Source organism: Bradyrhizobium sp. BRP56 (assembly GCF_020194035.1).
GTDB lineage: Bacteria > Pseudomonadota > Alphaproteobacteria > Rhizobiales > Xanthobacteraceae > Bradyrhizobium > Bradyrhizobium australafricanum.
In genome coordinates this window covers 1-55,050 of the sequence record NZ_JADYVV010000053.1, presented here as the reverse complement: position 1 = coordinate 55,050, position 55,050 = coordinate 1, and the positions used below count along the sequence as shown (strand labels likewise).

Annotated in this window: 61 protein-coding genes (1 of these 61 only partly in view); 22 read left to right on the top strand and 39 right to left on the bottom strand. The window is 61.7% G+C overall.

Features of this window, described 5'->3' with window-relative positions:
• From I6F38_RS30555 to I6F38_RS30510, 10 genes are all read right to left on the bottom strand, one after another.
• On the bottom strand, positions 1-1,329 hold the 5' portion of the coding sequence (locus I6F38_RS30555; RefSeq protein ID WP_225163009.1) for a heavy metal translocating P-type ATPase. 858 nt of this gene lie to the left of the window's left edge; 1,329 of the gene's 2,187 nt are visible here — the first part of the coding sequence; it begins with the start codon at positions 1,327-1,329; its stop codon lies beyond the left edge, outside the window.
• 11 nt (positions 1,330-1,340) lie between these two features.
• On the bottom strand, positions 1,341-1,841 hold the full coding sequence (locus tag I6F38_RS30550) for a FixH family protein (RefSeq protein ID WP_018268764.1): 501 nt from the start codon (positions 1,839-1,841) through the stop codon (positions 1,341-1,343).
• A 15-nt stretch (positions 1,842-1,856) separates the two neighbouring features.
• Positions 1,857-3,314: a cytochrome c oxidase accessory protein CcoG gene (gene ccoG, locus I6F38_RS30545; protein WP_225163008.1), complete on the bottom strand. Its 1,458-nt coding sequence runs from the start codon at positions 3,312-3,314 to the stop codon at positions 1,857-1,859.
• A gap of 94 nt (positions 3,315-3,408) precedes the next feature.
• Positions 3,409-4,281, bottom strand: a complete 873-nt coding sequence (ccoP, locus tag I6F38_RS30540) for a cytochrome-c oxidase, cbb3-type subunit III (RefSeq protein WP_225163007.1) — start codon at positions 4,279-4,281, stop codon at positions 3,409-3,411.
• Between the two features lie 6 nt (positions 4,282-4,287).
• Positions 4,288-4,452 carry a cbb3-type cytochrome c oxidase subunit 3 gene (locus I6F38_RS30535; RefSeq protein WP_225163006.1) on the bottom strand — a complete coding sequence of 55 codons (165 nt, stop codon included), beginning with the start codon at positions 4,450-4,452 and terminating at the stop codon, positions 4,288-4,290.
• 10 nt (positions 4,453-4,462) lie between these two features.
• Positions 4,463-5,197, bottom strand: coding sequence for a cytochrome-c oxidase, cbb3-type subunit II (gene ccoO, locus I6F38_RS30530; RefSeq protein WP_225163005.1), 735 nt, complete (start codon positions 5,195-5,197; stop codon positions 4,463-4,465).
• A gap of 8 nt (positions 5,198-5,205) precedes the next feature.
• Positions 5,206-6,828, bottom strand: a complete 1,623-nt coding sequence (gene ccoN, locus I6F38_RS30525) for a cytochrome-c oxidase, cbb3-type subunit I (RefSeq protein WP_225163018.1) — start codon at positions 6,826-6,828, stop codon at positions 5,206-5,208.
• 26 nt (positions 6,829-6,854) lie between these two features.
• The gene (locus I6F38_RS30520) at positions 6,855-7,352 is read right to left on the bottom strand and encodes a hypothetical protein (protein WP_225163004.1); all 498 of its coding nucleotides are present in this window, start codon (positions 7,350-7,352) and stop codon (positions 6,855-6,857) included.
• Between the two features lie 115 nt (positions 7,353-7,467).
• A complete protein-coding gene (locus I6F38_RS30515) occupies positions 7,468-7,695 on the bottom strand; it encodes a hypothetical protein (protein ID WP_069276607.1) in 228 nt (75 codons plus the stop codon).
• A gap of 398 nt (positions 7,696-8,093) precedes the next feature.
• Positions 8,094-8,840, bottom strand: coding sequence for a CBS domain-containing protein (locus I6F38_RS30510; RefSeq protein ID WP_212059521.1), 747 nt, complete (start codon positions 8,838-8,840; stop codon positions 8,094-8,096).
• Between the two features lie 145 nt (positions 8,841-8,985).
• Here I6F38_RS30510 and I6F38_RS30505 point away from each other — a divergent pair, with 145 nt between their 5' ends.
• From I6F38_RS30505 to I6F38_RS30485, 5 genes are all read left to right on the top strand, one after another.
• Entirely contained in the window at positions 8,986-9,132 is a 147-nt protein-coding gene (locus I6F38_RS30505; RefSeq protein ID WP_212059617.1) for a hypothetical protein, read from the top strand.
• Between the two features lie 399 nt (positions 9,133-9,531).
• Positions 9,532-9,888, top strand: a complete 357-nt coding sequence (locus I6F38_RS30500; protein ID WP_225163003.1) for a hypothetical protein — start codon at positions 9,532-9,534, stop codon at positions 9,886-9,888.
• Positions 9,889-10,198: 310 nt separating this feature from the next.
• Positions 10,199-11,629 carry a PAS domain S-box protein gene (locus tag I6F38_RS30495; protein WP_212059525.1) on the top strand — a complete coding sequence of 477 codons (1,431 nt, stop codon included), beginning with the start codon at positions 10,199-10,201 and terminating at the stop codon, positions 11,627-11,629.
• Positions 11,626-12,234 (top strand): response regulator FixJ, encoded by a 609-nt coding sequence (gene fixJ / locus I6F38_RS30490; protein WP_225163002.1) that lies wholly within the window; start codon positions 11,626-11,628, stop codon positions 12,232-12,234. Before I6F38_RS30495 ends, fixJ begins: the two co-directional genes overlap by 4 nt.
• A gap of 879 nt (positions 12,235-13,113) precedes the next feature.
• Positions 13,114-13,371: a hypothetical protein gene (locus I6F38_RS30485; protein WP_225163001.1), complete on the top strand. Its 258-nt coding sequence runs from the start codon at positions 13,114-13,116 to the stop codon at positions 13,369-13,371.
• Here the strand turns inward: I6F38_RS30485 and I6F38_RS30480 are convergent.
• The 4 genes from I6F38_RS30480 to I6F38_RS30465 form a co-directional block, all read right to left on the bottom strand.
• Positions 13,341-13,679: a hypothetical protein gene (locus I6F38_RS30480; protein WP_225163000.1), complete on the bottom strand. Its 339-nt coding sequence runs from the start codon at positions 13,677-13,679 to the stop codon at positions 13,341-13,343. The genes I6F38_RS30485 and I6F38_RS30480 overlap by 31 nt on opposite strands.
• A 294-nt stretch (positions 13,680-13,973) precedes the next feature.
• A complete protein-coding gene (locus I6F38_RS30475; RefSeq protein WP_225162999.1) occupies positions 13,974-15,083 on the bottom strand; it encodes an MlaD family protein in 1,110 nt (369 codons plus the stop codon).
• Between the two features lie 16 nt (positions 15,084-15,099).
• On the bottom strand, positions 15,100-15,837 hold the full coding sequence (locus I6F38_RS30470) for an ATP-binding cassette domain-containing protein (RefSeq protein WP_212059532.1): 738 nt from the start codon (positions 15,835-15,837) through the stop codon (positions 15,100-15,102).
• Between the two features lie 2 nt (positions 15,838-15,839).
• A complete protein-coding gene (locus tag I6F38_RS30465; protein ID WP_225163017.1) occupies positions 15,840-16,862 on the bottom strand; it encodes an ABC transporter permease in 1,023 nt (340 codons plus the stop codon).
• A gap of 271 nt (positions 16,863-17,133) precedes the next feature.
• Between I6F38_RS30465 and I6F38_RS30460 the strand changes: the two genes are divergently transcribed.
• A complete protein-coding gene (locus I6F38_RS30460; protein ID WP_225163016.1) occupies positions 17,134-17,544 on the top strand; it encodes a hypothetical protein in 411 nt (136 codons plus the stop codon).
• Here the strand turns inward: I6F38_RS30460 and I6F38_RS30455 are convergent.
• The 3 genes from I6F38_RS30455 to I6F38_RS30445 all read right to left on the bottom strand — a co-directional run bounded on the left by I6F38_RS30455 (position 17,531) and on the right by I6F38_RS30445 (position 21,287).
• The gene (locus tag I6F38_RS30455; protein WP_225162998.1) at positions 17,531-20,284 is read right to left on the bottom strand and encodes a bifunctional acetate--CoA ligase family protein/GNAT family N-acetyltransferase; all 2,754 of its coding nucleotides are present in this window, start codon (positions 20,282-20,284) and stop codon (positions 17,531-17,533) included. The genes I6F38_RS30460 and I6F38_RS30455 overlap by 14 nt on opposite strands.
• Positions 20,266-20,742: a CBS domain-containing protein gene (locus I6F38_RS30450; protein ID WP_212059541.1), complete on the bottom strand. Its 477-nt coding sequence runs from the start codon at positions 20,740-20,742 to the stop codon at positions 20,266-20,268. The genes I6F38_RS30455 and I6F38_RS30450 overlap by 19 nt, the downstream gene beginning before the upstream one ends.
• Before the next feature lie 71 nt (positions 20,743-20,813).
• A complete protein-coding gene (locus I6F38_RS30445) occupies positions 20,814-21,287 on the bottom strand; it encodes an Hsp20/alpha crystallin family protein (protein ID WP_212059543.1) in 474 nt (157 codons plus the stop codon).
• A gap of 148 nt (positions 21,288-21,435) precedes the next feature.
• On the opposite strand from I6F38_RS30445, the gene I6F38_RS30440 reads away from it, so the two are divergent.
• From I6F38_RS30440 to I6F38_RS30430, 3 genes are all read left to right on the top strand, one after another.
• Positions 21,436-22,422: a zinc-dependent alcohol dehydrogenase family protein gene (locus tag I6F38_RS30440; RefSeq protein WP_212059545.1), complete on the top strand. Its 987-nt coding sequence runs from the start codon at positions 21,436-21,438 to the stop codon at positions 22,420-22,422.
• Complete coding sequence (locus I6F38_RS30435; protein ID WP_225162997.1) at positions 22,419-23,990, top strand: bifunctional aminoglycoside phosphotransferase/ATP-binding protein; 1,572 nt, start codon at positions 22,419-22,421, stop codon at positions 23,988-23,990. Before I6F38_RS30440 ends, I6F38_RS30435 begins: the two co-directional genes overlap by 4 nt.
• 76 nt (positions 23,991-24,066) lie before the next feature.
• Positions 24,067-24,315 carry a hypothetical protein gene (locus I6F38_RS30430; protein ID WP_212059549.1) on the top strand — a complete coding sequence of 83 codons (249 nt, stop codon included), beginning with the start codon at positions 24,067-24,069 and terminating at the stop codon, positions 24,313-24,315.
• Between the two features lie 158 nt (positions 24,316-24,473).
• Here the strand turns inward: I6F38_RS30430 and I6F38_RS30425 are convergent, their stop codons facing one another.
• The 5 genes from I6F38_RS30425 to phbB all read right to left on the bottom strand — a co-directional run bounded on the left by I6F38_RS30425 (position 24,474) and on the right by phbB (position 30,833).
• Positions 24,474-27,017, bottom strand: a complete 2,544-nt coding sequence (locus I6F38_RS30425) for a cation-translocating P-type ATPase (protein ID WP_225162996.1) — start codon at positions 27,015-27,017, stop codon at positions 24,474-24,476.
• Positions 27,014-27,181, bottom strand: a complete 168-nt coding sequence (locus I6F38_RS30420) for a hypothetical protein (protein ID WP_212059553.1) — start codon at positions 27,179-27,181, stop codon at positions 27,014-27,016. The genes I6F38_RS30425 and I6F38_RS30420 overlap by 4 nt, the downstream gene beginning before the upstream one ends.
• 151 nt (positions 27,182-27,332) lie before the next feature.
• A complete protein-coding gene (locus tag I6F38_RS30415; protein WP_225162995.1) occupies positions 27,333-29,147 on the bottom strand; it encodes an alpha/beta fold hydrolase in 1,815 nt (604 codons plus the stop codon).
• Positions 29,148-29,234: 87 nt separating this feature from the next.
• Complete coding sequence (locus tag I6F38_RS30410) at positions 29,235-30,092, bottom strand: CBS domain-containing protein (protein ID WP_225162994.1); 858 nt, start codon at positions 30,090-30,092, stop codon at positions 29,235-29,237.
• A 15-nt stretch (positions 30,093-30,107) separates the two neighbouring features.
• The gene (phbB, locus tag I6F38_RS30405; RefSeq protein ID WP_225162993.1) at positions 30,108-30,833 is read right to left on the bottom strand and encodes an acetoacetyl-CoA reductase; all 726 of its coding nucleotides are present in this window, start codon (positions 30,831-30,833) and stop codon (positions 30,108-30,110) included.
• Between the two features lie 163 nt (positions 30,834-30,996).
• On the opposite strand from phbB, the gene I6F38_RS30400 reads away from it, so the two are divergent.
• From I6F38_RS30400 to hemN, 6 genes are all read left to right on the top strand, one after another.
• Positions 30,997-31,833 (top strand): universal stress protein, encoded by an 837-nt coding sequence (locus I6F38_RS30400; RefSeq protein WP_225162992.1) that lies wholly within the window; start codon positions 30,997-30,999, stop codon positions 31,831-31,833.
• A gap of 62 nt (positions 31,834-31,895) precedes the next feature.
• Positions 31,896-32,204 (top strand): cytochrome c, encoded by a 309-nt coding sequence (locus I6F38_RS30395; protein WP_225163015.1) that lies wholly within the window; start codon positions 31,896-31,898, stop codon positions 32,202-32,204.
• 62 nt (positions 32,205-32,266) lie between these two features.
• Entirely contained in the window at positions 32,267-32,989 is a 723-nt protein-coding gene (locus tag I6F38_RS30390; RefSeq protein WP_026191816.1) for a CBS domain-containing protein, read from the top strand.
• Positions 32,990-33,009: 20 nt separating this feature from the next.
• Positions 33,010-33,174, top strand: a complete 165-nt coding sequence (locus I6F38_RS30385; protein WP_212059568.1) for a hypothetical protein — start codon at positions 33,010-33,012, stop codon at positions 33,172-33,174.
• Positions 33,175-33,348: 174 nt separating this feature from the next.
• Positions 33,349-34,026, top strand: coding sequence for a helix-turn-helix domain-containing protein (locus I6F38_RS30380; RefSeq protein ID WP_225162991.1), 678 nt, complete (start codon positions 33,349-33,351; stop codon positions 34,024-34,026).
• A 55-nt stretch (positions 34,027-34,081) separates the two neighbouring features.
• Positions 34,082-35,434, top strand: a complete 1,353-nt coding sequence (hemN, locus tag I6F38_RS30375) for an oxygen-independent coproporphyrinogen III oxidase (protein ID WP_225162990.1) — start codon at positions 34,082-34,084, stop codon at positions 35,432-35,434.
• A gap of 28 nt (positions 35,435-35,462) precedes the next feature.
• On the opposite strand, the gene I6F38_RS30370 is transcribed toward hemN, so the two are convergent.
• A complete protein-coding gene (locus tag I6F38_RS30370; protein WP_225162989.1) occupies positions 35,463-36,686 on the bottom strand; it encodes an OpgC domain-containing protein in 1,224 nt (407 codons plus the stop codon).
• Positions 36,687-36,811: 125 nt separating this feature from the next.
• Between I6F38_RS30370 and I6F38_RS30365 the strand changes: the two genes are divergently transcribed.
• The gene (locus I6F38_RS30365) at positions 36,812-37,549 is read left to right on the top strand and encodes a CBS domain-containing protein (protein ID WP_225162988.1); all 738 of its coding nucleotides are present in this window, start codon (positions 36,812-36,814) and stop codon (positions 37,547-37,549) included.
• Positions 37,550-37,932: 383 nt separating this feature from the next.
• On the opposite strand, the gene I6F38_RS30360 is transcribed toward I6F38_RS30365, so the two are convergent.
• On the bottom strand, positions 37,933-38,097 hold the full coding sequence (locus I6F38_RS30360; RefSeq protein WP_016847819.1) for a hypothetical protein: 165 nt from the start codon (positions 38,095-38,097) through the stop codon (positions 37,933-37,935).
• A 256-nt stretch (positions 38,098-38,353) separates the two neighbouring features.
• On the opposite strand from I6F38_RS30360, the gene mgtA reads away from it, so the two are divergent.
• On the top strand, positions 38,354-40,963 hold the full coding sequence (mgtA, locus tag I6F38_RS30355; RefSeq protein WP_225162987.1) for a magnesium-translocating P-type ATPase: 2,610 nt from the start codon (positions 38,354-38,356) through the stop codon (positions 40,961-40,963).
• 373 nt (positions 40,964-41,336) lie between these two features.
• Here the strand turns inward: mgtA and I6F38_RS30350 are convergent, their stop codons facing one another.
• The 5 genes from I6F38_RS30350 to I6F38_RS30330 all read right to left on the bottom strand — a co-directional run bounded on the left by I6F38_RS30350 (position 41,337) and on the right by I6F38_RS30330 (position 43,764).
• Complete coding sequence (locus I6F38_RS30350) at positions 41,337-41,597, bottom strand: hypothetical protein (RefSeq protein ID WP_212059577.1); 261 nt, start codon at positions 41,595-41,597, stop codon at positions 41,337-41,339.
• A gap of 16 nt (positions 41,598-41,613) precedes the next feature.
• Positions 41,614-41,826: a DUF2892 domain-containing protein gene (locus I6F38_RS30345; protein WP_225162986.1), complete on the bottom strand. Its 213-nt coding sequence runs from the start codon at positions 41,824-41,826 to the stop codon at positions 41,614-41,616.
• 252 nt (positions 41,827-42,078) lie between these two features.
• Positions 42,079-42,900, bottom strand: coding sequence for a universal stress protein (locus I6F38_RS30340; RefSeq protein WP_225162985.1), 822 nt, complete (start codon positions 42,898-42,900; stop codon positions 42,079-42,081).
• Between the two features lie 113 nt (positions 42,901-43,013).
• Positions 43,014-43,415 carry a hypothetical protein gene (locus I6F38_RS30335; protein ID WP_225162984.1) on the bottom strand — a complete coding sequence of 134 codons (402 nt, stop codon included), beginning with the start codon at positions 43,413-43,415 and terminating at the stop codon, positions 43,014-43,016.
• A complete protein-coding gene (locus I6F38_RS30330) occupies positions 43,393-43,764 on the bottom strand; it encodes a carboxymuconolactone decarboxylase family protein (protein ID WP_212059581.1) in 372 nt (123 codons plus the stop codon). The genes I6F38_RS30335 and I6F38_RS30330 overlap by 23 nt, the downstream gene beginning before the upstream one ends.
• A 290-nt stretch (positions 43,765-44,054) precedes the next feature.
• Here I6F38_RS30330 and I6F38_RS30325 point away from each other — a divergent pair, with 290 nt between their 5' ends.
• Entirely contained in the window at positions 44,055-44,786 is a 732-nt protein-coding gene (locus I6F38_RS30325; RefSeq protein ID WP_225162983.1) for a CBS domain-containing protein, read from the top strand.
• Positions 44,787-45,155: 369 nt separating this feature from the next.
• A complete protein-coding gene (locus I6F38_RS30320; protein ID WP_249794354.1) occupies positions 45,156-45,341 on the top strand; it encodes a BON domain-containing protein in 186 nt (61 codons plus the stop codon).
• A 60-nt stretch (positions 45,342-45,401) separates the two neighbouring features.
• Here the strand turns inward: I6F38_RS30320 and I6F38_RS30315 are convergent, their stop codons facing one another.
• From I6F38_RS30315 to I6F38_RS30305, 3 genes are read right to left on the bottom strand one after another with little or no spacing between them, the layout of a single operon-like run.
• Positions 45,402-46,790: an MBL fold metallo-hydrolase gene (locus tag I6F38_RS30315; RefSeq protein ID WP_225162981.1), complete on the bottom strand. Its 1,389-nt coding sequence runs from the start codon at positions 46,788-46,790 to the stop codon at positions 45,402-45,404.
• Entirely contained in the window at positions 46,787-47,806 is a 1,020-nt protein-coding gene (locus I6F38_RS30310) for an LOG family protein (RefSeq protein WP_225162980.1), read from the bottom strand. Before I6F38_RS30310 ends, I6F38_RS30315 begins: the two co-directional genes overlap by 4 nt.
• The gene (locus I6F38_RS30305) at positions 47,799-47,987 is read right to left on the bottom strand and encodes a hypothetical protein (RefSeq protein WP_212059587.1); all 189 of its coding nucleotides are present in this window, start codon (positions 47,985-47,987) and stop codon (positions 47,799-47,801) included. Before I6F38_RS30305 ends, I6F38_RS30310 begins: the two co-directional genes overlap by 8 nt.
• A 246-nt stretch (positions 47,988-48,233) precedes the next feature.
• On the opposite strand from I6F38_RS30305, the gene I6F38_RS30300 reads away from it, so the two are divergent.
• Positions 48,234-49,070 carry a universal stress protein gene (locus I6F38_RS30300; protein ID WP_225162979.1) on the top strand — a complete coding sequence of 279 codons (837 nt, stop codon included), beginning with the start codon at positions 48,234-48,236 and terminating at the stop codon, positions 49,068-49,070.
• Positions 49,071-49,249: 179 nt separating this feature from the next.
• Here the strand turns inward: I6F38_RS30300 and I6F38_RS30295 are convergent, their stop codons facing one another.
• Positions 49,250-49,957, bottom strand: a complete 708-nt coding sequence (locus I6F38_RS30295; protein WP_225162978.1) for a CBS domain-containing protein — start codon at positions 49,955-49,957, stop codon at positions 49,250-49,252.
• Between the two features lie 108 nt (positions 49,958-50,065).
• Here I6F38_RS30295 and I6F38_RS30290 point away from each other — a divergent pair, with 108 nt between their 5' ends.
• Positions 50,066-50,692 (top strand): LysE family translocator, encoded by a 627-nt coding sequence (locus I6F38_RS30290; RefSeq protein WP_225162977.1) that lies wholly within the window; start codon positions 50,066-50,068, stop codon positions 50,690-50,692.
• Between the two features lie 33 nt (positions 50,693-50,725).
• Here I6F38_RS30290 and I6F38_RS30285 read toward each other — a convergent pair whose 3' ends face one another.
• Entirely contained in the window at positions 50,726-51,190 is a 465-nt protein-coding gene (locus I6F38_RS30285; protein ID WP_212059590.1) for a host attachment protein, read from the bottom strand.
• A 129-nt stretch (positions 51,191-51,319) separates the two neighbouring features.
• Here I6F38_RS30285 and I6F38_RS30280 point away from each other — a divergent pair, with 129 nt between their 5' ends.
• Positions 51,320-52,006: a CBS domain-containing protein gene (locus I6F38_RS30280; RefSeq protein ID WP_225162976.1), complete on the top strand. Its 687-nt coding sequence runs from the start codon at positions 51,320-51,322 to the stop codon at positions 52,004-52,006.
• 85 nt (positions 52,007-52,091) lie between these two features.
• Here I6F38_RS30280 and I6F38_RS30275 read toward each other — a convergent pair whose 3' ends face one another.
• The 5 genes from I6F38_RS30275 to I6F38_RS30255 all read right to left on the bottom strand — a co-directional run.
• Positions 52,092-52,868 (bottom strand): trypsin-like peptidase domain-containing protein, encoded by a 777-nt coding sequence (locus tag I6F38_RS30275; protein ID WP_225162975.1) that lies wholly within the window; start codon positions 52,866-52,868, stop codon positions 52,092-52,094.
• Positions 52,865-53,386, bottom strand: coding sequence for a hypothetical protein (locus I6F38_RS30270; RefSeq protein ID WP_212059591.1), 522 nt, complete (start codon positions 53,384-53,386; stop codon positions 52,865-52,867). The genes I6F38_RS30275 and I6F38_RS30270 overlap by 4 nt, the downstream gene beginning before the upstream one ends.
• A gap of 159 nt (positions 53,387-53,545) precedes the next feature.
• A complete protein-coding gene (locus tag I6F38_RS30265) occupies positions 53,546-53,995 on the bottom strand; it encodes a cytochrome c (RefSeq protein ID WP_212059592.1) in 450 nt (149 codons plus the stop codon).
• 241 nt (positions 53,996-54,236) lie between these two features.
• Positions 54,237-54,815 (bottom strand): adenylate kinase, encoded by a 579-nt coding sequence (locus I6F38_RS30260; RefSeq protein WP_212059593.1) that lies wholly within the window; start codon positions 54,813-54,815, stop codon positions 54,237-54,239.
• A 50-nt stretch (positions 54,816-54,865) separates the two neighbouring features.
• The coding region (locus I6F38_RS30255) for a hypothetical protein (RefSeq protein WP_225162974.1) at positions 54,866-55,050 on the bottom strand (185 nt) is incomplete at its 5' end.

Here is a 55,050-nt window from a genome sequence, read left to right as displayed (position 1 = left end):
CAACGTCCCTGTCTTGTCGAAGATCACCCGATCGATCTCAGCGATACGCTCGATCGCATCGCCGGCGTTGAGCAGCACACCTGAACTGAACAGCGCACCGGATGCAACGGTCTGCACGGCCGGAACGGCAAGCCCCAGCGCGCAGGGACAGGTGATGATCAGGACCGCAATCGCGGTCACGATCGAATCGTGAAAACTCGCGCCATAGGCCAACCAGCCGAGCATCGCGAGAAATGCGGTCGCGTGAACCATGGGGGCATAGAGCCTCGATGCCCGCTCCGCCAGGCGAAGGTAGCGCGAGCGCGCCTGCAGCGCGTGATCGAGCAGCCGGGATATTTCGTCGAGCAACGTGCCGCCCGAAGCCGCGGACGCGCGGATGCGCAATGTGCCTGAACGGACCAGAGTGCCGGCGAACACCGCACTGCCGGGCGTGGCTATCGCCGGTAAGGTTTCGCCCGTGATCAGGCTCTGATCGACCTCCGAGCGGCCCTCGATCACATTGCCATCGACCGCGCAGCGCTCTCCGGGCCGCAGCAGAACGATGTCGCCGGGGCGGATCGCGGCTGCCGGGACTGTTTTGATCTCGGTCGGACCGACGAACTTCGTCGCCGTCTCCGCCTTGAGGGCAGCCAGGTTGCCGGCAAAGGCGCGAGTGCGCCGCCGCATGTTCTGGTCGAGATAACGACCGGCAAGCAGAAACGCGATCAGCATGATCGCGGCATCGAAATAGGCATGTTCGGCGTGGTTTACGGTCTCGATCACCGAGGTCGCCAGCGCGAGCACGATGCCGATGCTGATCGGCACGTCCATGTTGACGCCGCGCGCCCGCAGCGCTGACAACGCCGACGAGAAGAAGGGCTGCGCCGAGTAAGCGGCCGCCGGCAGCACGATCAGCGCCGACAGCCAGTGGAAGAAGTCGCGCTGCTCCGGCAGCATGTCGGAGACGTTGCCGGACCATACCGGGACCGACAGCATCATGACGTTCATCGCCGCAAAGGCGGCGACACCCAATCGGCGCAACAGGGCTTGCGCACGCCGGGCTTCCTGGGTTTCGGCATCATTCCGCTCGAAGGGATAGGCCTTGTAGCCGAGCTCCGCGAGACGGCTTACGAACAGCGCCGGGTCAAGAGCACCCGCCTTCCATTCCAGTGCAAGGCGACTGTTCGTCAGGTTCACGCGGGCCGAGGTGACGTCCGGTATGGTTGACAAATTGCGCTCGATCTTGGCCATGCAGCCCGCGCAATTGATGCCTTCGACTGCGAGATCGAGATGGATGAGCCCGACGCCCGTGCTCTTCAGATAGTGAGAGAAGTCGATATCCGCCTGCATAGGATCCACCTTCAGTTCAGCAGGATTCGATTCTTCGACAGGAACATGCGGCCGCCGTCAGCGTCGCCCTCTATGACGAGGTCCCACTGCCCCGCGGCGACGCCCTCGGCGCGGCCGCTATAGCTCCCACCCTCGGCCTCGGTGATCTCGATCGCCCGGTCTGCGCGATGATCGATCGGCCGCTCGAGCCGAGCGAGGAAACTCAGTCCCGTCAGCGGCGCTCCGGCGTGGTCACGCGCCTCCAGCGCGATTGCAGCGCTGCCGTCTGGCCGCCGGTCGATATGCGCCCGGACCCGCCAGTCGCGCTCGTTCTGCTGTCTGGCCGCGTCGATCTCGCGCTGATAGGCGAGGCTGGCGCTGTATGCGCTGTCGACCTCGGTGCCCGGAAGAGTCGTAATCGCAAGGCGCATCATGACCATGTTCACGCTGATGACGACGGCAAAGAACGCGACCGTCGTGACCAGGACGAAACGTCCGGTGATAGGTCGCGCGGCTTGACTTGAGACTGCCATGATGAAATTCCGTGCTTAGGGAAGGACGAAGTGGTCGGTCGCGGAGGCGACCTCTCCGAGACCGATATCAGTGACGCGGAATGTGACCGGCACCGACTTTTCCGCTTTTTCATCGAACGGCGCCGTCACCAGCACGCGCAGTTCGGTGGTGGTGTCGCGCGCAAGAACGATCATCGGCCGATCTGGCGTCACGGAGTCCGCACCGATGACGTGCAGCTTCGCTTCGGCGGGTCCATCGACATCGATCGCGATCACACGATCAAAGCCGCGCTTGTTGAGGAAGCGCAGTGTGTATCCATTGCGGATCGCGCCGTCGCTGAGACGCACCGCGATCGGATTGCGGTCGTGCAGCACGTTGACGTCGAGCAGGGTTCGCGACATCAACGCGTAAAGCATCACGGCGCAGACTACGGTGATCAGGCTGGCGTAGACGACGGTACGGGCGCGAACGGGCTTGAAAATCTCCTGCTTGCCGGCGACGCGCCGCTGAACGTTGATATCGTTATCGTACCCGATCAGGCCGGTCTTGCGGCTGACCTTGGTCATGACGGCGTCACAGGCATCGATGCACAGGCCGCACTGGATGCAGCCAAGCTGCGCGCCATCGCGAATGTCGATCCCGGTCGGGCACACGGCAACGCACTGGTTGCAATCGATACAATCGCCGGCCTTCTCGCCGAGCGAGCGAATGTCGAACGCCTTCTTGACCGAGCAACGCGGCTCACCGCGATCGTATTTGTATGTGACGTTGAGTGCCCATTCGTCGGTCAGTGCGGCCTGAATCCGCGGCCACGGGCACATATAGACGCAGACCTGCTCGCGCATATAGCCGGCCAGCAGATAGGTCGACGCGGTCAGCATCGCGATCCAGACATAGGCGACCGCCGGCGCCTGAAAAGTCGCAAGATCGCGCACCAGGGTCGGCGCATCGGCGAAGTAGAGCACCCAGGCGCCACCGGTCCACCAGGCGATCATCAGCCAGATTGCGTGCTTCAATGCACGGCGACCGGCGCGCTTTGCGGTCATTGGGCCCGCGTCGGCCTTGATCTGGGCGCGGCGGTCACCTTCGACCAGCCGCTCGACCGCATAGAAAAGATCCGTCCAGACCGTCTGCGGGCAGAGATAGCCGCACCAGATCCGGCCACCCAGTGCGTTCATCAGAAACAAGGCGAGAGCCGCGAGCACCAAAAGGCCGGTGAAATAGTAGATTTCCTGCGGCCACAGCTCAATGAAGAAGAAATAGAAGCGTCGGTTTGGAAAATCGATCAGGACCGCCTGGTCGGGCGCGCCGAGGCCCCGATGCCAGCGCACGAAGGGTAGCAGATAGTAGACGCCGAGACAGACGGCCATCAGCCGCCATTTGATCGAACGGAATCGGCCGGAGACGCTCTGCGGGAAAACCTTCTTGCGAGGCGCGTAAAGCGGCCCATTGTCGTCGGCTATGAGTTCATCAGGCGGCACGGGCTTGTTCATGGGTTGCTCGAATGAGGCTCTCATTGAAACCTACATCCCCGCACCATGTCCGGGTTTGACTTCGGTCAATCATCCCGGCCGCCCTCGCGGCGGGCTACTTGCCGCCGCCTAATGAGTGCACATAGACCGCCAGCGCCTTGACGGTGACAGGGTCCAGCCGACCGACCCAGGCCGGCATGACCCCGGCGCGGCCGTTGGCGATGGTCTCAACCAGAGTCTCCTCGTCGGATCCATAGAGCCAGATATGATCGGCCAGGTTCGGCGCACCCAGCTCCGGGTTGCCCTTGCCGTTGTCACCGTGGCAGCTGGTGCAATTCTCAGTGAACAGCTTCATTCCGGCCGCGGCGTCGAATTTCGGCGCGGTGGAAAGGCCGGAAAGCGAGCGCACATAGTTCGCGACCGTGACGATCTCCTCCTTCTTGAGAATGCCGTCGCGGCCGAATGCCAGCATCTGCCCTTCATGGGTCTTTGCGTGTCCTGACCGTGCCCCGAACTGGATCGTCTGCATGATCTGGTCAAGCGAGCCGCCCCACAGCCAGTCGTCGTCGTTCAGGTTCGGATAACCCTTCGCGCCGGCGCCGCCGCTGCCGTGGCACGGCGCGCAATTGTCGGCGAACACGGTCTTGCCGCGGGCACGCGCCAGCGCCAGCAGCGCCGGATCCCTCTCGATGACGGCCAGCGACGCGTTGCCGAGCACCGCCATCTTCTCGCCGCGCAGCTTTTCCAGATCGGCCAGGTCGGTCGTGACGCTCGCGCGGGTAGAATACTGGAACAGACCGGTGGTGTAGCCCGACACCAGCGGCCAAGCCGGATAGACGACCCAGTAACCGATCGCCCAGATGATCGTTGCATAGAATGTCAGGACCCACCACCGCGGCAGCGGCGTGTTCAGTTCCTTGATGCCGTCCCACTCATGACCGGTCGTGCTGCGGCCGGAAACACGGTCGATCTCATTGTGCTCGCTCATGATCAGTCAGTCCTCCCGCAGCGGCATCCGGGCTGCAGCATCGAAGAGAGATTTGTTGCGGGGCCAAAGCGCGTAGACGACGATGGCGATGAAGATTCCGACGAAGATCGGGGTCCAGAGTGTACCGACCAGGCTCGACGCGAAATTCTCGACGTGAATGATCGCTTTCATGCTTGCGGCCTCAGCGCAGATTGGCTTTTTCGTTGTAGAGTTTGAAGTCGACGAGCGTGCCGAGCATCTGAAGATAGGCGATCAGGGCGTCGAGCTCGGTCGGATTGCCGGCCTTGCCGTCGAAATTGCGGACCAGGGCCTTCGGATAGCGCTTCTGAAACGGATCGGAGCCGGGGCTGTCGGGATCGACCTGCGCTTTGAGATCGGCGACTGCGTTGGCGATCTGCTCGTCGGTATAGGGTACGCCGACCGCGCGATTCGTCCGCAGATGAGCCGCGACGTCGGACGGATCGAGTTCCGTCTTCGCGAGCGACCGGTACCCGGGCATCACCGACTGCGGAACGATCGAGCGCGGATTGATCAGGTGAGTGACGTGCCAATCATCGGAGTACTTGCCGCCGACCCGCGCAAGATCCGGTCCGGTGCGCTTGGAGCCCCACTGGAATGGATGGTCGTACATGCTCTCGGCCGCGAGCGAATAGTGGCCATAGCGCTCGACCTCGTCACGCAACGGGCGGATCATCTGCGAGTGGCAGAGATAGCAGCCCTCGCGGACATAGATGTTGCGGCCGGCGAGCTCGAGCGGCGTATAGGGCCGCACGCCGTCGACCGCCTCGATCGTGCTCTTCAGATAGAACAGCGGCGTGATCTCGACCAGCCCGCCGATCGCAATGACGACGAGAATGCCGGCGATCAGGATGATAGAGTTCTTCTCAAAGATCTTGTGTCGATTCCAGATGGACATTGCGTGACCTATTCGGCAGGCTGGAGAGCGCCGGCGCCCTCGGTTTCGCTGGCCTGGCCGGCATTGACCGTCATCCAGAGATTGAAGGCCATGATCAGGGCGCCGACCAGGAACAGCGCACCGCCCGCTGCGCGAATGATGTAGAAGGGGTGCATGGCCTCGACAGATTCGATGAAGGAGTATTCGAGGAAGCCGAGCGAGGTGTAGGCACGCCACATCAGGCCTTGCAGGATTCCCGACACCCACATCGCGGAAATGTAGAGCACGATGCCGATGGTTGAGATCCAGAAGTGCCAGTTGACCAGCTTCAGGCTGTAGAGCTGGCGATTCCACAGCCAGGGGATCAGGCAGTAGAGCGCGCCGAACGAGACGAATCCGACCCAGCCCAATGCGCCGGAATGCACATGGCCGATGGTCCAGTCGGTATAGTGGCTCAACGAGTTGACCACCTTGATCGACATCATCGGGCCTTCGAAGGTCGACATGCCGTAGAAGGCGACCGACACCACCATCATGCGCAGCACGGGATCGGTGCGCAGCTTGTCCCACGCTCCCGACAGCGTCATCAGGCCGTTGATCATGCCGCCCCAGGACGGCATCCAGAGCATGATCGAGAACGTCATGCCGAGCGTCTGCGCCCAGTCCGGCAGCGCGGTGTAGTGCAGATGATGCGGGCCGGCCCAAATGTAGAGGAAGATCAGCGCCCAGAAATGGATGATCGAAAGCCGGTATGAATAGACCGGACGCTCCGCCCGCTTCGGAATGAAGTAGTACATGATCGCCAGGAAGCCGGCGGTCAGGAAGAACCCGACTGCATTGTGGCCGTACCACCACTGGAACATCGCATCCTGCACACCGCCCCAGGCGATGTAGGACTTCGAGCCGAGGAAGGAAACCGGCAGCGCGGGATTGTTGCCGAGATGCAGCACCGCGATCGTGATGATGAACGCCAGGTAGAACCAGTTGGCGACGAAGATATGCGGCTCCTTGCGCCTCACCAGCGTCATCAGGAACACGAGCAGATACGTCACCCAGACGATCGTCAGCCAGAAGTCGGCATACCATTCCGGCTCGGCGTATTCCTTCGACTGGGTCACGCCAAGCAGGTAGCCGGTGCCAGCAATCAGGATGAAGAAGTTGTAGCCGACCACGACGAACCAGGGCGACAGGTCGCCTGCAAGGCGAGTGCGGCAGGTCTTTTGCACGACATAAAACGACGTTGCGATCAGGACGTTGCCGCCGAACGCAAAGATCACGGCCGACGTATGCAGCGGCCGCAGGCGGCCGAATGTCGTCCAAGGCAGATCAAAATTAAGCGCCGGCCAGGCCAGCTGCATGGCAATGATCAGACCCACAGTGAAACCCGCGATGCCCCAGAACATCGCCATGGCGGAAGCGAACTTGATCGGTCCGAGATTGTAATTGGGGCGCCCGCCGATCTCCGCCGGTGGCAATTCTGCAGGACGGTCAAGGTAGCGATTGCCGATCATGACTACGGAGATCAGGCTGGCGGCACAAGCAAGCGACGCGTGAAAGCTGAACGCCGCATCGTGCCCCATCGCCGCGGCCAGAAAGCTAACGAAGGCAAAAGCCGCAAGTGCCGACGTCAAGCCGGCTTCGCCCATCGTCATCGACTTTGAAACGGAGGTTGGACCTGTCATGTGGGAACTTTCTTTGGGTGCGATGACGTCAGGGAAGTCACAGTCTCGCTGCCGGGTGCTTGATCGACATCAATTCCGGTGCCATGCCGCATGCCGCTGGCGCCGCGGCTCAGCGCGGTCAGGGTCATTTCGTTCGGACAATATTTTGCCGGGCTGGCTCGTCGCTCCCGCGCGAGATCCTCGGCGCAACGTGTCTTCTCCCGGCATAGACCGCACACCCGCTGCAGATCCCGCAACACATCGCAATAGGAAGAAGCTAGCATCTGCTCGGACAGGCCTGCATGCTCGAGACGCTTGCGGAGCAACTCCGGCGAACCTTGCTGGCGAGCAAGGGCACGAAGGTCCGGCGTCGAGAGATTGAGCTCGTGCGCGATCTCGTCGACCTCCCTGGCGGTCAACAGAGCGAACTCGTGTCGACGCGCAAGAAATGCCCGCAAGCGGGCCAGAAGACTCTCGAATTGCGGTGAATTGTTGCCAGCTGATCGGTCGCCCATTTCTCACACATCCCTTCTTTCGGCTCCACCTCTAGCCGAAAGACCCGATTGCCGATTTGATCCTGGTCAAGTGTGCGATGTCGCGGCAATCGATCTCGATCGCCACCCAAGATCGTCAGCCGCCCCAAGCCGACGGCAAGGTCGGCGGCGTTCGAAGCTCCATGGAATCGGCAAAGATCGTCCAGTCGCGGACACCCTTCTGCCTACAGAAGTCGGCCTCGGCCAGCTGTGCGGCCGCGGAAAGCGAGGCAGCGTCGACCTTGAACACTGCCTGGCAGGCACGATGTTCGTGGCCGGTGTCGTCGCAAACGGTTTTGATGAAGCGAACGTCGAATGATGGCATGGCACCCTCGCATGGGCTGATTCCTGTTGCTGACGCTGCCATCAGTGCGAGGCGGCCGTATTGATCTGTCGCAACGGCTTGCTCTGTATTGCAAGGCGAGCAGGGCTTGAACGATCTCGACCGCGCGGACCACGCGCATTTCGCGACGTGCGGCTCACGTGACCAGGAACGACAACCGGACCGGACGAGGTACTATTTCTGGCGAGATTTCCAGTCCGCGGATGGCGGCCGGACTGCCGGTATTGACGTCGTCTTGCCGTTGACGGTCCATCCAGCGGCAGCAATCGCGAAACCAACGATCGCACAGATCACAAGCAACGTTGCGGCGAATCCCACGACATCGGCGCTGACCACTGCGGTCGCGATCAACGGCGTCAGTATGATTGCTGGGCGAACGATCATCCTGCGGCCTCCTCCGCTTTGGCGGCAGCTGCTCGCTCGTCTTCCGCGGATTGGATATAGAAGCCGGAATAGGTATCGACGTAGCACAGATGATCGTGCACTTCCTTGACGCCGGCGACATTCTCCGCGGCGACGATCGCAGCCCGCCTCGCCCGCTCGTCCATGATGACCCCACGAAGGTGCACCACGCCGTCGCGCACCGAGACCTGCAGCCCGAGCGGACACCAGTTTGCACCGTCGAGCACCCGCACAATGCGATCGTGGATATGGTTGTCGTCCGCCGTGGGATCCGGGATCTGGTGCGCGATGGACCCAACCGCCCGCAGCAGGTCCGCCCGCGTCACGAGGCCAACGAGGCGCCCGCCGCGCATCACCGGCAGCCGCTTGATGCCCTTCTTCTCCATGAGATCGACCAGATCAGACACGGGCGTTTCTTCCGTCACGGTGACGGGGTCGCACGACATAATCTCTCCGACCTTCCGTCCGCGCTCGTGGACAAAGTCCGCGGCTGCGTAGCCGGAGCCGAGAAGAAACTTAAACCAGCCGTTACGCCGGCGTTGCGTGCCGATCTCGCTTCGCCGCATAAAGTCGCTCTCGGACAGGATTCCGACCAGTCTTCCAGCCGCGTCGACCACCGGCAGGCCGCTGATATGGTGATCCATCATCAGCTTGATGGCTTCGACAATGGAGGTCTCGGTTCCAACAGTGACGAGATGTCTCGCCATGATCTGATGTGCGCGCATTGCCGCTCTCCCTTCGACATCTGCACCAAGCTCACACATGACCGGCTCATTCGTCTTGATCTCCCTCAATGCCCGCACTTGACCGGAATCAAGGCTCCGCGGCCCATGATCGACGATGTTGCCAGTCAGTCAGGAGAACAAAATCATGTTGCAGAACCTGCTCGCCTTGGTCGGAGCGCTCGCGATCGCTGTCGTGGCCTTCGTCCGGATGATGTTGCAGGCAAAGCGGCCTTCGCTAAGCCAGCCGGCCAGGTCAAACCCTGTCCGGCCCCATCGCCGCCGCCCGTTCTAGGCTGTCGGCGCCGTCTCGACCGTCTTCCCGGAATTTTGACGTGCGTCAATGCGGCACGACGCGTGCCGCTGGAAGATGTTGTTCCGTCAGGATTGTGCAAATGGCAGACCGAAGGGCTTGGCGCCCCATTATCTTCGCGTGTCCAACCACCGGTGATCGCGTCCAAGGCCTGCTTCCCGATGACGCGTCCGGACCTCTGGCTGACGATCTGCACTCGATCTCCTGCGCCGCCTGTGGCGGCGTCCACTTCGTCAACCTGCGAACCTGCACAGTCGTCGATCCCAAGCGCAGCTAGGTTGCAGCGCCGGTGCGGGCCGGAAGTCATCGAGTTGACGCATATCAACACGCAAGTGCTGCCCGTATGGGAAGCAAGGCCTCCCCCTACGAAGGATGTTGAACATGACAGACCAAAGCGAAGTCCGTCCCGTCTCCGATGCCATGCAGAGCAACGCGAAGCGGGCGATGGCCGTCCAGTCGGAATTCTCGGAAAAGCTGATCGAGGCGAACCGGCACTGGTTCGAGCAGATCCAGATCGAATCGAACGAGGCCTGGGAGCTCTTCCGCAGGTTCAATTCCACCGCCTCGGTGGCCGAGAAGATCACGGCTCTGCAGGACTGGGCCAAGGGTGCTACCGCGCGCGGCGCGAACGACGCGACGTACGCGATCGAGACCGCGCGTTCGCTGGGCACGATCGAGCTGAACCTGTTTGCACGAAAGACCAGCAGTGTCGACGAGGCTACTCAGAAGGCCGCCTGACGTGCCAGGACGCGACGCTCCACAGCGCCCAGGGGCCGGCGTCAGCGAGACATGGGAGGGGGTCGCGACGGCCCCCTTCGGTCGAGACCTAGAGCTCGCCGTGATCGAGGGCAACGCCATTCACCAGCTCGTCTTTCCTTGTCGCCGCATCCCGGGCGGCTGGGTAAGGGCGGAGACCGCCCAACGCATCGTGGTACAACCCACACATTGGCGAGCCTGGGTCAAATAGGTCATCTGCATGGAGCGGCTAGTGGCTTCGATCGTCCGAACGTTGTAATGTTCAGCGGGTCGAGGGCTTTGCCGGGGGAACATGTCCGACCACATCTGGTACCGCTATGGCACTGCCGCGGCAGCGGCCGCGCTCGTGTTCGCGGTGCGCGCGGGGCTCGATAACTATTTCGAAGACCGGACCTTCACGATCATCTTTGTCCCCGCCGTGCTGTTTGCCGCGTTCGCCGGCGGCCGCGGTCCGGCGATCCTCACCACCCTGCTCTGCCTCGTCGTCAGCGCCAAATTCCTCGGCAGGAGCCTGGTCACTGAGCCTGCGAATCTGATCGATATCGCCTGTTTTGCTGTCCTCGGTCCGATCCTTGGCTTTATGGGTGACCGGCTACTGAAGGAGAGCGATCAGGCGCGAAATCGCCAGGCCCATCTGCAGTCGATCCTCGACACGGTCCCTGATGCGATGATTGTCATCGACGACCACGGCATTATTCGCTCCTTCAGCGCTGCAGCCGAGCGCCTGTTTGGCTGGAAAGCGGACCAGGTCGTCGGAACGAACGTTTCGAGTCTGATGCCACAGCCGTATCGCGGCGAGCACGACCGGTATCTCGAGCGATACCTTACGACCGGCGAACGGCGCATCATCGGCATCGGCCGCATCGTGGTCGGAGAACGGAGTGACGGCTCGACGTTTCCGATGGAGCTCGCCGTCGGCGAGGCTAAGGTACGCGGAGAACGCTTCTTCACCGGCTTTATCCGCGATCTCACCGAGCGTCGGGCGCAGGAACGGCGGCTTCAGGAGCTGCAGTCCGAGCTGGTTCATGTGTCGCGATTGACCGCTATGGGTGAGATGGCGTCCTCAATCGCGCATGAGATCAACCAGCCGCTGTCAGCCATCACGAACTACATGCGCGGTGCGAAGGCGCTGCTGGCGTCGGAGATACCGGATGCTACCCGCATTCGGGATGCGCTCGAGCGGGCCGCGCAGCAAGCCCTACGGGCCGGCGACATCATCAAGCGTCTGCGCGAATTTGTCGCGAAGGGCGAGACCCAACAGTCCCTGGAGAGCCCGGCCACCCTGCTCGAAGAGGCTGTCGCACTAGCGCTGCTCGGCGCCAGGGAGCAGGGCGTCCGGGTGGCGATCCGCAGCGACCGGGACATGCCCCCGATCATCGTCGACAAAATCCAGATTCAGCAGGTCGTGCTCAACCTGGTTCGCAATGCGATCGAGGCGATGGCCTCGGGCCCGCGCCGCGAGTTGACCGTCGGCGTCTCCAAGACTAACGGTGTTGCGACGTTTACCATTGCCGATACCGGCCCGGGCATCAGCCCCGATATCGCCGACCGTTTATTTCAGCCCTTTATCACGACCAAGGAGCATGGCATGGGCGTCGGCCTCTCGATATGCCGGACCATCATCGAATCCCATGGCGGACGCATCGATGTGATGCCAAACGCTGGTGGCGGCACGGTTTTTCAATTCATCCTCCCGTTCGCGGAGGACGGAGAAGAAGCATGACAATGCGGCGTACAATTCTCGTGATCGACGATGATCCAGCTATGCGGGACTCACTGGCCTTCCTTCTTGACGTCAACGGCTTTGCCGTAACCTCTTATGAGACGGCAACCGATTTTCTCGATCATCTCGCCGGCAGAACAGTCGACTGCATTGTATCTGATATCCGTATGCCGGGCATGAGCGGCCTCGAATTGGTCCGCAAACTCAAGGCCGACGCAGTCGCATGTCCCGTCATTCTGATGACCGGCCATGGAGACGTCGCACTCGCGGTCGAGGCGATGAAGGCAGGCGCGGTTGACTTCATCGAAAAACCGTTCGAGGACGAGGCGCTCTTGCGTGCAATCGGCGAAGCCTTGCAAATGCAGTCGGCGGCCCCCGCCGACGGTACGGTCAAGCGCGAGGCCGAAGCTCGCCTTGTGGATCTCTCGCCGCGCGAACGTGACGTTCTGCGGGGGCTCGTGGCCGGCAAGATCAACAAAGTGATCGCCCACGACCTTGGCATCAGCCCACGAACAGTCGAGGTTTACCGGGCTAACTTGATGGCCAAGACCAATGTGCGCAGCATGTCGGAATTGATGCGGATCGCGATCGCTGCCGGGCTCTAGACGCATGCTCCTCCTGCGCAAATACCAAGAGCCAATTGAGTAAGGTGTCTCGACTCGCTCTGCCGATTCTCGCGCAAGGCATCCGCCAGATTGCTTGCCTGGATAACGGCCAGTCCGGTCAACCCACAAAATTTGAGCTCAACAATTGCGCACGTGCGGTGCGCAAGAGAGATCCTGAAATTCATCGCGTTTCGCCAACCGATTTGCTGCAAACGGGTTTCCCGATCTCACCTGGGCATGGGCGAAGCAATATGGGCTCGCCCGAGAGCGGCCTGCACAGACTATTGGGCCGCGAGATTCAACTCGCGTACCCTCTCCTATCGGAATCCAGCAACAGGGTTCTTCTTCGCATGGCGACGAGCAGGACGATCTATCGTCAATCCGTTGCAATGTTGCGTTCTGACGACAGGTGACGCCCGCAATGTGGGTCGACGTCAATCGCCGATCAACGCTCGCGCATGCTGTCGCACGGCCGCGACGCGACCGAGTAGCTGATCGTGCTGCTGCTGCAGCTTCGTCCTGGCCGCTCCGGCCGGACACACGGCGACCAAGCGGCTGATTTGGAGCAGTTGCAGCTCGAGCATCAATAGCACTTGATGGACGGACCGACGAAATTCCGCTCCGAACGCCACTCTTCGTAGTTCGCCCGGTGCGATTCCGGAAGGTGCACGACGTTTCCCATCACCATGACCCGATCCAAGTTCGAGAGGAGAAAGCCCAATGGCAAGCAAAGCTCCCTTTCGCGCCCATCAACAGCAACGAGATGTGCCCTATTCCGCCTTGATCCGGATCAAACGAAGTGAGCTGAGGCGGATCAAGATAGGTGTCATCGCACACTGCTTTGCTGGGTGAGGTCGACCGAACGAGAAAGGGGCATCGATGGACGAGATCACGCATTTCATTGCCCTGCCGTACGACCGGACCGATGGCGAACTTGTTCCGGGCCAGCAGGCCAAGTGCGCCAGCCCGGCCGCTGCGATCGAGCACGCCAAGCACTTATGGAAGACGTTCGGCCATGCTGGTGCTGCGGCGGTCGTCTGTACCGGCCATCCGGGTATGAAAACTACCGTGCTTCGGACATATGGGATGGTGCCAAACGAACTGGATCAGGAACGGTCTTCTCCTGACTCCCAGTAAAAATCAATCTTCGATTTATTGCGCTCGCTCAAATCGCCGCCCGCCATAGCATGCTTGAATAGAATCATTAGGACGATCGACCTCTCCTCCCTGGGGTTGCATCGATACTCAATGCCCGGCTTTTTGCCGGGCATCTTTTTGTCGAACACTGCGCCATATCCGTGAACCAGCGCATAGCCGACCTCGGCGCCCTGCTGGCGAGCCACGATTCTGCGGCTCGTGAGGCCGCCGATCTCTTCACATTTCGTGTCGCTGCAGCGGTCGCCTGATGGCGACTCCCCTTGCCGGTCTCGATGTCTGCTGTTCACCGGCGGCATCCGCGAGCACGCCCCGGAAATCCGGCAGCGCGTCTGCGATCGCCTCTCCTGTCTCGGCGTCAGCATCGATACGGCCACAACCGCGCAGGTCGAACAACGCATAGCCGCGGAGGGGCAGCCCGGTCGATGTACTGATCATTCCGACCAACGAAGAAGTCAGTATTGCGCGGCACTGCCGCAGCCTGCTGATCCCGAGCTGCTAGTTCGCAAGGCCTTTGGCTTAGCGGCAGCCGCGAGCAAGTCTGATCCAGGACAATCGTTGAGAGACCGCTGTAACGGTCTGATTCAGTCCGTCGCCGCAACCCACATCACAAGCTCGCGCGCGAGGGCGCCGAAGGCTCGATCGAATGCGGCTGCCGCCTCAGACGGTGTGAGCGAGTTAATTCCTTCAGATCCCTCAAGAAGCTTTGCGGCCTTTACTTGACCATTTCGATCCACGATCTTCGCGGAGAAGGAGATCGTCGCGCGCGGTTGAGGTCCCTGAGCAATTTCGAAACGGCGCAGGTCTATCAGGAGACGCGGCGCGCCTTCTACGCCGCTGTCGGCGCGCAGTGGCGCATGCTTGACGTCGTAATTCTCGAAGCTCTGCAGCAACCGCGTCTGCACCAGCAAAGGGAGACTATCGCTCCACTGCGCACCGTCGAATCCCTGAGTTTCCTCATCCGGCGTAAACAAAAAGCGCTGGGTCTGAAGGCGGGCGATCGCGGTCGGCTCCGCCATGACCAGCTGCTCGGGCAGATTCGCATGGCGTTGCGCTCCAAAGCTGTCCACCGCGTGAAGGTCATACGCCACCTTGCGCGGCGCGGGCGCACCGCCGCCGGTCATGCGTTCCAGCCCGGTCACGATGCCATCGAGCTTCGGCGTATTGCGCGCGAGTCCTTCGGCGAACGTGCTAAGATTGTCGATCGTGCTGTGCAGCGGGGCGGCATTCTCGGACAGGACGGCATCCACCCGACGTAGCGCATCGCGGGCAGCCTGTGTCATGCTCCGTCCAGCCCCCTTTTCGGCCACCAGCGGTTCGCGCGCCAACGGCGCCTCGGGATTGTCACCGCCTTCCAGCGCGATCACCGGGACACCGGTCAGTCCCTGGAAATCGAGGCCGACGCGCGTATCGCTATGCACCGGCGTGTACTCGGCGACCGCAATCGTGGCCTGAACCTCGCGCGGACGGTCTGGAACCAGCTCAAGCGCGGTCACTTCGCCAACGCGGATGCCATTGAAGAGAACACCCGCCCCGACCAGCAGCCCGGGCACGGGATCGGCGAAAACGAGCTGATATGTCTGCCGTCTTCCGATCCCCCCGACATTGTTCAGCCAGTAGACGAAGCCGAACACGGCGACGATCGCCGACAACACGAATGCACCAACGACGATGTAGGGCGCGCGAATTTCCATGTGCGTCTCTCTTTGCCTAGTTGCCGAGGCCCAGCTTCTGCGCCCGGGCGCCATGAAAGTAAGCCTGGACCCAGGGATGATCGGACTTGAGCACCGATGACAGCGTCCCGATTGCAGCGATCCTGCCGTCGGCAAGCGCGGCGACGCGGTCGCAAATGGCCTGCAGGCTGTTCAGGTCGTGCGTCACCATGAACACCGTGAAACGCAACGTCCGATGCAGCGTCCGGATCAAGGTATCGAATTCACCGGCAGCGATCGGGTCGAGACCGGACGTTGGCTCATCAAGGAACAGAAGCGGGGGGTCGAGCGCCAGTGCCCGCGCGAGCGCAACCCGCTTGGTCATGCCGCCCGAGAGCTCGGACGGAAACTTGTCTCCGTCTTCACGCGTCAGGCCAACCATCTCGAGCTTGGCGTCCGCGACTTCCTCCAGCAGCCTTGGTGAGAGCCGCGCCTGCTCGCGCAACGGAAACTGAATGTTCTGGCGAGCCGTCAAGGCCGAGAACAGCGCTCCCTGCTGGAACAGGACCCCCCAGTGGCGTTCATTATCGCTGGTGCCCGCGAAATCGATCTGCCCGCTCCGCTTCGGCAGCAGGCCGACCAATGTCCGCATCAGCACCGACTTTCCACCCCCGGACGCGCCCACGAGGCCGAGAATTTCCCCGTCGTTCACGTCAAGGCTGAGGTGATCGAGGACGATCTTCTTGCCAAAGCCGACCACCAGGTTGCTTATGTGGATAGCTGGAGTTTCGGGCATGGCTACATCCCGATCGACGCGAAGAAGACCGCAAACAGGCCGTCGAGCACGATCACCAGGAAGATCGACTTGACGACCGACGCAGTCGTCTGCTGCCCAAGCGATTCCGCACTGCCCTTCACACTCAGTCCCTCCACCGCGGCGACAAGTCCGATCACGAGCGCCATGAACGGCGCCTTGATGATCCCGACCTCGAAATGCGTGACGGAGACCGCCTCGTGGAGTCGCGCGATGAAGATTGCGGGGCTCATATCGCCATAAAGCCAGGCGATGAGCCCGCCGCCGTAGAGCGCCGCAAGCGAGCCGAGAAAGGCGAGGATCGGCAGCGCCACCACCAGCGCCAGGATCCGTGGCAGGATCAGGACTGCGACAGGATCGAGCCCCATGGTGCTGAGCGCGTCGATCTCCTCGCGCATCTTCATCGCGCCGATCTCGGCCGTATAGGCACTGCCCGAGCGTCCGGCCACCATGATGGCGACAATCAGCACGCCAATCTCGCGCAACACGAGGATGCCAACCATGTCGACGACATAGGATTCCGCGCCAAAGCGGCGGAAATGAAAGATGCCCTGCTGAGCAATGATGGCGCCGATCAGGAACGTGATCAGCAGCATGATCGGCACCGCTTGCCAGCCCACCCGGCCGAGCTGATAGACGGTCGACGTCAGTCGGAACGATCGCGGATGCCTGAAAATACCAAACAACGCTGCGCTGAAAGCGCCGAGCATATGCAGAAATGCCGCCGAATCAGACGCCAGCCGCCTGCTGCCGCGGCCGAGCTGATCGAGCCTTTGCAGCAACGGGTTGACTGATCTGCGTTCGGCCGAGCCGGAACGGTTCAGTCCTCGCACCTCTTCCAGCAGGTCGCCATATGGACCGTCGGCACCTGTGAGGGCCGCTCTGGTCGCGCGACCGCGGGCGAGCCTTTCAAGCAGCCAAGCCCCGACGGTGTCGAGCGCGGTGACACGCCGTATATCGATCGAGCCGATATCGGTGCTCGCGGCGTGCGCGCACAGCCGCTCCAGCGCCTCGACATTGGCAACGTTCCAGGCCCCACATGCGGTGAGCACGCGCGGATCATCCGCATTCGCTATCAGGGCCGGGGCGTTGAGCACGATTCTGACTCCAATTTGCAGCTCACCTTAGGGTGCTGGAGACGCCTGTGTTTGACCCAGCGCAATAGGCCTCACCGGGCCCCAAACCTGCGCTTGACCCAAATCAACGGCTTGGCAAGCCGCGGGTCTATGATTCAACAGCTTGCCCGACAACCTCAGGCATTCCCAAGGAGAATTTCTGATGAACCGCCCCGCCTTCAAGCCTTTGCAAAATACTGCATTGCCACACTCGTTCAGGCAGGTTCGGCTCGAGCGCGCACGCGAGCACGATCACCCCGACGGCGCGTCGACGATTGGCTATATCATCGTTGCCCCGCTCGACTCCGCATCGCGGATCGACGTCGAGACCTGGAAGGCCCATCGCGACGCCTGCCGCGTCGTTCGTCAGCGGCCTGCTGAAGATGATCGGCTCGGCCACCTCGTGCATGGTCCGGGCGACAGCTGGCGATTCCACTATGACGTGGCCGGCGCGGCGGCCGACGAAGCCGGTTATCATTTCGGCAATGAACGCTTCCGGCCCGGCGAGTATGTCTCAGTCCACGAGGCGGACGGCATGCATCCCTATCGCGTGGTCGCGGTCACGCCGCTTTGATCGCGCCCCGCCGGATCAGGATGTCGGTCCCCAAGGCATCCGCGACCGGGAGGGAAAGGTCGAGAACGACGTTGACGATCCGGTGGTCGGTCGGTTCAGTGGCGGCGGTGAACCCGAGTTCACGGCACATACTCAGCATGGTAGTGTTCTCCGCGAGCACTTCACCGGACAGCCGCTTCAGCCCTTCCGACTTCGCATAGTGGATCAGGAGTTGCATCAGCGCCCATCCAAGTCCTTTGCCCTTGAGATCGGACTGCAGCAGGACAGCGTATTCGGCGTTCTCATAGAGCGAATCCGAATGAAGCTGGACTGCTCCCACCATGGCGCCCGTACTCGGATCCAGCGCGGCAAAGGCCATTGCACGCGCGTAGTCGAGTTGAGTCAGCCGCGCAATGAACGTGTGCGAAAAGTTCCTCATCGCCTGGAAGAAGCGAAGCCTGAGATCCTCGGCGGTCACCCGACTGAAGAAGCTCTCAACCATTGGTTCATCTTCCGGCCGCAACGGCCGGACCACGACGCACGAGCCGTCCCTCAGGGCGAGCTCACCCTCCCATTGCGATGGGTAGGGCCGCACCGCAAGCCGGGTCTGACCGGCAAACAGCCGCGGTGGCTTGCGGATCGCCACCCGCGCGTCGAGCGCCAGCACGCCGGTCTCGTCCGCGAGCAGCGGATTGATGTCGAGCTCGGCGACTTCCGGAATGTCCGCCGCCATCTGCGCCAGCTTGACGACGGTCAGCGGCACGGCCCCAGCCGGCACGGCCGCGACATCGCGATAGGCAGCAAGTAGTCGCGAGACCCGGGTACGCCCGACCAGATCGCGCGCCAGGTTCATGTCGAGGGGCGGTAGCGCCAGCGCCTTGTCGTTGATCACCTCGACCGCGGTGCCGCCGCGACCAAACACGATCACCGGGCCGAAGGTCGGATCGTCGGCAATGCCGAGGATCAGTTCGCGTGCCGCTCGCCGCTCGATCATCGGCTGGATCGTCACGCCCTGCAGGATGGCATCCGGCCGCGCGCTCCGCGCGCGCGACAATACTGCCCTTGTTGCCTCGGCGACGCTTTCGCCGGTCCGCAAGCCGAGGATTACCCCGCCGACATCGGACTTGTGGCTGATATCGCGGGAGAACACCTTGACCGCCACCGCAAGCCCCCGAGCCAGAAACGGCGCAGCCTTGTCTGGGGCATCATCGGCATCACGGGCAACAACCGTCGGAACGATTGGAATATCGTAAGCCTTGAACAAGGCGACGATCTCGACCGGGTCGAGCCATCCTCGTCCCTCGGACAGAGCCTGCGCGATCACTCGCCGCGCCGCCGCCGTCTCCGGCGCAAACATTGAGGCGATACTGGGCGGAGTTGCGGCCAGCGCGATGGAGGCCTCGCGATATCTTACCAGATGCATGAAAGCGCGCACCGCGTCATCTTCGGTCGGAAAATGCGGGACGCGGGCAGTCTCAAAAATCGTGGCAGTTCGCTCATCGGTACCCGTCCACGCCGCGAGCACCAGCGGGGCGACCTCGCTCTTCCTGACCCGGCGGTCACGAACACATTGCGTCACCGCCTCGGCGATCCCCTCGGTCCGCGCAACCGCCGTCTCCACATTCAAGACCAGGACCGCATCGCTGTTCGCGTCATCAAGCAACGCGTCGAGGGCGGACACATAGCGGGTGGCGTCGGCATCACCCGAAATATCGACAGGATTGGCACGCGACCATCCGCGCGGCAGCACCTGATCAAGCCGCTTGACCGTCTTCTCAGTCAGGCTCGCAGGGGCGCCGCCGAGTTCGGCCAGGCGGTCGACCGCGAGAATCCCAAGCCCGCCGCCGTTGGTCAGAAGCGCCAGCCGATTGCCGCGCGGGACGAAGCCGCGACCGAGCAGCTCGGCGCAATCAAACAACTCACGCAAGTCGTACACCCGCAGCATCCCGGCACGGCGGAATGCGGCATCATAGACGGCATCCGAACCGGCCAGCGCGCCGGTATGGGTCGCCGCGGCTTTGGCACCTTGCGCCAGCCGCCCCGACTTGACGACGATCACCGGCTTCAGCCGTGCTGCGGCGCGGGCAGCCGACATGAACTTGCGGGCATCCTTCACGGCCTCGAGGTAGAGCAGTATCGCGTTGGTGTGATCATCCTGCGCGAAATAGTCCAGCAGGTCAGCGACGTCGACGTCGAGCTGGTCGCCGATCGACACGATGCCGGAGAAACCGAGCTGCCGCTCGGCCGCCCACGCGATCATTGCCGCCGCAACCGCGCCAGACTGCGAGATCAAGGCCACGCGTCCGTCGGATGGAGGATGGGCCGCGAAACTCGCGTTGAGCTTCGCGCGCGGCACCATCACACCGATACAATTGGGCCCGACGAGGCGTATGCTGTGCATGCGCGCCGTTCGTGCGACCGTCTCGGCTAGCGAGCCCGCGCCATGCCCGAGGCCCGCCGACAGGATCACCGCGCCAGCGACGCCAACTGCGGCAGCGTCTGAGATGATCCCGGGGATTGCGGTCGCCGGCGCCGTGATCACGAGAAGATCCGGCACGAATGGGAGCGACTTCAGATCGCGGAACGTCGCCTCGCCGTCAATCGCCGCGTAGTTTGGATTGACCACCGCAATCGGACCGGAAAAGCCGCTCGCCTTGAGGTTCATGAGCACCGCCAACCCGAGCGACGACGGACGCAAACTGCCGCCGACAAGCGCGACCGATCGAGGCGAAAGAACCCGATCTAGGCCAAACGTAGACATCGGGCGGTCTCGCAAGGAGCAAGCGGAGGCGCCTGCCGCTTCGTGCAGCGCGCCAAGGCTCGCATGACATCCTCGCGAGCAATGATACCGAGCAGGCGGTGATATTTGTCAACCACGGGCAGACTTTTCAGGCGATGCGCGACCATTAGCTGCAGAACGCGTTGCAGATTTGTGTCCGGTTCGACCGCGATCACGTCGGACGACATGATCTCGTCGACCGTCGTTCCCATCCGATCGTCATAATGCGGTAGTATGTGATCTGTCGTACAGGCAAATGCCTTCAGGGCGTCAAGCTTCGTGACGAACCCAACCACGACATCGTCGCGGAGCACGGGATAGGCGTCATAGTCGTCTTTGGCGAACAGCCGGTACAGATCGCCCACGCTCATTTCGGGGGCAACGCTTCGCACCGAAGTCGTCATGTTGTTCGCGACGGTTTCCTGGAGAAACTCGTACATGGCTAATCCCCTTTGAATGGTTATTTCGGTGACGCGTCGCTGCTTGACGAGCGACGCGCCCCACAAGACGGCTACGCGGCCGTCTTGATGTCGATCTGCTTGCTCTGCTTGGGAGCCGGCTTCTTGACGGTGACCTTGAGCAGGCCCTTGGCGATTTCGGCGCTGACGTCTTCGGCCTTGACGCCTTCGGGCAATGCAACGGACCGCGAGAACGCGCCGAAGCTGCGCTCGATCAGGTGATAGTCTTTGTCTTGCTCTTCGCGCTCGCTCTTCTTCTCGCCGCGGATCGTGAGCGTGTTGTCGGCAAGGTTGAGTTGAACGTCCTTGGTCTCGAGACCGGGCAGTTCGGCGCAAATCTCGATGGTCTTGTCGGTCTCGCTGACGTCCATGCGCGGCATCATCGCCGCAGGCGTTGCGAAGGGCGGAAAATTGCGACCGAATCCATCGAACAGCCGGTCGATTTCCTGCTGCAGAAACGTGAATGGATTGGCTTCCCGCCGCGCCACGGCGCGCTGGGTTCCAACGGGAATCATGTCCTTGATCATCGGTGGCTCCTGTTTGGGTCTTGGCTTTTAAGTCTCGGCTCGCGAGGCAAAGCTAATCCAGAACACCCAACGGGCGTTGACCGGGATCAAAACAAGGCCAATGTCACGTGATCAAAGGAAGGTCACAGACCCCTGAGCGAGTTCCGTCATGCATGCCATGGTCCTGCCTGCGCGTGGCGCGCAGCTGCAATATGTGGAACGACCGGACCCAATACCTGGCCCAGGTGAGGTCCGGGTCAAGATCAGCGCCTGCGGCGTCTGCCGCACCGACCTCCATGTCGTCGATGGAGAGCTGCCAAACATCGCCTATCCAATCGTACCCGGCCACGAGGTGGTTGGCCGTATCGACGCAATTGGCGACGGCGTAGGCCATGCGCATCTCGGCACACGCGTCGGCGTCCCCTGGCTCGGCTCGACCTGCGGGCATTGTCCCTACTGCCGGGAGGGCAAGGAAAACCTCTGCGACGTTCCCCTGTTCACCGGCTATACGCGGGACGGCGGCTTTGCGACCCATCTGGTGGCGGATGCGCGTTACTGCTTTCCGCTCGGCGAGGACGGCGACGACGCCGAGCTTGCACCCCTGCTGTGCGCTGGCTTGATCGGCTGGCGCTCCCTGGTGATGGCCGGCGACGGTCGCAAACTCGGCATTTACGGTTTTGGCGCGGCGGGACATATCGTCGCGCAGGTCGCACGCTGGCAAACGCGGGATGTCTACGCGTTCACCCGTGCGGGCGACACCGAGGCCCAACATCTGGCATTGTCGCTCGGCGCATGCTGGACCGGAGCCTCCGAGGACCCGCCGCCGGAGCAGCTCGACGCCGCAATCATCTATGCGCCCATAGGCCCACTGATCCCGCTTGCCTTGCGCGCCCTGCGCAAGGGCGGACGCGTGGTCTGCGCCGGCATCCACATGTCGGATATTCCGAGCTTTCCTTACGACATCCTCTGGGGTGAACGGCAGATCGTCTCCGTCGCCAACCTGACGCGACAGGATGGCGTCGACTTTCTCAAGGCGGCGGCGAGGGTCGGAATCCGGACCCACGTCAGCGTCTTCCCCCTTGACCGGGCGAACGAAGCGCTCGCGCGCCTGCGCGACGGCAAGCTCGTCGGCGCGGCTGTTCTGGAACCACGATGACGCCGACATCATCAACCGACGATGCCACTGGCGACGCCGGCCAGGCGGCTGTATTGTCGTTCCTAGCTGGATCCGGCGAACCAAACGCGCCGGTCCAACGGATCGACACCCATTGTTCGATCGTCTTCCTTGGGCCTTCGCGCGTCCTGAAGATCAAACGAGCGGTCAAGCTGCCATATCTCGACTTCTCGACGTTGGAGAAGCGGCGGCGTGCTTGCGAGGACGAGATTGCCATCAACAAGCGCCACGCCCCCTCGATCTATCGCGGGGTGGTGTCGATCACACGCGAGCGCGATGGCTTCGTGATCGGAGGGACCGGACAGGTTGTCGAATGGGCCGTCGAAATGGCTCGCTTTGACGAAAGTAAGACGCTCGATCACCTGGCCGCGCAAAATGCTTTCGGGCCAGAGCTTGGTGAGAGCCTGGCGGCCGTTCTGCTGGATTCACATGAGGCCGCCGCCAGCAGCGATGGATCGAATTGGCTCGCATCGCTTCCGATCATCATCGACCGCAACACTGAGCAGTTCCGCGGCTCGGCAGACTTTCCCCGCGACAGCATCGACAAGTTGCATCGGTTGAGCCACTGCGAGCTGGAGCGGCATCGCGAGCTCTTGCAGTCACGTGCAGCAGCGGGACAAGTCCGACGCTGCCACGGCGACGCCCACCTCGGCAATATCGTTATGATCCATGGCAGGCCCGTCTTGTTCGACGCAATCGAATTTGACCCTGAGATAGCGACAACGGACGTCCTCTACGACCTTGCATTCCCCCTTATGGATCTCTTGGCGTTTGGGCAGCGCGCTGCCGCCAACAGACTGTTCAACAGCTATATGCAGGCGGCATGGGCTGCCCAATCGACGGCACTTGCCGTGTTACCGCTGTTTCTCTCAATTCGTGCCGCGATCCGGGCCAACGTACTCCTCACCAAGCGGCAGCAACACCGGCACGATCCAACAATTGCGAGGGCTGCGGAGAGATACTTCGACGCGGCAGTCCAGCTCATTGCACCGGAGCTTCCCAGCCTCCTCGCAATTGGCGGGAAGTCCGGCACCGGCAAGAGCGTGCTGGCGCGGGACATGGCACATCTGATCGCACCAGCGCCAGGCGCCCTGGTTCTGCGATCGGACGTCATTCGCAAGCAACTCCACGACGTGAGCGAGCATACGACCTTGCCCGCAACGACGTACACCGCCGAAGCATCCGATCGCGTCTATCGGGCCATGTTCGGACACGCCGTGCGTACATTAGCTCAAGGGGTTTCGGTCATACTCGATGCGGCATTTCTCAAGCCGGCGGAGCGACATGCCGCTGAAGTCGTCGCCCGCAACGCGAAGGCTGAGTTCCGCGGCATCTTCCTGACCGCCGATCGCGCCGCTCGGCTGCATCGCGTAGCATCACGACGACACGACGCGTCGGACGCGACGCCAGACGTGGTCTTGGTTCAAGACAACATTAAAACCGGAACGATCGATTGGGATGTTGTGGACGCTTCCGGCACGCCCTCGGCTACGCTTGAACGTTGTATTCTCTCGCCTGCTGGCGAATTCAACGGACAGGGAGAGCGGTAAGTCGCCTAAGGGAAACTCCTGAATTGGTCGATGCTATCGGGTCTGGCAACATCCTCGCGCCGAAAGGAGGACTTCCATGAAACAGCGATTGACCTTTCTCTTTGTCGCTAGTGCGATCCTCGCGGTTGTTCTTGCTCTGTTTTGCAACTGGTACTTCCCGGATCTGGTTCCGCTTGCGTCGACCGAGCCGGCGACGACAGGCTGGCGGCTTGACGCGGCCTTTGCCGTCTCCACGCTCAGATGGACCGCGGCGTTCGTGGCGGCAGCCTCTGGCCTGTCGTTGCTGCTGATGACCTTCACCAACCGAAACGCCAAAGTCCGCTAGAACGCGAGTTGTCCGTCTGATCTTGATGCCTGCCAGTCCTCGAAGGTCGGTTCTTTGGAGCCGACCTTCGACGTCGTGGAACGCCGCTGCCGACGTGTTCCTTGTGAGGTAAGTACACCAGCCGTCACCTTCCAGGTGCAGTTCGATGTCTCCATCGGCTAGGATCTCAGCCGCCGCCCCCAGAGTGGCTCGAGCAGTTCAAGGATTACCAGCATCGCCACTCCCGGTCCGAGCGCGATCATCAGATCGTCCCGATGCAGAGGACCGAACCGGAACAGGGTAGATGCTGGAGGCCAGAGCAGCGCGGTCGCGAGAGCGCCTGCGACTGAAAGCAGGATCGCGGCCAGCGCTGGATTTGGCCGCAAGAAAGCCGACAGGAATGAGGCACTGAACGATCGATTGACCAGGACAAGACCGACAATCGATCCGATGAGGGCGAAGAAGGCCAAGGCTCTCGCTTCATCTGCAGGCATGCCAATACGAAGTGCGATGACGAACGGGATTGCGACAAGTGCAAAAATCAAGGCACCTTGAAGAAGGCTCCAGCCAACCAGCGCCCAAGTAAACAGAGCGCTGTCGGTCCGCCTGGGTGGGCGAGCCATGATGTCGCGCTCCTCGCGCTCGGCCTCGAACACGAGTGAGCACACGGGATCGATGATCAGCTCCAGAAATGCGATATGAACGGGGCCGAGAATCAAAGGTAATCCGAAAACCAGGGGAAGCAGGGCAAGCCCTGCGATTGGAACGTGGACAGCGAAGATAAAAGCCATCGCCTTTCGCAGATTGTCGTAGATGCGTCGACCCAGGCGGATGGCCGAGATGATCGCGCTGAAATCGTCGTCAAGCAGCACGATGGAGGACGCCTCGCGCGCGACATCCGTTCCACGCCCGCCCATCGCAATGCCGATGTGGGCCGCCTTCAGGGATGGAGCGTCGTTGACGCCATCGCCGGTCATCGCAACGATCTCGCCGTTCTGCTTCAACGCCTGCACGATGCGGAGCTTCTGCTCGGGCACGACGCGCGCAAACACGTTCACACGCCTGACGTGCTCCGCAAGCTGCACATCATTCATAAGCCTGATCTGATCCCCCGTGATCACCTCATGGACATCCAGTCCCGCCTGCTTCGCAATTGCGGTCGCGGTTGCCGGATAATCGCCTGTGATCATTGTGACGCGAATTCCCGCTGAGCGGCATTCACGCACCGCGCCGGGCACGTTGGAGCGAAGCGGATCGGCGAATCCCACCAGTCCGAGGAAGCGGAATGCGAAGGCTTCTTGCGAGCAAGGAAGCTGGCCGCCTTTAAACACGGCCGCCGCAACCCCGAGCACACGGAGCCCTTGCTCCGCCATCAGGCCGACGGCATTTCTCATCGATTCTTGATCTGCACGACTCAATCCGCAGAGACGCGCGATCGCCTCAGGCGCTCCCTTAGCTGCAACAACGCATTCCTCCGCAAGGGATGACCGCCAGACCTGGGTCATGGCCAGGAGTTCGGGCCGGAGTCCGTAAGTTCGTACCAGCTGCCGGTGAGCATCCGGTCCGCTATTTTCCTTCCGGGCGTCGCCGGCAAGGGCGTGCAACGCCCGCTCCATTGGATCCAATGGCTGAGACGAACTGGCAAGGACACCGTAGCGTAGCATCTTCGAGAATTCGGGCCGTACACAACCCGGATTCGTAGACTTGGGGCGCATGCATGCACCATCGAGCAACCGCAATTCTACAACCGACATTTCATTCAGCGTCAGAGTACCGGTCTTGTCGGTGCATAAGACGGTGGCGGAGCCCAACGTCTCGATTCCGGCCGCCCGGCGCGTCAGCACGCGGACTTTCGAAATGCGCCACGCGCCCATGGCCATGAACACGGTGAGCACCACACCAAATTCCTCCGGCAGCATGGACATGCCGATTGCGACGCCGCCGAGCAACGCCTGGAGCCAGTCTCCGCGCAACATCCCGTAAAGCAGCACGGCAACTATGCTGACGGCAGCGCCGCCGAAAAAGCAAAGCCGCACCAGCTTCGCGGTCTGCTGTTGAAGCCGTGGCGGCTCCGCTTGCAGCGTACGAAGAGACACTCCGATTTTTCCGATCTCGCTTTGCTGCCCGGTGGCCGTGACCCGGGCGGAACCTTCGCCCCGCACGACGAGCGAGCCGGAATACACGAACGGCTGATCGTCGCCGCCCGGCCGATGCTCAGCCACGGCGTCCGTCTCTACCACCTGCTTGCGAACGGGTACCGACTCGCCCGTCAGCAGGGACTCGTCGACCTGCAGATCGTGACCGTCGAGGAGCACAGCGTCGGCTGGCACGCGATCACCGTCGCCAAGGATAATGAGGTCGCCTCGGACGACGTCCCGGCCGGCGATACGCCGGCGTACCCCATCCCGCATCACGAGGGCTCGCGGACTGGTCAGGTCGCGCAAGGCTTCCAACACGCGTTCGGTTCGTGTCTCCTGCACGATCGTGATCACGATCGACATGGCGCCAAAGCCAAGGAGCAGCAGTGCCTCCTGGAGATCACCAAGCAGGAGGTAGATCAGTCCGCCGCACAGAAGGAGCGCGAGCATCGGCTCGCGCAGCACCTCCAGCACGATACGTACGGGAGTGCGCCGCTCAGGACTCGGAAGCTCATTGTACCCTTCGATCCGAAGCCGGGCCGTGGCTTCGGCTTCGCTCAGTCCTATGAGGTCTATGGCACTCACGTTTTCCGCCACAGGCTCCAGAAGCTTCCGCCCAGCAAAAGCGCGGTGACAAGCAGAATGGCCACGAATGTCTGAATGATGTCAAAGTTCAGGGAATCGCGCGCCACGAACAGCGCGGTGATAGATCCCACGAGGACGAAGAGGATGCGAAGGACGACGCTCATGGCTCTCTCCTAGAGGTCCAGCATTGTTCGAACTCGCCAGGCAGGGGGCGTAGCTCGATCCTCGATCCCGCTGGTGCGGGAGTTACTCTAGGGCCGGCGCCACGGAAGCAGTTGCGGCAAATCAAACTGCATAGGTGCCTATACCGGCGGCTCAATTCTGCAGGACATACTGTCCGGGCGCATCCTCCAGCGGCGGCGCGCCCCGGGGCGCATGAAGCGACGTCTTCGCCGGCTCCCAGACTCCCGAGCTCGCGGTAAGAAAGCGAACCCACTCCAGCCACCAGGATCCGTCGCGATTCGCCGCTTTCCGCAGCCATTCATCGGGCCCGACATAGGGTTGATCCGCCTTCTTCTCCAACAACTGATAGCTGTGCCCCTCCTCCGACGGCGGAGCGACGATGCCGGCGTTGTGGCCGCCGCTCGCCAGCACGAAGGTGATATCGGCATCCGCGAGCAAGTGAATCTTGTGAACAGACCGCCAGGGCGCGACGTGATCACGGACCGTGCCCACCACAAACATAGGGGCGCAAAGGTCGGAAAGTGCCATCGGCTGCCCGTCCGCCAGATAGCGGCCCTCGGCAAGGTCGTTGTTGAGAAAAAGCTTGCGCAGATAGTCCGAATGCATCCGGTAGGGCATGCGGGTCGCGTCCGCGTTCCATGACATCAGGTCACTCGGTGCGGCGCGATCGCCCATGAGATAGTCGCCGACCAAGCGCGACCAGATCATGTCGTTCGACCGCAGCAACTGGAACGCACCGGTCATCTGCGCCGTCTCGAGCACGCCGCGCTGCCGCATCATGTCCTCCAGGAACGCAATCTGGCTTTCATTGATGAAGAGCGTAAGCTCGCCTGCATCGGTAAAATCGACCTGGGCCGCCAGCAGCGTCACCGACCGGAGGCTATCAGGCCGCTGCCTTTGCAATCGGGCCGCGGCAATCGCTAGCAGGGTGCCACCGAGGCAGTAGCCCGCCGCATGGATCGCGCGTTCGGGGGCGAGCTGATTGATGACGTCGATGGCCGCGTCGACCCCAAGCTTGCGATAGTCCTCGAGACCAAGATCGCGATCGGCTGGCCCCGGATTTCGCCATGAGATCATGAATACGGTGAAGCCGCGCTCGACCAGGAAGCGCACCAGCGAGTTCTCGGGCGAAAGATCAAGAACGTAATATTTCATGATCCAGGCCGGCACGATGAGCACCGGCTCCGGGCAGACGTCGGTGGTCGCGGGGGCGTATTGAATGAGCTCGATCAGCTCGTTGCGGTAGACGACCTTACCCTTGGTCGTGGCTACATCCTTGCCGACCACGAAAGGCGGGGGCCCGCAGGGCTTGCCGCTCAGCAGGTCCCTGCAGTCTTCCAGCCAATTGTGCCAGCCCGACACGAAGTTTCCACCACCCGAATCCATCGCCCTCCGCAGCACCCCGGGATTGCTGAACGCAAAGTTGGACGGCGCCACCACATCGAGGCATTGGCGGACAGTGAAATCCACAATTGCCGCATTTCCTTTCGAGACGCCGCGCAGGCCGCTGGTCGCCGAATGCCACCATTGCTCTCCCAGCAGGAACGCTTGCGCCATGACGTTAAAGGCCGGCAATGTCCAATCCTGGCCGGCAAAACGGTTGTCACCCGGCTGTGGCTCGACCATGAACCAGGGCTGCCAGGCAGCATGCGGCGTCGACACCATGCGCGCGAAGCGCGAGCCCTCAGCAACTGCGTTTAGCGCCAGCTGAAGCCGTTTACCGGGTGACGCCGCAAGATGGAGTTGCCAGTCGGCGAAAGCGAGCGCGAGACTGGCCGGTGAAAGCCCGCCGGTCCATCGCGCCATCGCCGCATGAACCAGTTGGTCGATCGATTCGGCACCCGTCAATGGCGCGCTTTCGGACGGCACTGAGGCGACCGTTCTGGCCCCCGTCACATCGTCGTTAGCGGGAGATGTGGGTTGGTCGAGAACCGCTTGGACTGTCATCGCTCGCCTCCTTGCTCGAGCGGGATGGGCTCGGGCGCAATCTGTCTCTCCGTCTGGCAGCTGCTCCGACGCCAGATCTCTTCCTGTTTAGCCGAGGTGGAACCGCTTCCGACCCAGCGCCACGATCTCCCCGTGCGTCAGATGATCGCTCGGCTCAACATGCAGGTTGAGGTCGGGCCGTTCCGCCGTGAGATATTGCATCAGCTCAACCTTCTCGACACCCGGACCGATGACGAGCAAATCGCTGCAACCGCTCACGGCCTCCCCTACCCGGGCAAGGAATGTCGCGTCGGCCTGGACGCGGCCATCGCCGATCGTATTCGTCTTGTGATGCAGATGCTGCGACGCCAAATCCGCATGGACGGCCGTCGCGCTGACGCCTGCCAACCCGATGCCGAAAACCTTCGCAACAAGGTGATCGATCCAAACGACAGCGTGCGCATGTGACTGCAGGGTCATCTCGCTCATCAAGTAACTCCGGCGCTTTTCTTTCTCTGCTTCTCTCAATCGGCGCGCCAATGCCGCAAGCAGCTCCCTGCGACTGACAATACCAACGACGGTTCCGGCGCCGAGCACCGGAATCTGAGCGACATTGTAGACATCCATCTGCGCGACGACGTCCTCGATCGATTCCTCGACATCGACGGTGATCGGCGAACCACTCATGAGCGAGCCGACCTGCTGCGTGCGCATGCGTTCGCGTTCAGGTGTATTCTCCGCAATGCCAAGCAGGGACTCCAGCCAGTTTCCTGACGGCGGGCTGATGTCAAGCTCATCGCGGTGAAGGAAATCCCCCTCCGAAACCATGCCGACGAGGTCGCCGGCGTCGTCGATCACCGGCAGGCCGCGCTGATCGGTCTCAAGCAGCAGCTCGACGGCATCGAGCACGGTGGCAGTCGGCTTGATCGTCGCGAACGAACTGCGCATCACATCGGTGGCGAGCATTGTCATCTCTCCTATTCAACACATGTATTGGCCGCCATTGATCGACAGCGTCGATCCGGTGATGAACCCTGCTTCGTCGGCTGCAAGAAACGCGACGGCACGGGCAATCTCTTCCGGCTGCCCCAACCGCCCGACCGGGATCTGCGGCAGAATCGAGTTCTGCATGACATCGGCCGGCACCGCCGCCAGCATCTCAGTATTGATGTAACCCGGGCAGATCGCATTGACCGTGATACCGAACCGCGCGCTTTCGAGCGCCAATGCACGGGTGAAGCCGAGCTCGGCGGCCTTCGCCGCGGCATAGCTCGTCTGGCCGATCTGGCCCTTCTGCCCGTTGATGGACGAGACGTTGATGATCCGCCCGAACCTGCGGGCCCGCATGCCCTCGATGAGGGGGCGGCACATGTTGAACAGCGAATCGAGATCGGTCCGGATGACCGCGTCCCATTGCAGCTTGGTCATTCGATGCAGTGTGGCGTCGCGCACGATACCGGCGTTGTTGACCAGGATGTCGATCGGGCCCAGCGCCGCCTCCACCTCGCGGACGCCGGCTGCACAGGCCTGAAAGTTCGCGACATCCCACTGGAATACGGGAATTCCCGTCTGATCCTGAAACGACCACGCGGCTCCCGCATTTCCAGCATAGCAGGCCGCAACCCGGCATCCGGCGGCAGCGAGGGCACGCGAAATCGCGGCGCCAATTCCCCTGCTTCCACCCGTAACCAATGCGACGCGCGCCATGTCGGCTCCTCCAAGCTGGGTACAACATTTGCGCGAAGTACACGCTCGATGAATTGATCTCGCTCAATCAGAATCCACGACCGCGCATGAGGCAGATCAAATTTGTTCACCTCGACCCGTGCTTTGATAGCACTTGCTCTTCCACCCCTTTGGAGAACGGCCCATGTTCAAGAACATCCTGGTCCACATTCCGACGGAGTTGTCGCCACGTCCCGCGGTCGACGGATCGGTTTCGCTCGCGCTCGGCACCGGCGCGCATCTCGACGCAATGGCGATCGGCTACGAGACCGCCAGCGTACCGCTCGTCGTTGAAGGCGGCGCGGCGGTCGCCTCCCTGTTCGAGGCTGAACATGAGCAGGCCCTCGAACGCGCCGAGGTTGCGCTGCGCGTCTTCGATATCGAGGCACGGAATGCGGGGATATCCTACGCGAGCCGCGCCGTGGGTGCGCTCCCTATCGATGCTCGCGAGATGATCTGCGCGAACGCGCGACTGCATGACCTGACCGTGGTGGTGCAGCCGCTGGGCGAATACAACAGCTACGACAACGTGATCCCGCGCGAGCTCTTGTTCCAAGCCGGGGGTCCTGTTCTGTTCATGCCCTATACATTCCATGGCGCGTTCTCGGCGAAGCGTATCGGGATCTGCTGGGATGGCAGCCGGCTTGCCGCCCGCGCCCTGCACGACGCAATGCCGCTGCTGCGCGCAGCCGATGCTCTCACCGTCATCACCATCGATGGCGCCGATCCGATCCCCTCAGAAAGCTCCAGCGACCACTTGGTGCGCTACCTTGCAAAGGAAGGGCTTCCGGCCAAGATCACGTCGTTGCCGGCGTCCAAGTCCGAGGTTCAGTCGATCCTGCTGTCGATCGCGGCGGATGAGAGCCTTGACCTTCTGGTGATGGGCGGATACGGCCACTCCCGCCTGCAGGAAACCCTGCTCGGCGGCGTGACGCGCGACATGCTGCGCGCGATGACCGTCCCGGTCCTGATGTCTCACTAAGCGCGAGTCGAACTGTGAAGCATCCAGCCGGGACATTTCAGAGCCATATCGCTCGTGGCTTCGTGGTCATCAGCGCGATCTGCGCCGCGCTGACTCCAGCCGCTGCGAACCAGGAGCAAGGCCGTCGCCTTGCGCAGCTCTACTGCGCCCGCTGCCATGCAATCGATCGGGTGAGCCCGAGCCCGCTGAGGATAGCACCTCCGTTCCGGACATTGCACGAACGCTATCCGGTCGAGATGCTGCAGGAATCGCTGGCGGAAGGGATCGTCACCGGCCATCCGACCATGCCCCAGTTCAGCTTCGAGCCGGATCAGGTGGGCGACTTCATTCTGTTCTTGAAATCTCTCGAGCGGGGCCAAGCGGACCGTTGAGCCAGGTCAATGCGCGGAACGCACAAAGCCTCATTGTTCAAGCTTCAACACGGAGGTCCGACATGCGTGCGCATCAGATAATGACCAAGCATATCATCGCCGTCAGTCCGCACACAAAGATCCTGGATGCGGCCAATATCATGCTGCGATGTCACCTCAGTGGTCTGCCGGTGATGGACGAAGACGGCACGCTCAGGGGCATGGTGTCCGAGGGAGATTTCCTGGAGCGCGCCGAGATCGGCACAGGACACAAGCGCTCGGCATGGCTGGAACTGTTCACCGGCGTGGGTCGCGCTGCGACCGATTTCGTGCACGAACGCGGCCGCAAGGTTGAGGACGTCATGACCACGACCCCGATCACCGTCGATGAGCAAGCGCCGCTCGACGAGATCGTGCATCTGATGCACAAGCACGGCGTGAAGCGGGTGCCGGTTGTGAAGGGCAAGACCATGGTCGGAATCGTCACCCGGGCGGACATCCTGCAGGCCGTCGCATCGCTGGCGCGCGAAGTTCCCGATCCGACCGCCGACGACAGCCATATCCGTGAACGGATTCTGCGCGAAATCAACGCCACCGGCTGGCGGCCGGCCGGCTTCCAGGTCTGGGTACGCAACGGCGCCGTGCATCTGCACGGCCTGATCTTCGATGAACGAGCTCGCCAGGCCGCGATCGTCCTCGCTGAAAACACCTCGGGCGTCAGGGAAGTCCGCGATCATCTCTGCTTCGTCGACGGCTATTCGGGCTACTACGTCGAATCGCCGGAAGACATCAAGGCGGCCGGCTAGATCAGATCGAGGGGTCCAACATGGCAATCAGTACACTGCTTGTCGTCACAGCCGTCTGTCTCATCTTCGCGATCTTTGCGCTCGTGCTCGCCGTGACCGATCGCAGCACGACGCGCTGGCTTCGGGAACAGGACGGGAATGGAGCCAGCACACGCGCTGCCTATCCCGACAAGAACGGGAGCTAGCCTCGCCTCTCGACCAACGCGCCGAGCGACCCCTGGCGCGGCGGGAGGCTCGTTGTCCGACACCTACGTATAGATACGTAAGTGGCTTCTACTTAGGGGAAATATCCAAATTTCCCGATCCAGAAGATGCGATCAATCTGGCTCCATCGATCTTCCCATCCATGGAGCGTCGCCATGCAGACCCAGAACGCCATTTCCCTCGAGAACAACCGTCACCCGACCAGCATCCTCAGCCGGCAGGCGCGCGTTGAAGGGCCCTTCGGCATGATGGGGACGCCGATGCGGTTCGCCCGCAACAGCGAAATTTACGGCGAGGACGAGGCCGCGGAATACCTCTATCAGGTCGTTTCCGGCGCGGTCCGAACCTACAAGATTCTGGAAGACGGACGTCGCCAGATCGGCGCATTCTATCTGCCCGGGGATATTTTCGGCTTCGAGGCCGGCGAAACCCATATCTCCTCGGCCGAGGCCGTCTCCGAGACGCGGGTCATCGTGGTCAAGCGCGCCGCGCTCATGGTCCGTGCGACACACGAAAAGGATCTGGCACGCCAACTCTGGGATGCGACGGCCCAGGAACTGCGTCGCTTCCAGGAGCATCTGATGCTGCTGATCTGCAGCGCCGAAGATCGTGTCGTCGGCTTCCTCCACGACATGGCGCGCCGCGCCGTCAAGAATGCGGCGATCGAGCTTCCGATGTCGCGGCAGGATATCGCCGACTATCTCGGTCTGACGATCGAAACGGTGTCACGCACCTTTACCCAGCTCGAGCAGAACGGCGTGATCTCCCTTCCGACCTCGCGTCGGGTGGAACTGCGCAACCGCACGATGTCGAACCGGAACATGGCGGCGTAAGCGAAGGGCGCGCCAGGCTTCGATAATCGGCCGCAAGTGAGAGGCAAGGAATAGGATGCGGTCGAACCTGGCGATCACCCATGGGCAGGACAGGCTGCCGCGCTACACCAGCTACCCCACGGCTCCGCATTTTTCTGCGGCGGTCGGCGAGGTTGATTACGGGGCATGGCTCAAGTCAGTTCCAGCTCGGCGGCCAGCCTCGATCTATCTGCATGTGCCGTTTTGCCGGTCGATGTGCTGGTACTGCGGGTGCCACACCTCCATCACCAGCCGCGACGAACCGGTCGCCGTTTACGCCGCCGGCCTTCGCACCGAAGCGCATCTCGTTGCGGAAGCGGTCGGTCAGCGATTGCCCGTCTCCCACATCCATTTCGGTGGCGGCACCCCGACCATCATGACGCCCGAAACCTTTGCCGACCTCGTCAGCGCGCTACGCTACTCGTTTTTCGTGCAGCCCGACGCCGAGATCGCCGTCGAGATCGATCCACGCACCCTGACCGAGCCAATGGCGGAAGCATTGGGCTACAGCGGCGTCAACCGCGCGAGCCTTGGCGTCCAGAGCTTCGATCCTGTCGTCCAGCATGCCATCAATCGGTCGCAGAGCCTTGAGCAGACCGCGGAAGCGGTCGAGCGGCTACGCCGTGCCGGCGTCGGCCGCATCAACTTCGACCTGCTCTACGGCCTGCCCGCTCAGACCGTCGCTTCCTGCCTGGACACTGTCGACAGATGCATCGCGCTGCGGCCCGACCGGTTTTCCGTGTTCGGATACGCCCATATTCCCTCCTTCAAGAAGCACCAGCGCATGATCGACGAGGCGTCGCTGCCGGATAGCCTCGAGCGGCATCGTCAGTCCGAGGCAGTCGCGCAAGCGCTGACCCATGCCGGATACCTGCGCATCGGCCTCGACCATTTCGCGCTCCCCGGCGACAATCTGGCCATGGCAAAGCGCGAGGGCCGGCTGCGGCGTAACTTCCAGGGCTATACGGACGATTCTGCCGAGACCCTAATTGGTCTCGGCGCCAGCGCAATTGGCCGCGTGCCGCAGGGCTTCGTGCAGAATGCCGTCGCGACACGCGACTACCTTGCGCGCATCGCCGAGGACCGGCTTGCCACCGTCAGGGGCTACATGCTGACGGCGGAGGACCGTTTCCGAGCCGACATCATCGAGCGCATCATGTGCGACATGGCCGTCGACCTGCCGGGAATGTGCCGCCGGCACCGCTGGGATCCTGGTTCGGCCGTCGTTGATCGTTCCCGGCTCGACAGGCTGATCGCGGACGGCGCGGTGACGATGAGAGGTGACCGGCTCCTGATCAACGATGATGCGGAGTTCCTGGTTCGATGCGTCGCCTCGACATTCGACGCTCACCTTGGTCGCGCCACGGCCCGGCACAGCCGAGCGGTCTAGATTCGACCGGCGGAACCCGGCGCACCCTCTACAGCAGTTTCGGATGTTGGCGGCTTCGTTTGCCGATCCAGGCCAGGCATGTCGCAAACAGGACGAGCGCCGCGATCCCTGCGGCGCTCGTCAGAACCTGCGCCGCAATGCTGTCGGACACTTCGATGAGATACAAACTCGCCAACAGGGAGAGCACGACGGCTGCACAGTAGGTTTCGAGCGAACGCTCGCCGCAACGAATTGCGCCCCTCAGGCCGCCCCTGGCAAGTCCTCGCCAATTCGGCGGCACGAACCTCGCCACGACGACGGCAATTGCCAGAAAATGCAGGAGCCGCAGCGGGTCCAGATCCGGCTTGTCAATCGGATAGATCAACCGCGCAATATAGCTGGGGACCGCAGCCGCCAATGGCTCGATCTGCCAGCTCAATGTGATCACAAGACCAAAGCCGAGGTACGCTATCGCAAGTGCGACGACGGGCCACGACGCGATTTTCCGCCCAAACATTCGATAGCCCCGGATCGCCCACCACGCCCCGAGAACGACCAGAAGCTGCCAGGCAAACGGATTGAAGTACCACAGATTGACCGGCCACTGCGGCAAGTTCCAGCCGTACAATTGGACCAGCGCATAGAGGAACGCGGAGATCAGCAGGGATGCACCAGGAAACTTCAATATTCCCCAGAGGGCAGGCGCAAACGATAGATGAAACAGCACGAAGGTCGGCAGGACATCCGTATTTACGGGGCGATACATCAGGATGGCGGCATGGGCCAGCGCAGCACCCGGCTCTTGCAGCAGGATCTTCACGTTGGCTTCGTCCGCCAGCCGGTTGCTGCCTGAGCTGTACGCAACGACCGCAAGCGCGATGGTCAGGATGAGAAAGGCCGCATAGATCTCCCAGCTTCGCAGCAGCGTATGTGCGAAGACTGTAGCCCACCCATCGCGACGGCGGACGCTGCTGTAGCTCAGCGCACATGTCAGGCCGGACACGAACATGAAGACTTCGGTCGCATCGCTGAAGCCATAATGGCGCAAGGTCAACCAGCTGAAGACATTGTTGGGGATGTGATCGAGGAAGACGCACCAGAGCGCAAGACCTCGGCATAGATCCAGCCGGAGATCGCGGTCCAAAGGCACGCTGTCGTCCTTCCCGGGATGAACGGTCAGGAGCGCGGGGTTCCGGTGAAGATTCTTGCCATTCAAGCGACCGGTCGAACAGTCAGAAAGCATGAGACCATTACCAGCTGTCGGCTTGCCCATTGCCTGCCGCACTGTTTAACATATCAGCGCAGTTGCACGACCAGGATCAACACACGTTGTTCCTTCCGAGAGTTAGCTGGATCAGTTCGAGTCGGAGGATCTACGCTGTGCGCGTACGGGAGATCATGTCACGGAACGTCATCACAATCGATGGCGATGCATCGGTGATCGATGCCATCAAGACCATGCTGTCCCATCACATCAGTGGCCTTCCTGTCATCGATCAAGACGGAGCGCTCATCGGAATCCTGTCGGACGGAGATTTCATCCGGCGCGTGGAAGTTGGAACGGAGAAGCGCCGCGGCCGCTGGCTTGCGATGCTCGCGGGCACGAACCAGGTTGCACTCGACTTCGCGCGCCAACATGGCCGCAAGGTCAGTCAGATCATGCCGCCCGACCCAATCACCGTCGAGGAGGACACATCGCTCGAGCAGGTCGTCCAGCTCATGGAATCGCACGGCGTCACGCGATTCCCGGTCATGCGCGATAAGAAGCTGGTCGGGATGGTCACGCGCACGGATTTCATGACGGCAATCGCAAGGCTTCGCCTCGAATGGTCTTCCATTTCCGGCAATGACGATCAGATCCGTGCGTCGGTCATTGCGGCATTTGCGCATGCGCCTTGGCGACCCGCTGCACTGAACGTCAGCGTAAATGACGGGATCGTCAGCCTACGCGGCAGCATCCGGAGCGATAATGCGCACAAAGCAGCGATCGTTGCTGCGGAAAACGTCTCGGGCGTGAAGCGGGTCGAAGACCAACTGGTGAAAATGGCCTACCCGCCGGCGGAAGAGGACTATGGCGGCGGCGACTTTGTCTCGTTAGAGCAAGAGCCTTCGACCGAAGACGATCAACCCTTGTAAGCATGCAAAGGCGCCGATGATCCCGCCAATGGCGCCTGCCTTGCATCGATAGACTATGCGCGAGTCCCTAGGCGAGATAGATCGCCTCCCGGTGAATTTCCTTGCCCGACCCGTCGATGACCACAACGTGACGATCGACGTTGCCAGCCGGCTCCTCGGTTCGAATCCTGCTTCCTGTGCGTGATCGCAGCGGCGGCGTTCAGAAACTCAAGTCCGATCCGATCACGGACCGGAACACTATCCTGCGGGTCTCCGATCGCGGCCCGCCCAAAGAAGCCGCCAGCTTAGGCCAGCCGGCAGCTTCAGTGGGGCTGCTCTACGCAGTTAGGGGATCTGCGCAATCCAAGCAAAGCAGATTGCCCGGGCATCGGACTTGATCTGCATCAATCCGGCTTGCGATCGTCTGCCGTGCCTTGAGAGGCAATCTGTCTCGCTTCTTCATCGGCCAACAGCTTGAGCACGACCTTGCGTTCCTCGTCCGTCAGCTGTGGATCTGCAAGCTTTTTCCTGAACAAGGCCAGGTTCTCGTCGTGAATAAATCGCTCCATGGGACAGCGTTTTCTACCCATTCGCGTGCTTTGAAAGAGTAATCCTAGCCGCGCACACGCTGGCCAGCAAGCAGCGGCTGTGGCTCGACCCGGCCCCGCCTGCCTTGGAGCGAGAATTTCCTCGCGTTGCCCGAGACTTACCTCACCAGGGAGACGGGTCGCACACCGCCCCGAGTCGCTTGAGCCGCATCAACCTCGCACCTACGAGGCTGCAATATGATTTGCTGCCAATTCTTTCCAGCAGCGCGAGATTCTCATGCCGCTCAAGCCGCCCGCGTATGGGCCTGCCGTTGAAGCGTTCTGGCGGGAGCCGGCCGATGCGCTGTTGTGCAGGCTCGACACCCAGCGGTGCGGTCTGCGCCAACAGGAGGCCGAAAAGCGGCTCGCCCGGATCGGCCCAAACCTCGCAGAGCCATCGGGCACGCGATCGATCCTGCAGAAGATCGTACATCGTCTGGTCAACCCGTTGATTGCCATCCTGATCGTGGCGGCGGCCGTGTCGGGCTTCAGCGGCGACCTCGCGAGCTTTGTGATCATCACGCTCGTGGTGGGCCTGTCACTGACGCTGGATATCGTGCAGGAGCACCGCGCGGAGGTCGCCGCCGATGCGTTGCGACGCTCGGTTGCCATCCAGGCCGATGTCATTCGCGATGGCGCAATCGTCGCGTTGCCGGTGAGCGAACTCGTGCCCGGAGACGTCGTGGAGCTGCGGACCGGCGACCTCGTGCCGGCCGACGGGGTCGCGCTCATGGCCCGCAATTTCCAGCTGAACGAGGCCCTGATGACCGGCGAGCCGTTTCCTGCCGCGAAGACGACGGAGCCATGCGTGACCAGTCAGCCTGCGGAAGCGAGCAATGCGCTGTTCGCCGGCACTAGCGTCGTTGGCGGCAACGGGGTCATGCTCGTCGTCGAGACTGGCCGCCGTACGCGCTTCGGCATGATCAGCGCCGAGCTACTGGCGAACGATCCCCCAAGCGCCCTTGAGCAAGGTGTACAGAAGCTTGGCTTGCTCATCCTCAAGCTGACGCTTTTTTTGACGCTGTTCGTGTTGCTCGCCCACCTCGTGGCACATCGGCCGGCAATGGAATCATTCCTGTTTGCCGTCGCGCTCGCCGTCGGTCTCACGCCCGAGCTCTTGCCGATGGTGATGACGGTGACATTGGCGCGCGGAGCGCAGCGGATGGCGAAGCGGCAGGTGATCGTCAAGAGGCTGTCTGCTATCCACGATCTCGGTGCGATGGACACGTTATGCGTCGACAAGACCGGCACGCTGACAGAAGCCAGGATCACGCTCGCGGCACATTTCGATCCTGCGGGACGCCCCAGCGATCGGGTGCTCGAGCTGGCTCGATTGAACAGCGCCTTCCAGACCGGCATTCATAGCCCGCTGGATGAGGCGCTGCTTGCCGCAGACAGCCCGCCGGGCAGCAGCGCCTGGACCCGGCTCGCCGAGATTCCGTTTGACTTCGAGCGGCGCTGCCTCTCGGTCCTTGCGACGCGGGACAACGACCGGTTCCTGATCGTCAAGGGCGCGCCGGAAGCGATCATGGACCGCGCGGTTGCAGTCGAGGTCGATGGCTTGGCCCGGCCGCTGGATGACAGCCACCGTGCCGCGCTCGTTCGCCTGCAGGATGACCATGCCCGGCAGGGCTTTCGGCTGCTCGGCGTCGCCATCCGAACCATGGCGCCGGATCGGGCCAATGTTACGACCGCGGACGAAGCTGTCCTGACGGTGGTCGGTTTCTGCGCGTTCGCGGACCCTCCCAAGCGCGATGCGGCCGACTCGGTCCGAGACCTGAGGGCACGTGGCGTCGGCATCAAGGTGCTCTCCGGAGACCACGCTGCGGTGGTCGCGCATGTCGCGGATGCCGTCGGTCTTCCCTCCGGCCGTATCCTGACCGGCGGCGAGATCGCCAATCTGAGCGATCAGGCGCTCGCCGCGCAGATCGAGGATGTCGACCTGTTCGCCAGAATCGATCCCGAGCAGAAGAGGCGGATCATCCGGGCCTTGCGTCAACGCGGTCACGTCATCGGCTTCATGGGCGACGGCGTGAACGACGCTCCGGCGATTCACGCCGCCCATGTCGGAATTTCCGTCGCCGGCGCGACCGAGGTGGCACGCGCCGCCGCGGACATGATCCTGCTGGCCCCGGACCTCTCGGTGCTGGGCCCTGGCGTGATCGAGGGGCGGCGAACGTTCGCAAACATCCTGAAATATGTCCGCATGGGCACCAGCTCGAATTTCGGCAACATGCTATCGATGGCGCTGGCATCCATTGCCCTGCCGTTCCTGCCGCTGTTGCCGCTGCAGATCCTCCTGAACAATTTGCTCTACGATCTCTCCGAGATCGGCATTCCGTTCGATGAAATCGACGAGGAGGATGCCGAGAGACCCCAATCATGGAATATGGCGGATATCCTGCGGTTCACGTTCGTCATGGGCTCGATTTCATCGCTATTCGACGTCGCGACTTTCACCATTCTCCTGAAAGTTTTCCATACCGATGCGGCCGCGTTCCAAACCGGCTGGTTCCTGGAATCGATCGCTACCCAGATCCTCGTGATCTTTCTGATCCGCTCGCGGCGGCTGCCATGGCGCGCCAGCCACCCGCATCGCATCCTGGCGTTGGGTTCGCTCGGCGCGCTTGCTTCAGGAATTTTCCTGGCGCTGGGACCGGCCGGTTCCTTGTTCGGTTTCGCGAGCCTGCCGCCTGTGCTTCTGGGCGCGATCACGCTGATAACGCTTGGCTACCTCGTCATGGCGGAGATGGGAAAGCGCCTTGCGCTTCCAGCCGCTACACATGAATCAAATCGCGCTGCGCTGGGACGACAATATCCTGCCAGCGATACCGCACTGAATGGATGACCTACAGACACTACCCATTAGCGGGAGCGCGGATCAGAGTTGATCCGCATCAAGGCCGTTCTCCCCCCGAATGCGATCCTTGCACTGGTACGATAAATGGCTTTGGCCACAAATGGATCGATCACGGCAACGGAACGCACAGAGACTTGACGACACGAGCGATAGCAATGCTCGGGCCGCTACAACCTCTACACCGGCGCCAACATTCAACCAGCTGGTCCGACGCCCCCAGCGTCGAAACGGCCCGACCGTCTCATGGTACGGCCGTCTGCTGATCGTTGGAGCACTGCTGGTCGCCGCCGGCTGGCAGATCTTCCAGCTGCTTCTGACTATCATCACTCTCGACTGAAGGTTCGTTGAACGGATTTCGGGCTCAGCGGGACATCGGGGGCACGTCTTGCACCAACTCGACTGAACCATACGCGTCGGAGTTCGACTTTCGGAAGTACACCGAGCCCTCTCCCGGAACGCTCACACAATGATGCTTCCTGGCAAATTGTGCGACTTTGGCGGCAGCGACCTCGTTGATCCCGAACAACCGCTCATAATCACGATCGGAAATTCTCAAGACAGCGCCCGCGCCGAGACGATCCAGTCGGAACCGCAACTCGGCAAGAGTGAGGTTTTCATTCATTATTGTTATCAGATCTCTAGATCGAGCTGGACTTCTGCCGAGTATTGATTCCCAGCAACGTGTAGAGCGGGCAGTACGAGAAGAACGCTGTCGCAATCAGAACAAATCCGAGGGTCCCGGCGACCAGCCAACCCGATCCAAGCGAGCCGTCCTTCAGGGTATATGCGATCAGGGCCAAGCCGACGATGATCCGGGCGTACTGATCAATGAGTCCGACGTTGCGTGTCATGGCAATCTGCCTCCTTTGGTGCAGCTCCATTTTGAACGCACCCCGGCTCATAGCCCTTGATCGTGATCAATTGACGCGGTGCAGATCACCAACCAGCGCCATGGGCATTTCACCGCGATTTTCGACTTGTCGGACCTCAGACGGCCGGGTTGCGTCGGCGCGTGCCGGTCGGCGACCGCACCAAACGGCAATGGCGACCGCAAGACCGACATTCTCGGAGGCCACCGTCACCCGCGTCCTAGGACGGCTGGTCTAATGCGACATCAGCAGGCAGATTGGAGCGTGCTGCAGCAAGCCGCGTGTCATGCCGCCGAACATCCATTCACCGAGCCGGCTATGGCCATAGCCTCCACTGACGATGAGGTCGGCACCTTCGTTCCTTGCCAGTCTGATGAGGTACTCCGCGTCCGGCTCTGCAGTGTGAACGCGAACGTGGAACTGGCAATTGACGCTGTGCCGTTCGAGATAGCTCGCGACATCGCGCAAGCGATGGATCGCAGCGTCTTGCTCGTCCGACGTGCAGATTTCGGCGATGGTCACCCTCGAAGCCCGAGTCAGGAAGGGCAACGCGTCCCGGATCGCGAGACGGGCCTCGCGGGTGTCCTTCCAGCCGACGACGATGCGGTCGGCCGACAAGCCGGTCACCCCTTCCGGCATCGACAGCGTGGGGCGCCCCATCCGCAGGATGGCCTCGGCCGAATCGAGGTAATGGAAATTGTCGGACTGGGCCTTCCGGCGCTTGAAGACAACCAGATCTGCCGCCCTCGCCTGCTCCGCGAGAAACGCGGTGGGGGATTCCAGCGCCCACCGCCACTCCAATTTGTGACGCTCCCGACCCGTGATCTTCCCGAACCATTCGCCCTTCGCCGCGAGATCGGCCCGCATCCGCTTGATATCATCTTCGGTGGTCTGCTCGATGATCACCCCTTCGGCGACAAAGGGCGGATCGATGGCGGAAGCTGAGACGCCGATCATCGATGCGTGAAACTTGTCCGCAATCCCTTCGGCGACGCGAATCTGTCCCTCGTCCTGCTGCTGAGGGTCGACATAAACCATGACATTGGCCAAAAACATGTGTCTGCTCCACCAACCTGAAATGATCATGTATTCCCGCGTATGGCGGCGCTGCCTACGTTGAGCCAGCTCAAGCTCGCCTCGGTCCCCTAAGCTCTACGTCTGCCGTCCGCCTAATCTCGATCCTGCTCGACGCTGCGGGCCGAGCGGGCGAGCGCCTCATATCCGGCCGCGATCTTCATGAAATGATCGCGAGTCGCCCGGTCCTGATGTCGCGCGGCCTGGCGCTTCGTCCGCTCGGCGCGGGACGCCCAATATGAAGCGTCGTCCTGATGCTTTCGGGCACGCGTCTTCTTCTGCGCCACCTCATCGGCATTCTTCGCCGCTTGACGTGGCTGCGCAACGGTGACGGCTCCATTCCCGTGTTGCTGCGGCAGCCGCCGCTTGCCATCTCCAGAGCACATCGCACCAATCTCCCGGCTATCGAAGGAGGACAGCTCCGGTCCCTTCCAGCAGTTCGCCAACGCCTCGCGGCCCGTGGCGTCAATCGGATCAATCCATTGCCGGTTCAGCAACCACCGCGCGCTCCTGAAACTGGTCGTAAGCCCCGAGCGCGTCAGCGGCGTACATCAGGGACGGTCCACCGCCCATGTAGATCGCCAATCCGAGCGTCTCCTCGAGCTCCTTGCGGCTGACCCCAAGCTTGACCAGGGCCTCAGCGTGGAAGCCGATGCAGCCGTCGCAGTGGGCGGCAACGCCCAGCGCGAGCGCGATCAATTCCTTTGTTCGTGCATCAAGCGCGCCATTTCTGGTTGCCGCCTGCGCCATGGCCGAGAACGCTCGCATGGTTTCAGGAATGCCCTTGCGCAGCTGGCCCAGATTGTTGGAGATATGCTTGCAGACGTCGGCATAGTCCTTTTGCATGCGACCCTCGGTCTTCGCTATTGGAACGGTCCAGAGGAAGGGCGGCTCCGCCGACGGGGGTGCAACGGCGAACGCCGCCCTTCATCCAACGCAGCCCGGCAACACGATCTGGCCTCTCTGAAGGACGTGCGTGTTCGGCCTGCAAGGACCGACACTTTGTAACGCATCGATCTCTAGTGATATTTGCGCCAGATCAAACGCGCCTAATTTACCGCTTGCGTCAGATCAACGCGCCGCCCCCATCTGGAGTTAGGCTGAACACCACGTTCCAAACGATGGGAGACATTCGGATGTACGCGCACCAGATCATGGCCCGCAAGGTGCTCTCGACTACGCCGGACAGCACCATCCTCGACGCGGCAAAAATGATGCTTCGGCACCATGTGAGCGGGCTACCGGTGGTCGATCGCAACGGCGCGCTCGTCGGCATCGTCACCGAAGGCGATTTTCTTCATCGCAGCGAGATCCGCACCGAGCGGAAGCGCAACTGGTTGATGACCTTCATTCTCGGACCGGGAAAGTGGGCCGAGGACTACGTGATCGAGCATGGACGCAAGGTCTCTGAGATCATGACGCGTGCGCCGGTTACCGTGGCCGAGGATGCGTCACTGACGACGGTCGTCGAACTGATGGAGAAAAACAACGTCAAGCGGCTGCCGGTGATTCGCGACGGAAAGCTTGTCGGCATCATCACCCGCAGCAATTTGCTGCGAACGGTGGCGAGCCTTGCACGCGACGTACCTGCTCCGACCGAAAACGACGACCAGATCCGGCAGCGTATTCTGGACGAGATCGAACGCAACGTCTGGTGCCCGCTTGGACTCAGCGTCATCGTTCGGGACGGCATCGTCCACTTGAGCGGGGTGATTACCGAAAGCACATTTCGCAAAGCCGCGATCGTCGCGGCCGAAAACGTTCCTGGCGTCCGCGAGGTGCATGATCACCTCTGCTGGGGCGACAGCTTCTCGGGCTTCTACCTGAAATCTCCGGACGATCAGGAGCTGGAGAAACAGGTTCACTGAACGACCAAGCGAGGGATATTCCAGCGGCTTCGTGAACGTTGAAGGCACGGACAAATCTCCAAATCGCTCGTCGCTTTGTTGATCCAGAACAGCAACACTCCACCGCGATGCGCTCAACTTCAAACAGCACATTCGGAGTTTCCGCAATGGCCAGTGAAACAGCAAAGGCTATTTTGATGATTTTGTTGTTCGGGTCGCTCCTGATCACGATCCACCTGTCGGAAAGCATCGCGACGAAGCGACTAAGAGCATTGGCGCTACAGGGGCTACGACGCACTCCCTCGCGGTAGGATGATATTCCGGCACACGAAATCCCAGATCCAATCGCGGACGACTACCATATCCGTGACCCTATCCTCCGACAGATCGATGGTGACCGTCCGCAACGGCGTTGTCCATCTGCATGGCATCGCCACCAGCGACCCTGCGCGTGAGTCAACCATCGTGGCCGCGGAGAACACCGCCGGCGTCAAGAAGGTGTGCGATCCCCCTGCTTCGTGGATACCTACCGGCCTCTACGTCGAATCTCCCAAGGACGTGAAGGCTGCGAGCTGAAGTACCAGCAGCTCAGAATGATTGTTTGGCCCGCATTGTCCGGCTCGCCTCGCGGGCCATCTAGAGATCAAACACGTCGCCTAGTCGCGGCAGCTCGACCCGCTGTCCGTCCAAGTGCGCAGCGAGCGCCTGCATTGCGGGCTCCTCGCCATGGACCAGGAACGTTGCCTCGCATCCCTCGACCGCGCGTCGCCATGCCAGCAGCTCCTGCTGGTCCGCGTGCGCGGAAAATCCGTTGATCGTGTAAATCGTGCTGCGAACCGCAATGTCTTCGCCGAACAGCCGCACGGACTTGGCCCCATCGATGATCTGCCGCGCAATCGTTCCCGCGGCGGCATATCCGACGAACACGACCGCCGATTCCTTGCGCCAGATATTGTGCCTGAGGTGATGGCGAATTCTGCCACCCGTACACATCCCGGATCCGGCCACGATGACAGCGCCACCGGTTATCCGGTTGATGGCGACCGAATCGGCGCTCTCGCGGACCAGATGCAGGTTTGCCGGATGCAGTGGATCCCGCCCTTCGCGAAACATGGAGGCAGCCTCGGGGCTGAGACATTCGAAATGCCGCTTGAATATCTCGGTCGCCGAGATCGCCATCGGCGAGTCCAGGAAGATTTGCATGGCCGGCGGCAGCCTGCTCCGCTCTATCCCCTGACGCAGGACATAGAGGATTTCCTGGGCGCGCTCGAGCGCGAAGGTCGGAATGATGACGTTGCCGCCGCGCGCCAGCGCGCCGCTGATCGCGCCGTAAAGCTCCTCGATCGAGTCTTTCAACGAGCGATGGCACCTGTCTCCATACGTCGATTCCATGACGACAATGTCGGCGCGAGCGGGAGGGCTCGGCAGCCGCAGCAGCGGACGACCGGCGTTGCCGAGATCGCCCGAGAACAGGACCGAACGCGTGCGGCCGTGCTCGGCAGCCTCGATCAGAATGCTCGCAGAGCCCAGGATATGGCCGGCATCGAAGAACGTCGCACGAAGTCCCTCTGCGAGCTGCAGCGGTTGTCCATATTCAGCTGTCCTTCCAAATCGATCGAAGCAATCGAGCGCATCCACAACGGTGTAGAGCGGCGACGGCGCTTCTTCTTTGCCCCGCCTGCGCCATTGGCGGGCTCTCCGCTGCGCGTCTTCATCCTGGAGATGCGCGGCATCGACCAGCACGAGGCGGGCTAGCTCGCGACTGGCCGCGGTCGTGATCACTTCGCCCCTAAATCCTCGCTTCGCGAGCAATGGAATCCTGCCGCAGTGATCCAGGTGGGCATGGGTCAGCAGAACATAGTCGATGGTTGCAGGATCGAACCCGAAGGCGGCGACGTTCTCTTCCACCAGGTCGCGGCTTCCCTGGAAAAGACCGCAATCGATCAGAATGCGTCGGTTCAGGCATTCGACCAGATGACAGGACCCGGTTACGGCTCGATCGGCGCCATGAAAGGATAACTTCACGATTCGACCTCTTGACCGATCGGCCTGCCCCGTGAGGCGTCGTCTCCGATCGGCAGAAGCGGCCGGCCGGCCGTCTCGTACCACCGCAGAATGCCTTGCCAGGCTTCCTCGGCGGACTCTGCAAACCAAAACAGGCCCCTGTCTTCCGGATCGATGACACCCTCGTCGACCAGGAAGTCCGGATCAAACGCGCGACGCCAGTACGACTCGCCGACCAGCACGACCGGCACCGGCGCGATCTTTCGGGTTTGCGCCAACGACAGCACTTCGAACAGCTCGTCCATCGTGCCAAAGCCGCCCGGGAATGCCACGAGCGCGCGGGCGCGCATCAGGAGATGCAATTTGCGCATCGCAAAATAGTGGAACCTGAAGCAGAGCTCGGGCGTGACATATGGGTTAGGGTCCTGCTCCTTCGGCAGGGTAATGTTCAGTCCGATCGATTGGGCCCCGACATCGTGCGCGCCCCTGTTGGCCGCTTCCATGATGCCCGGCCCACCGCCGGTCATGATCATGAGGCGGCCACCGATGGCCTTTTCGCTTGCGACACCGACGATCTGTCCGAACTCGCGCGCGATTCTGTAGTACTTGCTCTTCGCCGCAAGGCTCTGTGCCGTCTTGAGACGGCGCCGCAAGCCGACATCGTCGGGATTCAACGCGAGCGCATCAGCTATCGAGGCGACGGCCCGGCGCGCCGCCTGCGCCTCGCAAATGCGAGTGCTGCCAAAGGCAACGATCGTATGAGCGATCTGATGCTCCCGGAGCAGGGTCTCCGTCTTAAGGAAATCAAGTTGGAGGCGAATGCCGCGTGTGGCTTCGCTCTGCAGGAAATCTTCGTCCTGATCCGCCTCTTGATAGCTTGGCGATTGCAGGATTCCGCGCAGAGCGCCAAGCGCACGGCCGTCCTCTTCGGCGCCCCTGGGCTGCTCGCCCGTGAGTGCCGCAGTTCTGTCGACACGGTGGGCCGGCTTCGGGATCGAGCTCGGACCGTTTGATCGCAGACCGCCGTCGTCAATCATACGGCACCCTGCCGTCTGCTTTGGAGGGAGTGAGCGCCGCATCATGCTTCAGGACCTCACGAACGTCGTCGTCTTCCAACCGATCCAGAAGCCAGCAGTGATCGTCCGGCTTGTCGTATCCGACATCTGCTCCGTACTTTTCTTGTTGCTCGACGACGGGCAACTTCACTTGGTCAGTCATGGCAGGGCCTCGTCAGCAGTTGATGACGTTGCCCAGCATCCGCGACGGCCTGAACCGGCGCCTTGAGCAGGGTCAATTCTTAGGCAACGAGCGATAGGCGTTCTCGCCTTACTCGGCTTCTGGAACCAGAGGATGTGAGCTGACAGCGGACCGATCGTCTGTCCTCTGACATGGATCAATACGCGACAGCGGGCTGCCAATTAAAAGTCGGGGCAGACGGTCACCACTGGCTAGAAGGAGCGTCCTTTGTTCAAGAACATGCTGGCTCTGATTCCGACTGAACGGCCGGTCCGCCCCGTCGTGGATGGCTCGATTTCCCTTGCCGTCGCGTGCAGCGCACACATTTCCGCGTTGGCGATTGGTTATGAGTCGACCAGTATCCCGATCGCGGCAGTCGTATCTCCCGCGACCCCGATGGTTTTTGAGGAAGAGCGACTTCGTGCCATGGGCCGCGCGGAGAGCGCCACCAACGCGTTTGAGAGCGAGGTCAAGAAGACGGGTCTTGCCTACACTTGCCGTGCCATCAGCGAAATTCCCGCGGAGGCCATCTCATTCGCAGCAGCCGCCGCGCGAGTCTATGATCTGACCATCGTTTCCCAGCCCGACTTCGAACGATTTACGTTCGACAACGATCTGTCCACGGAAATCCTGTTCCAATCGGGCGGCCCCGTGCTGTTCATGCCCTGCACGTTCCGGGGGCCGCTTTCGCCACGACGTATCGGAATCTGCTGGGATGGAAGCCGCCTCGCCAGCCGTGCCTTGCGGGACGCAATGCCGCTGCTCAAGAATGCAGAAGCCATCACGATCACGACGATCGACGACTCGGCAATCATATCCGACGAGGCTAGTCCGGAGCGGCTGGTCCAGCAGCTGGCACGAATGGCCCTGTCAGCCAAAATCGTTAAGGTTTGCGCACAGCATTCAGAAATTCAGCCGACCCTTCTCTCGGTTGCAGCGGAGCTGAGTCTGGACCTTCTGGTGATGGGCGGCTACGGCCATTCACGCTTCCAGGAGAGGCTCCTCGGAGGGGTCACGCGAGAAATGCTGCAATGCATGCCCCTCCCAACGCTCATGTCGCATTGATCAATACGGTGAATTCCAGAAACACGAGGCGCTGCGCTATGGGCGCGCTCGCCGCCGGTTTATCGCTGGAATACTGCCGGCCACCGAACTGGGATATTCCGGCTGCTTCTCGCTCTTCTTGCGCTCGACTGGGAAACGCGCAATCGCGCGCTCCACAATTGCCCGCCGCGGCTTCCGCGTCAGTCGCCGTCGGATCGTGAGAGTATTCGTTCAAGCGCCAGGAGCAGCTGCGCGCGGCCAACGATGCCAACGACACGCGTATCCCGGAGAACCATGACTTGCAATATCTGATGCTTGTCCATTTCGGCAACGATTTCGTCCACAGTCGCACATTCGTCGACGCAAACGGGCTTGCGGCTCATCACAGCGTCAACGCTCAGGGCCCGGGTCCGCTCGCGGACCAGCCGCCCCTCCTCTCTGCTCAGCAGCCATTCGAGCCAAAAGCCCTCTGGCCAATGCACGCCGAGTTCGCGACGGTGAAGGAAATCGCCTTCGGAGATAACACCGACCAACGCCCCTGAGCCATCGAGCACAGGCAAGCCGCGCTGGCCGGTTTCCAGTAGTAAACGAACGGCGTCGAGCAATGGCGCGCCGGGTTTGATCGTCGCGAAAGACGTGCGCATGACATCCAAAGCGAACATGGCAAACTCCCCAGGGCTTCGTGTACGCGATGATTTGCCAGCATCGGCCAAAAACGACAGGCCGGGCTGACCTGGATCAATAGAGCCGTGCACTTTTGAAGCCGCTGGTTTCCCTGCAGGACCATTCGGAGCTGTCAGCTCATACGGGAATCGTCGTCGAGGATGCGGGTCCAGATTGGCCACGTCGGATGCTACTCGCAGACGCTCGCGGCTGTTGCGGCCCTGCCGGCGATACGCTGCATCCATGTAAGCTCGTAATCGGGAGAGAGGCGGCATCCACGGAGAATTTGACCGAGATCAAGCTATCAAACCAATATCTAGGTCAACCCCGCCTCAGGAGGCACAGATCGAACCATGGGTGAAAACTCTCTATCTGCGTTCGCACTCACGGTCACGCTCATCGAACTCACACCGGGACCTAACATGGGCTATCTCGCGGTGCTGGCCGCTTCGGCGGGTCGGAGAGCCGGTTTTGCCGCGACAGCTGGTGTCGCTTTCGGCCTGTTAGGAGTTGGGATCGCATCGTCGCTCGGCCTTGCAGCGATCGTGGCTACCTCCACCTCGCTTTACGAAACCCTCCGCTGGGGTGGCGCGCTCTACCTGCTATGGCTTGCCTGGCAAGGATGGCGTGATGCTCCGCAAGAGATAGCCAAGCCAGTCGAAGCGACGGCGCACACCAAATTCTTCCTCAGGGGCTTGATTACAAATCTCCTCAATCCAAAGGCCGGTGTTTTCTACCTATCGATTTTTCCAACCTTTATCGATGAGGCACGTCCACTGCCTCTGCAGACAGCGATTTTGCTGACGGCGTACGTCACGATAGCGACCGCGATTCATTCGGCTGTCGTCATTTCAGCAAACGCCATCCGGCCAAGCATCGAAAAGCGGGCAAGCACAATGCTCATAAGGCGGATAATGTCAGTGTTACTGGCCATTGTCGCAGCCTGGCTATTCTATACGACGAGACGGACCTACTCTTGAAATCGCTCTTGAGGCACTGCAGCCGCACAGTGTCTATCGTGTAGGCGACGCGAGCGCCTCCACAATGTGCCTTTCAATTTCCTCGACGGGAAGGCTCGTCAAATCCTTGGGAATCTCCGCAATGATGTGACGCTTGACATCGGGATGCAGTGTCGCCCGAAGCTGTGCCAGCGTGCGCGGCGGAGCGATGATGACAAGCGCCGTCGTCCTTTCACTGCGGACAATCTCCTCCGCAGCCCGCGCAACCCGCCTCGCAAATCGATACTCCTCGAGCTCGTGCCAGTTCGTCGGCTCGACGGCTCCCCGCCGACCGGAAACGATCCCCTTGATGAAGTGCCCTGGGCGGTCCGTGCCTTGCAAATGCGTCGGCGGGTTCTGATCTTCAAACACAGCCTCCGCCTTAAGGTTGGGGAACCGATCGCCGCCTTCGTTGCGGAGCAACAACGCCTTGCGGCCATCTCCGACAAACACGAGCGCGTTTCTTGGAATTCCCGCCATTTCGACATCCTCCGCTTCAACGGGTCCTCTCTAGCGCCGGGGAACTCCGGATCGATTGATCGGGGTCAAATCACGCATGCGCGCGATCCCGCAGAATGTGACATCTTCCCGTCTACTGGGAGCACGATCATGCAAGCACGCGACGTCATGGTGTCACCCGTCATCACGGTGAACTCCAACGCAACGGTGCGGCAGGTTGCTTCCCTGCTGCTCCAGCACCGCATCAGCGCCGTCCCCGTTGTGGGCAGGGACAGCGAGCTCGTCGGGATCGTCACGGAAAGCGACCTGATGCATCGAACTGAAGCGGGCACCGAGCGCCCGTATTCGTGGTGGCTGCGGCTTCTCGTCGGAGACGCGCAAATGGCGTCCGACTACGTGAAATCCCATGCCGTCAGGATCGCGGACATCATGACCCGTAAGGTCGTGACCGCGGCGCCGGAGACGCCTCTGCATGAAATTGCAATGCTGCTCGAGAGGCACGGCATCAAGCGTGTCCCTATCGTCGATGAAACCGGCCACCTCCTCGGCATCGTCAGCCGAGCCAACCTGCTCCAGGCGGTCGCGAGCGCCCGGCCGAGGCTTGAGATATCACCCGCTGATTCCGTCATCAGGAAGAAATTGCTCCGCGAGCTTCGCGAGCAACCTTGGGCGCACACCTCCAATCTGACCGTGACCGTGCAGGACGGGGTCGTCGATCTGTGGGGATATGCGCCATCCGGTGCCGAGCGCGCGGCGATCCTGATTGCCGCGGAGGCAATCCCAGGCGTCGTCGCAGTGAACGATCATCTTCTGGAAACGCCAATCATGGTCTACTGATCCCAGTGCACGATTGAGCGGCCACCATCCAATCGACTAATCAAATCGGTCGCACTTCAACACGATCCGCGATCCCGCAAAGTGCCTAATTCATTCTGATGTAGAGACGATCGATGGCATCCGAGGGAATCGCCAAGCCAAAGGCGCGCTCGGATTTGGCCTCGCCGGTGCTGGCGGTAACAATGCCAATCACTTCGCCCCGCAGATTGAACAGCGGCCCGCCTGAACTGCCGCGATCCAGCAAGGCGTCGGTCTGAATGAGATCCCGGCAGGGGATGCCGGGCCACGAACGATGCAGAGCGCTGACAATGCCGAAGCTGACGCTCGGAGCGGATCCCGAGGAGCTGCCGACCGCAAGGACGAAATCCCCGGGCTCGGCGTCGATCGATCGACCGATGCGGGCTGCGGTCAGGCCGGAGGCCGAAATCCTCAGCATCGCCAGGTCATATCGCTCGTCGGCTACCAAGAGCGTGGCCTCAATCTGGCGCCCGTCCGACAATCGGACCACAAGTGTCGTGGCGCCGCTGACCAGATGATTGGTCGTTACGATCAATCCGGACTCCGCCTTGATGATGACGCCCGCACCATGCACGTTCTTCGTCGCGGGAGGCGGTCCATCGGGAAGCTCGGGACCAGAGTCCATTGACCGGGCGGCTGCCGCAGCCTCCGTGCTGGCCCTTATGCCGACGACGCTTTGGATAACCTTCCCGACCAGGGGTGCAAGTGTATGCACATCCCGGATTTCTCCTGCTTGCACCTGTCCGAGCCAGAGCAGGAGCATCCACATCATGACGACGATGGATAACGACGGGCGGCCGGCCCAATTCCTCGCCAACTTGCGGTAGAGCCTTTTCGGGTTCATCTCTTGCCCGCCCCGCACCATTCGACCGCGGCAATTGGCAGCGCGCCAGGCCGCTCCGCAGCAATAATTGCTTTCCACAATGCAGCGATGCTGCCCTGCGTGGCAGGCAGAATCGAGCAATGCCCTGCGGCGTCAAATTCACAGAACCGCACTGCCGGATCGTCACACATCTCGGAGAAAGCCTGATTGATGAGGTCGAGGCATTCGAACAGCTTGGTGATGTTCTCCAAACCGGCACGACGCTGAAGATCGAGGAGACGGAACGTCACGACCGGCGGCTCGCCGAAGGAGATCTCGGGATGGGCGAGCCCAAAGAACACCTCGACAGCAGATGGCGCCTGCCTAATTCGATTGAGAAGGTTCGCTGCCTGAGCTTCCGTGCAAGGAACCAGGCGAGGCGACGACGCTCCGGGTGCCGACCTTGGACCGAGGACCGCCGATATCTGCTGCTCAAGCCAGAGACGAACGGGAGCCGGCGCGTTCTGAATTTGCTGGGCATCGAGCATTATGCTGGTCATCGTTGATCCTCCGTTTTCCATGTGACCGTTAGCGACTTTGCTCGCAGCGGCCTTGATGGGGATCAATGATAGGAGGAGCCTAGACGCGCGCGTGCGGTTGCCGCCATCTATTGCAGCAGGTTGCGTTGCCGCAGCGGTCCCGCGCGCTTTCGCGGCCCGCTACTTTTGCTGAATGCGGTTCAGATAATCGATAATGGCAAGGATTCGTGTCCGCACGACGACCTCCCGCAAATCCCGGGAAGGATCGAGCGCGTCGTAGGCCGGATCGACAATGTGAGGCAAGCTCTTGACGGGGTTGAATCGTTCTCCCCAAATTGGCATCTCATGCGTGCCGTGCGCGGAAACTGTTCTCCGCCCGTCTATGGCTTCATAAACGGCGGTTATAGGAAAGACCCCGTTGTTGTTCTTGGCCAAGGCCGTCAAATCGGCAGGCGGCACCTTGAGCTGCTCAGCGACAGGTCCTTTGCCCTTTCCATCGACACCATGACAGCTTGCGCAGGAAGCTTGAAATTCCGCCTTGCCGACATCGGCATCTTCAGCGTGAGCAACCACGACGAAACCGGCGGTCAGACCGGCAATCATGAAAGATTTCAGGCCAAAGGCAATCATATCGTGCCCCAGTTTTTCAGGTAGGCCCATTTAGCGTTGTTGGCTTGGCCTTAGTTTGACGCAAGTCAATGCATCGTGCCTTCCCGGTGCCAGCGGCGCGGCGCCACTCGGGCCAGACAATAGGCAGGCATAGCCTTGCCGCCGCTGTCCGCTCGCTGAATTGGAAGCGGCAAGCTAGGCTCGATATGGGGGCGTCGGGTTGGAGCTAGGGACCCCTTGCCAATCACGAACTGTCGCCCTCTCAAGCATCAAGCGCTTCCCAGAGCGAGATTGCTACCTTGTCAATCGATTGCAGACCATTGATTCTCTTCAGAAGACCTTGGCCACGGTAATAATCGGCGAGCGGTCTGGTTTGCCCGCGATACTTCTCCAGGCGCACTCTCAGTGCAACTTCGGTATCGTCTGCTCGTGCGAAGCCGCTAGCTTTTGCTTCGTCCGCCCGCTTGAGGATGCGCCCTAACAGAGCGGCTTCGTCAACGTCCAGTTCCAACACGCGGTCAATTCGAAGGTCTGCCGCCCGCAAAATATCATCGAGTGCTGCGGCCTGGGCAATCGTGCGGGGAAAACCGTCCAAAATAAACCCAGATTTGGCATCGGGCTGCGATATGCGCTCGGCAACGATGGCCACGACAAGGTCGTCGGGAACAAGTTCGCCGCGTTCTATCGTCGCCCTTACCTTTGTCCCGATTGGTGTTCCTTCGGATACCGCCGCTCGCAACATGTCGCCGGTCGACAGTTGGGGAATGTCCAGGCGCTTGGCAAGACGAGCCGCCTGAGTCCCTTTCCCTGATCCAGGAGCTCCCAACAGAACTAATCTCACAACATTGTCTCCGTAGGTTCTAGTGTTTCTGCGCCCCGCCAAGTCATCCCTTACGCCGGCGCGCCCTTCTTGTTCTGACGGTTCTGCACGAGGTCGTCGACCACAGCTGGATCGGCCAGGGTCGAGGTGTCGCCGAGGCTCGACGACTCGTCCTCGGCGATCTTGCGCAGGATGCGGCGCATGATCTTGCCGGAGCGGGTCTTGGGCAGGCCGGGCGCGAACTGGATCAGGTCCG

What these genes read in the sequence shown, in the direction of transcription:
- I6F38_RS30460 (WP_225163016.1), top strand. Translation starts at nt 17,134, where the DNA reads ATGAACCGCCCCGCCTTCAAGCCTTTGCAAAATACTGCATTGCCACAC.
- I6F38_RS30445 (WP_212059543.1), bottom strand. Translation starts at nt 21,287, where the DNA reads ATGATCAAGGACATGATTCCCGTTGGAACCCAGCGCGCCGTGGCGCGG.
- I6F38_RS30515 (WP_069276607.1), bottom strand. Translation starts at nt 7,695, where the DNA reads ATGCCATCATTCGACGTTCGCTTCATCAAAACCGTTTGCGACGACACC.
- ccoN (WP_225163018.1), bottom strand. Translation starts at nt 6,828, where the DNA reads ATGACGATGGGCGAAGCCGGCTTGACGTCGGCACTTGCGGCTTTTGCC.
- I6F38_RS30265 (WP_212059592.1), bottom strand. Translation starts at nt 53,995, where the DNA reads ATGATTGCCTTTGGCCTGAAATCTTTCATGATTGCCGGTCTGACCGCC.
- I6F38_RS30390 (WP_026191816.1), top strand. Translation starts at nt 32,267, where the DNA reads ATGCGTGCGCATCAGATAATGACCAAGCATATCATCGCCGTCAGTCCG.
- I6F38_RS30330 (WP_212059581.1), bottom strand. Translation starts at nt 43,764, where the DNA reads ATGCAAAAGGACTATGCCGACGTCTGCAAGCATATCTCCAACAATCTG.
- I6F38_RS30305 (WP_212059587.1), bottom strand. Translation starts at nt 47,987, where the DNA reads ATGACTGACCAAGTGAAGTTGCCCGTCGTCGAGCAACAAGAAAAGTAC.
- I6F38_RS30295 (WP_225162978.1), bottom strand. Translation starts at nt 49,957, where the DNA reads ATGGATGCAGCGTATCGCCGGCAGGGCCGCAACAGCCGCGAGCGTCTG.
- I6F38_RS30345 (WP_225162986.1), bottom strand. Translation starts at nt 41,826, where the DNA reads ATGACACGCAACGTCGGACTCATTGATCAGTACGCCCGGATCATCGTC.
- fixJ (WP_225163002.1), top strand. Translation starts at nt 11,626, where the DNA reads ATGACAATGCGGCGTACAATTCTCGTGATCGACGATGATCCAGCTATG.
- ccoO (WP_225163005.1), bottom strand. Translation starts at nt 5,197, where the DNA reads ATGTCCATCTGGAATCGACACAAGATCTTTGAGAAGAACTCTATCATC.
- I6F38_RS30510 (WP_212059521.1), bottom strand. Translation starts at nt 8,840, where the DNA reads ATGCGCGCACATCAGATCATGGCGAGACATCTCGTCACTGTTGGAACC.
- I6F38_RS30280 (WP_225162976.1), top strand. Translation starts at nt 51,320, where the DNA reads ATGCAAGCACGCGACGTCATGGTGTCACCCGTCATCACGGTGAACTCC.
- I6F38_RS30285 (WP_212059590.1), bottom strand. Translation starts at nt 51,190, where the DNA reads ATGGCGGGAATTCCAAGAAACGCGCTCGTGTTTGTCGGAGATGGCCGC.
- I6F38_RS30475 (WP_225162999.1), bottom strand. Translation starts at nt 15,083, where the DNA reads ATGGAAATTCGCGCGCCCTACATCGTCGTTGGTGCATTCGTGTTGTCG.
- I6F38_RS30550 (WP_018268764.1), bottom strand. Translation starts at nt 1,841, where the DNA reads ATGGCAGTCTCAAGTCAAGCCGCGCGACCTATCACCGGACGTTTCGTC.
- I6F38_RS30290 (WP_225162977.1), top strand. Translation starts at nt 50,066, where the DNA reads ATGGGTGAAAACTCTCTATCTGCGTTCGCACTCACGGTCACGCTCATC.
- I6F38_RS30325 (WP_225162983.1), top strand. Translation starts at nt 44,055, where the DNA reads ATGTACGCGCACCAGATCATGGCCCGCAAGGTGCTCTCGACTACGCCG.
- I6F38_RS30365 (WP_225162988.1), top strand. Translation starts at nt 36,812, where the DNA reads ATGTCACGGAACGTCATCACAATCGATGGCGATGCATCGGTGATCGAT.
- I6F38_RS30450 (WP_212059541.1), bottom strand. Translation starts at nt 20,742, where the DNA reads ATGTACGAGTTTCTCCAGGAAACCGTCGCGAACAACATGACGACTTCG.
- I6F38_RS30400 (WP_225162992.1), top strand. Translation starts at nt 30,997, where the DNA reads ATGTTCAAGAACATCCTGGTCCACATTCCGACGGAGTTGTCGCCACGT.
- I6F38_RS30320 (WP_249794354.1), top strand. Translation starts at nt 45,156, where the DNA reads ATGGTGACCGTCCGCAACGGCGTTGTCCATCTGCATGGCATCGCCACC.
- I6F38_RS30350 (WP_212059577.1), bottom strand. Translation starts at nt 41,597, where the DNA reads ATGAATGAAAACCTCACTCTTGCCGAGTTGCGGTTCCGACTGGATCGT.
- I6F38_RS30310 (WP_225162980.1), bottom strand. Translation starts at nt 47,806, where the DNA reads ATGATTGACGACGGCGGTCTGCGATCAAACGGTCCGAGCTCGATCCCG.
- ccoG (WP_225163008.1), bottom strand. Translation starts at nt 3,314, where the DNA reads ATGAACAAGCCCGTGCCGCCTGATGAACTCATAGCCGACGACAATGGG.
- I6F38_RS30455 (WP_225162998.1), bottom strand. Translation starts at nt 20,284, where the DNA reads ATGTCTACGTTTGGCCTAGATCGGGTTCTTTCGCCTCGATCGGTCGCG.
- I6F38_RS30275 (WP_225162975.1), bottom strand. Translation starts at nt 52,868, where the DNA reads ATGAACCCGAAAAGGCTCTACCGCAAGTTGGCGAGGAATTGGGCCGGC.
- I6F38_RS30440 (WP_212059545.1), top strand. Translation starts at nt 21,436, where the DNA reads ATGCATGCCATGGTCCTGCCTGCGCGTGGCGCGCAGCTGCAATATGTG.
- mgtA (WP_225162987.1), top strand. Translation starts at nt 38,354, where the DNA reads ATGCCGCTCAAGCCGCCCGCGTATGGGCCTGCCGTTGAAGCGTTCTGG.
- I6F38_RS30370 (WP_225162989.1), bottom strand. Translation starts at nt 36,686, where the DNA reads ATGGGCAAGCCGACAGCTGGTAATGGTCTCATGCTTTCTGACTGTTCG.
- ccoP (WP_225163007.1), bottom strand. Translation starts at nt 4,281, where the DNA reads ATGAGCGAGCACAATGAGATCGACCGTGTTTCCGGCCGCAGCACGACC.
- I6F38_RS30415 (WP_225162995.1), bottom strand. Translation starts at nt 29,147, where the DNA reads ATGACAGTCCAAGCGGTTCTCGACCAACCCACATCTCCCGCTAACGAC.
- I6F38_RS30270 (WP_212059591.1), bottom strand. Translation starts at nt 53,386, where the DNA reads ATGACCAGCATAATGCTCGATGCCCAGCAAATTCAGAACGCGCCGGCT.
- hemN (WP_225162990.1), top strand. Translation starts at nt 34,082, where the DNA reads ATGCGGTCGAACCTGGCGATCACCCATGGGCAGGACAGGCTGCCGCGC.
- I6F38_RS30340 (WP_225162985.1), bottom strand. Translation starts at nt 42,900, where the DNA reads ATGTTTTTGGCCAATGTCATGGTTTATGTCGACCCTCAGCAGCAGGAC.
- I6F38_RS30520 (WP_225163004.1), bottom strand. Translation starts at nt 7,352, where the DNA reads ATGGGCGACCGATCAGCTGGCAACAATTCACCGCAATTCGAGAGTCTT.
- I6F38_RS30430 (WP_212059549.1), top strand. Translation starts at nt 24,067, where the DNA reads ATGAAACAGCGATTGACCTTTCTCTTTGTCGCTAGTGCGATCCTCGCG.
- I6F38_RS30535 (WP_225163006.1), bottom strand. Translation starts at nt 4,452, where the DNA reads ATGAAAGCGATCATTCACGTCGAGAATTTCGCGTCGAGCCTGGTCGGT.
- I6F38_RS30505 (WP_212059617.1), top strand. Translation starts at nt 8,986, where the DNA reads ATGTTGCAGAACCTGCTCGCCTTGGTCGGAGCGCTCGCGATCGCTGTC.
- I6F38_RS30385 (WP_212059568.1), top strand. Translation starts at nt 33,010, where the DNA reads ATGGCAATCAGTACACTGCTTGTCGTCACAGCCGTCTGTCTCATCTTC.
- I6F38_RS30410 (WP_225162994.1), bottom strand. Translation starts at nt 30,092, where the DNA reads ATGCTCGCCACCGATGTGATGCGCAGTTCGTTCGCGACGATCAAGCCG.
- I6F38_RS30495 (WP_212059525.1), top strand. Translation starts at nt 10,199, where the DNA reads ATGTCCGACCACATCTGGTACCGCTATGGCACTGCCGCGGCAGCGGCC.
- I6F38_RS30380 (WP_225162991.1), top strand. Translation starts at nt 33,349, where the DNA reads ATGCAGACCCAGAACGCCATTTCCCTCGAGAACAACCGTCACCCGACC.
- phbB (WP_225162993.1), bottom strand. Translation starts at nt 30,833, where the DNA reads ATGGCGCGCGTCGCATTGGTTACGGGTGGAAGCAGGGGAATTGGCGCC.
- I6F38_RS30470 (WP_212059532.1), bottom strand. Translation starts at nt 15,837, where the DNA reads ATGCCCGAAACTCCAGCTATCCACATAAGCAACCTGGTGGTCGGCTTT.
- I6F38_RS30435 (WP_225162997.1), top strand. Translation starts at nt 22,419, where the DNA reads ATGACGCCGACATCATCAACCGACGATGCCACTGGCGACGCCGGCCAG.
- I6F38_RS30500 (WP_225163003.1), top strand. Translation starts at nt 9,532, where the DNA reads ATGACAGACCAAAGCGAAGTCCGTCCCGTCTCCGATGCCATGCAGAGC.
- I6F38_RS30420 (WP_212059553.1), bottom strand. Translation starts at nt 27,181, where the DNA reads ATGAGCGTCGTCCTTCGCATCCTCTTCGTCCTCGTGGGATCTATCACC.
- I6F38_RS30485 (WP_225163001.1), top strand. Translation starts at nt 13,114, where the DNA reads ATGGACGAGATCACGCATTTCATTGCCCTGCCGTACGACCGGACCGAT.
- I6F38_RS30360 (WP_016847819.1), bottom strand. Translation starts at nt 38,097, where the DNA reads ATGGAGCGATTTATTCACGACGAGAACCTGGCCTTGTTCAGGAAAAAG.